Here is a 57,671-nt window from a genome sequence, read left to right as displayed (position 1 = left end):
CCCGCCTCGCCGCTCGCCTCGCTGACCGCTGGGATGTGAGCGATTCCGCGCCGAGGATCGCCAGCCGCCCGACGAGCTCGGACTTGGGCAGCCCGGGCCATTCCGCCTCGGCGAGTTCGAGAGCGTCGCGGAGTTTCGTGGTCTGCGTGACCTGGATCCTCGGGAGTGTCGTGGGCATGAGCCGAGAGTACCACCGAACGTCGTGGTGGTACTGGGATCTCGGAATGCCTCAGCTCGCCTCGCTGAGCACCGCGTCCGTGACCTCGTCGATCTTCGTCGAACGGATCGGGTGACCGGTCGTCGACAGGCAGCGACCGGTCTTCAGGTCCCACTTCCAGTCGTGCATGCTGCACGTCAGGATGCCGTCCTCGTCGACCTTGCCGGTCTTGGTGAGGTCCGCGCGAAGGTGCGGGCAGCGTCGCTGCACGACCCAGTCGCCGATCTCGGCATCCTCGGTCTGGTCGGTCTGCTCCTGGTACCAGTTCTCGACGTACTCGATGCGGTCGACCGACAGGCACTTGAGGAACGTCGTGAGGAACTCGTTGAACTTGCCGCTGCGACCGACGGAGAACTGCATCGACAGGAAGATCGAGTTCGACCAGTCGATCTCGTGGTCGCGGATGTTCGTCGAGACGAGGTCCGCGGGGATCGTGTACCAGTAGATGCAGTCCTCGCCCGCGTACTCGCGGACCTTCGCCCGCGGGAAGTCGACCACCATGTCCAGGTCGCCGATCTTGAAGCGCACGTTGCCGCCCACGCCGAGTCGGATCGTACGGGACTTCTTGAGCAACGGCTCCCACCAGGCTTTGAGCTCCTCGAGGATCTCCTGCGCGGACAGAACCTCCGCACGGGAGGCCTCCTCGTCGCGGATCTCCTGCTGGCGCGTGGATCGCTGCTCCTCCAGGTAGTCCCACTTCTCATCGAAGATGTGGGACAGCTCCGCGTCGGTGTACAGCGTCTGCTCGGTGGTGACCGCGCCGTCGGCGACCGTGACGACCGTGCCGGGCACGAACAGCCGACCGTCGTACTGAGGAGCCTTCTCGTGCATGTGCGCGAGGAACTGCTTCTGGTCCGTGAAGATCGACTCGCCGTTGCGACCGAGCCCGTTGAAGTCGAAGAGCTCATCGCGGAGGAACATGGGCGGCCCCGCCATGGGGAACACGTGCGGCGCGTCGACCTTCTCGATGTAGTACATCGCGCGCTTGTTCTGCGCATCGCGCTTGAGCTGCGCGAAGTTCTGCTTGGCGTCGAGAGGCAGGTCGTAGACCATGGGCCACCAGATCGCTCCCGACACCTGCGTGAAGTACGCGTCCGGGCGTCCGAAGTGCAGCAGCTTCTCGAGGTCGAGAGGATGCGAGTCGTTCTGGTTCAGGACCGACCCCGTGCCGTCGTCGACGCTGAGCGAGGAGTCGCCGATGGGGCCGTCGCTCGGGGCCCGCAGCGGCGTGATCATGATCTTGAGATCGCCGCGCTCGATGATCTCCCCCGCCGGCGCGTAGGTGATGTTGGTGTAGCCGAGCGCACGGATGTCCTGCTCGAGATCGTCGATCGGGTACTCCGGCAGCAGCACCTCGATGTCGTTGCGGATGTAGCGTTCGAGCAGCTTCGGGTCGAAGTGATCGCGGTGGCGGTGCGAGATGTAGAGGAAGTCGGCCTCACGCCCGAAACGCTCCCAGTCGAGAGCGCGGTTGTCGGGGAACGGGAACCAGGATCCGAAGAACGAGGGTCCGAGGACGGGGTCGCAGATGATGTTCCCGCCGACCGTCTCGATGAACATCCCGGCGTGGCCGAGTCCCGTGATCCGCATGCATTCCTCCTGAAGTGAACCGTTCGATTCTACCGAGGCCCTCCTGTACGGCCCCGGAGACCGGCCGGGAGAAATCATCGGGCGTCGAACAGGCCCCGGATGTCGTCGGCGGTGAGCGACTGCGCGAACAGGTCGTCGTCGTCCATCACCGCTGAGAACAGTCGCGCCTTTCGGCGCTGCAGGTCGAGCACCTTCTCCTCGATCGTGCCCGTCGCGACCATCCGATACACGAACACCTGTTCCGTCTGCCCGATGCGATGTGTGCGATCGATCGCCTGGGCCTCCGCGGCAGGGTTCCACCAGGGATCGAGGAGGAAGACGTAGTCCGCCTCGGTGAGCGTGAGTCCGAAACCCCCCGCCTTGAGGCTGATGAGGAACACGGGCTGCTCCCCCGCGGTGAATCCGTCGACGACCTCCTGCCGCCGTCTGGTCGATCCGTCGAGTCTCGCGAACGGGATGCCCGCCGCCGCGAGGCGCTCCTGCGCGAGATCGAGGAAAGACGTGAACTGGCTGAACACCAGTGCACGGTGACCCTCCGCCTGCAGCTCCTCCACGCGTTCGAGCAGCACGTCCAGCTTGCGGGAGCCGATCGTCGCATCGCCCTCGTCGATCAGCGCGGGGGCGAGGCTCAGCATGCGCAGCAGCGTGAGCGAGCGGAACACGATGAAGCGGTTCCGATCGAGGTCGTCGATCAGCCCCAGGACCTTCTGGCGCTCGCGCTGCAGCACCACGTCGTACAGGGAGCGGTGTGCGGAGCTCAGCTCGACCTCGAGCAGCTGCTCCTGCTTCGGTGGGAGATCGGCGGCGACATGGTCCTTCGTGCGCCGCAGGACGAGCGGACGGATCCGCCGCCGCAGCTGGGCGAGACGACGGCGTCGGTAGTCGCCGCCCTCGGCGTTCTCCGCAACCTTGCCCTGCTCGATGGGCTGGAGGTAGTGCTCGCGGAACGCCCGTGCCGAGGCGAACAGCCCCGGGGCCGTGAGCGAGAGAAGCGCCCAGAGCTCGCTGAGGCTGTTCTCCATCGGGGTGCCCGTGACGGCGATGGTCACTTCGGCGTCGAAGGATGCGACGGCACGATGCACCCGCGTCGCGGGGTTCTTCACGAACTGCGCCTCGTCGAGCACCAGGGCCGCCCAGGACACGCGTGCGAACGCGTCCTCGTCGAGCCGCGCGACCGCGTAGGACGTCACGACGACATCGGCGCCCGCTGCGGCCGTCACGAGAGATCCGGCACCGCCCGCGATCGTGGAGCCGGCGACCACCACGCGCAGATCGGGTGCGTGGCGCGCGGCCTCCGCGCGCCACGTGCCCGTGACCGAGGTCGGCGCGACGACGAGGAAGGGCCGGGTCTCGCCGTGCTCCCGCGCGTGCTGCATGAGCGCGAGCAGTTGCAGCGTCTTGCCGAGACCCATGTCGTCGGCCAGGATGCCGCCCAGTCGATGCCGCCACAGGAAGGCGAGCCAGTCGAAGCCGGACTTCTGGTACGGACGAAGGGTGGCCTTGAGGCCGCGCGGCACCGGCGTCGGCGGAACGCCGGAGGAATCGCGCAGGCCCTCGACGGTCGCCCGCCAGATGACGGCGGGCAGTGCTTCGTCGGCCAGGTCCTCGAACTCCTCCCAGAGATCGACCTGATGACGGTTGATCCTGGGGCCTGTCTCCCACTCGTCGAGTCCACCCGCCTCATCGATCAAGTCGCGGAGTCGCGCGAGCGCGGGGTGCGCGAGGGAGAAGTAGCCTCCGTCCGCGAGCAGGAGCTTCTTGCGGCCCCTGCTCAGAGCCGTGAACAGGGGTTCGAAGGGGATCGAACGTCCATCGATCCGCACGAGTACACCGAGGTCGAACCAGTCGGCGTCGGTGGTCTCGACCGTCGAGATCGTGACCTCCGGCTCACCGGACAACTCGTGATAAGCCTTTCGACGTCCGGTGACGACGACCTCCACGCCCTCGGCCTCGAGTGCGGGGACCGCCGCGGACACGAACTCCGCAGCCTCGACGTCGTGCAGGGAACCCTGCGGTGCGAACTCCCGTCCCGTCGCGCGGGTCCAGACGTCGACGAGTCCCCCGCGCGCGTCATCCTCGGCGTGCACGTCGCGCACCGCATCGCCCGTCCAGGAGAAGGGATGCCGTCCGAACCCGGCGTAGTCCCACTCGAACGTCCATCGCACGACGTCGCCGGACTGGAACGCCACCGTGATCACCGGGGTCGGACGGGGAAGCACGGGCAGCCGCACCGCGCCGTGCGCGCGCACCGCGATACGGCGTGCGAGCAGCGGATACGCGTCCCGCAGGAAGGCCCTCTCCTCGCCGGCGTCGACCTCGACCCCGGAGCGTGCCGTGAGCAGCGCCCGCACGGCAGGATCCAGCGGCGACTCGCCCAGGAGCACGTCCATCCCTCGACCGACGGCGGCCGCGGTGTAGACCCCGGTGCCCCCGATCGGGTGGATGTCCTCGGCGGTCACGGTCGTGCCGTCCAGCACCCCCGCGGCGTGCATGCGCAGAGCACCCGAGTCCTCCCGCCGGATCTCCGCGGACAGCTCCACGGAGTCGACGAGCGTCACCCTCACCTGCTTCTGCGTCGACACGAGCGGGATGCCGAGAGCGGCGGCGGCGCGCAGGTGCGGCCAGAGGAGCGCCGACTCCACGTGATCGAGGATCAACCAGTCGCCGGAGGCGCCGGAGAGCAGAGAGTCGCGTGAGATGTTCAGGAGATCGGCGAACCAGCGGGATGCCGCGGCGGCGAACTGCGTGCCCTGACGCCGCACCAGGTCCCACGAGGCACCGCCCTGGATCCAGGCGCCGGTCGCCTCACTGCGCACCAGGGGGCGCACCCCCAGGAGCACCTCCCCCTCGCGCTTCGCGACGTCACGCGGCGTGGCCGCGCGCTGCGGCCTCGCGGACCATGAGCCCCGGGAATCGCGGAGCCGCAGTTCGACACCCAGTGCCAGAGGGGCGCGCCTTCCGCCCTCGGGGGTCGGCAGCAGGGAGCGCCAGTCGTTCATCCCGCCATCGTCCCGTGAGCCGCCGACATCGACGCCGTCGGCATCCGTGCGGTCGCGCTCAGGCGGCGCGCGCCACCCGCGCGAGCACGCCGTGCACGAAGGCGCCGGAGTCGTCCGTCGAGAACTCCTTGGCGAGTTCCACGGCCTCGTCGATCGCGACCGCGGTCGGCACCTGGTCGTTGTACAGGATCTCCCACACGCCGATGCGCAGCAGCGCCCTGTCGACCGCGGGCATGCGCTCGAGACGCCAGTCGCGGCTGTGCGTGGTGATCTGCTCGTCGATCTCGTCGCGATGGTCGAGGATGCCGTCGACGACCTCGCGGGCGTACAGCCAGGAGGCCTCGCGCGCCGGCTCGCTGGCCGCACGCGTCGCCTCCGCTGCGAGCGTCACGGCGAGCTCGTCGCCTCGCACGTCCGCGGAGAAGAGGATGTCGAGTGCGCGCTTGCGCGCCTTCGTCCGGGCGCTCACGCCTTACTTCTCGCGACCGAGGTAGTCACCCGTGCGGGTGTCGACCTTGACCTTGGTGCCGGCCTCGACGAAGAGCGGGACCTGGATCTCATACCCGGTCTCCAGCGTCGCGGGCTTGGTGCCGGCGGACGAGCGATCTCCCTGGAGCCCGGGCTCGGTGTACGTGATCTCGAGGATCACCGACGCGGGCAGGTCGAGGTAGAGCGGGTTGCCGTTGTTGAGCGCGATGGTGACCTGCTGGTTCTCGAGCAGGAAGTTCTTGGCGTCGCCGACGGTGGCTGCGCCGACCGTGATCTGGTCGAAGTCGGTCTGGTCCATGAACACGTAGCCGTCGCCGTCCGTGTACAGGTAGGTGTAGTCGCGGCGGTCGACGTTCTCGATCTCGATCTTCGCGCCCGCGTTGTACGTGCGGTCGACGACCTTGCCTGACACGACGTTCTTGAGCTTGGTGCGCACGAACGCCCCGCCCTTGCCCGGCTTCACGTGCTGGAACTCGATGACGCTCCAGAGCTGTCCATCGATGCTGAGGACGACGCCGTTCTTGATGTCTGCGGTAGATGCCATGTGCGGGAGTTCCGTTTCGTGAGTCCGTGGGGGCCGCTCGCTGCCGGATGGCGGGGCGGGCCGACAGTCGATTCTACGGGATGAGCGCGACGAGCTGTCGCACGGCGGTCGCGTAACCCTCGACGCCCTCGCCGATCACGCGCACCGCAGCGACGTCGTGGAGATACGAGTGGTGACGGAACTCCTCGCGGGCGTACACGTCCGAGATGTGCACCTCCGCGAACGGCAGGGAGACCCCGGTGAGCGCATCGCGCAGCGCCACGGACGTGTGCGTCAGGCCGCCCGGGTTGATCACGATGCCGACGCAGTCCGCGCGCGCGTCGTGGATCGCGTCGATCAGGACGCCCTCGTGGTTGCTCTGGATCGCACGGACGTCGTACCCCTCGTCCCGCGCGGTCGCGACCGTGAGGGCCACGACGTCGGCGAGCGTGGCCGTGCCGTAGACCTCGGGCTCGCGGGTGCCCAGCAGGTTGAGGTTGGGCCCGTTCACGAGGAGGATGCGGCGGGTCACTCCCCCACCTCCTGATACGCGGCGAACAGCAGCGACTCGTCGGGAGCCTGGAGCACTGTCGGCTTGCCGATCTCGTCGAGGAGGATGAACCGCAGCATCCCTCCCCTGGTCTTCTTGTCGCGCTGCATCGTCGCGAGCAGCGTCCGCCAGGCGCCGGCCCGGTACGTGGTCGGCAGCCCGAGGGACTGCAGGATCGTCCGGTGCCGTTCGGCCGAGGCGTCGGACAGCCGGCCGGCGAGGCGCGAGAGCTCTGCGGCGTAGACCATACCGATCGAGATGGCCGCGCCGTGACGCCAGCGGTAGCGCTCGGCGTGCTCGATGGCATGCCCGAGCGTGTGGCCGTAGTTGAGGATCTCGCGCTGACCGGCCTCACGGAAGTCGTCCGAGACGACCCGGGCCTTCATGTCGATCGCGAGCTCGATCGCACGGCGGAACTCCGGGGTGGTCGTGTCGACAGCGCGCGCGGGGTCGGACTCGACGATGTCGAGGATCTCGGGCGCCCAGATGAACCCCGCTTTCACGACCTCGGCGAAGCCCGCGGTGGCCTCGTTCGCGCTGAGGCTGCCCAGCTCGTCGAGGTCGCCGATGACGGCCCTCGGCGCCCAGAACGCACCGACGAGGTTCTTGCCCTCGGCGGTGTTGATGCCGGTCTTCCCGCCGACCGAGGCGTCGACGAGCCCGAGGACGGTGGTCGGCACCTGCACGAGCTGCACGCCACGGAGCCACGTCGCGGCGACGAACCCGGCGAGATCCGTGACGGCGCCGCCGCCATAGCCGATCACGGCGTCCGAGCGGGTGAAGTCGGCCTGCCCCATGACCTGCCAGCAGAAGGCGGCCACCTCGATGCGCTTGCCCTGCTCGGCATCCGGCACCTCGGCGAGCAGCACCTCGCGCGGCCCGTTCGCGGTATCGGCGAGCAGGCGGTCGCGCAGCTCGGCGGCACGCGCGGCGAGCGTCGGCGGATGCACCACCAGTACCTTGCGCACCCCGGCGTCGAGCGCGTCCGACACCCGATCGAGGATGTCCCGCCCGATCGTGATGTCGTAGGGTGTCTCCCCCGTGACGCTGATGGTCGTCGTGCTCATGCCTGCTCTCTCCTCCATGCGGCGATCTCCTCGGCGATGCGATGCATCGGCCGTCGTGAGGTGTCGAACGTCGTCGACGCCACCTCCTCGTACCAGCGGCGACGCTCCTCCAGGATGCGCGTCCAGCGGCCGAGCGGATCCTCTCCGTCCAGCAGCGGACGTCCACCGCCGGCGATCCTCTCGGCGACCGCCTCGGGCGTCACCGTCAGGAAGACGACCGGATGCTCTCGGAGGAGGTCGCGTGTGCCCGCATCCGTCACGGCTCCGCCGCCGAGCGAGACGACTCCGCCTTCGCCCAGCGCCGCAGCGACGGCCTCCCGCTCGAGTTCTCGGAACCGCGCCTCACCGAACTCGGCGAAGATCGTCGGGATCGGTCCGTGCGCCGCGACGACGCGCTTGTCCGTGTCGATGAACGGCACCTTCAGCCTGCGGGCCACCCGACGTCCCACACTGGTCTTGCCGGCGGCCATGGGGCCCACCAGCACCAGCGTGAGCCGTTCAGCCTCGCTCGTCATGCGCGATGAGCGCAGCCTCGGAGGCCGGGGTCGTGCGCAGCTCGGCGGGGATCGCGTCGAGGTATCCCTCGAGGTTGCGACGCGTCTCGCGCACGCTGTCACCGCCGAACTTCTCCAGCACGGCCCGAGCGAGCTCGATCGCGACCATGGCCTCGGCGACCACACCGGCGGCGGGCACGGCGCACACGTCGGAGCGCTGGTGGTGCGCCGTGGCGTCGCCGCCGGTCGCGACGTCGATCGTGCGCAACGCATGCGGCACGGTCGCGATGGGCTTCATACCTGCGCGGACGCGCAGCACGGTGCCCGTGGACATCCCGCCCTCGGTGCCGCCTGCTCGGTCGGAGCCGCGGGTGATGCCATCGGCGGTCGCGAAGAGCTCGTCGTGAGCGGCGGATCCGCGGCGGCGGGTGGTCTCGAAGCCGTCTCCGACCTCCACTCCCTTGATCGCCTGGATGCTCATGAGCGCCTGCGCGAGGCGGGCGTCCAGACGGCGGTCCCAGTGCACGTGCGAACCGAGCCCAGGCGGGAGACCGTAGGCGAGCACCTCCACGATGCCGCCGAGCGTGTCGCCGTCCTTCTTGGCGTCGTCGACCTCGGCGACCATCCGCGCGGAGGTCTCCGCGTCGAAGCAGCGCAGCGGATCGGCGTCCAGCGCGTCGACGTCGTCGGGCGTCGGCAGCGCGGCACCCTCCGGCACCTGCACGGGACCGATCGAGAGCGTGTGGCTCACGAGACGGATGCCGAGCTCTCCCAGGAAGGAGCGTGCGACGGCGCCGAGTGCGACGCGCGCGGCGGTCTCGCGCGCGCTCGCCCGCTCGAGGATGGGCCGCGCCTCGTCGAAGTCGTATTTCTGCATGCCCACGAGGTCGGCATGGCCGGGGCGCGGTCGCGTGAGCGGGGCGCTGCGACCGCGCGACCTGTCCGTCAGCTCGACGGGTTCGGGGTTCATGACCTCGATCCACTTGGGCCACTCGGTGTTGCCGATGCGGAGCGCGATCGGGCTGCCGAGGGTCTTCCCGTGTCGCACCCCGCCGGAGATCGACAGCTCGTCCTGCTCGAACTTCATGCGCGACCCCCGGCCATAGCCGAGCTTGCGACGTGCGAGGTCGGCCTGGATCGCCTCGGACGAGACCGGGACGCCCGAGGGCAGGCCCTCCATGACGGCAATGAGTTCTGGGCCGTGCGATTCGCCGGCCGTGAGCACGCGGAGCATTGCTCTAGTCTCCCACGCGTCGCACCCCGATTCGTGCCGCGTGTCGTCCTACGACTCGAGCGCCTCGCGCATCGCACTCAGCACAGCCGCCTCGTCGTCCAGCGGGATGCCCGGATCGGCGTGATGGAAGATGCGGACCTGGCGCACGGCCTGGTGGAGCAGCATCCCGAGTCCGGACACGGCCTCCGCGGGCCAGACCGTCGCCAGCGACGATGGCCAGGGCGAGTAGGCGACGTCGAACAGCACTCCCCCGGTGGTCGCGAGAGGCTCGACGATGCCCGCATCGAGGGCGCTGCCGCCGGGGAGCGTCGCCACGGTGAGGGCGACCGGGGACGGCGGTTCGTCGAAGGGCGCCGCGTGGGCATCGAGACCCAGATTCTCCGCGAGCGCGAGGAGGTGCGCGGCGCGCTCCGGTCGACGCGCGCGCACGTCGACGCGGGTGGCGCCCATCTCGCTGACGGCGACGAGCGCGGATGCCGCGGTCGCACCAGCGCCGAGGATGCGGACGTGGTCCACCTCCGCGACGCGGTACTCGTGCAGCGCATCGACGATGCCGCCGACGTCGGTGTTGAAGCCGTGCAGGCGCTCCGCGAACAGGAGCGTGTTGACGGCACCGGTGAGCTCGGCGTGGCGGTCACGGACGTCCGCAGCCCGATGAGCGCTCTCCTTGAGCGGCATCGTGAGGGAGAGACCCCGCCAGGTGTCGTCGAGTGCCTGCAGAGAAGAGCCGAAGCCCTCGGCGTCGACCCGTTGGCGCGAGTACTCCCAGTCGAGACCGAGCGCCCGATAGGCCGCGTCGTGCAGCTGCGGCGAACGGGAATGCGCGATGGGGTCGCCCCATACGGCGAGACGCGTACGGGTCATCCGGCCGCGCATCCTCCGTCGGGGTTCTCCTTGCACCACTGGTCCCATTTCTCGACGCCCTGCAGGTGCTCCTCGTAGGTCTCCGAGAACTGGGTCTCGCCCGTCGCGAGGTTGACCGTGACGAAGTAGAGCCAGGGACCGTCGGCGGGACTCATCGCGGCCTTGATCGCGGCGTCGCTCGGACTCGCGATCGGTGTGACGGGCAGCCCCGTGTTGACGTAGGTGTTCCAGGGGTTGGGGTCGGCGAGCGCCTCGGCCGAGCTGGACACGACGCCCTCGTGCAGCGAGCCGTAGCCGTACTGCGCCGTCGAGTCCATCTGCAGCTTCATGTCGATGTCGAGGCGGTTCTGGATGACGCGCGACACCTTGTCGAAGTCGGCCGTCATGCCCTCACGCTGGATGATCGACGCGATCGTCAGCACGCGCTGCTCGTCACCGGCGGGCACGCCCGCCGCGTTCAGCGACTCGCGCGTGCGGTCGACCATCCGCTGGATGACGCCCTGCGCGGTGACACCGGGATCGAACGTGTAGACGGCCGGGAAGAGCCAGCCCTCCAGGCTCTGCGCATCGACGCCGTAGGCGGCCGGCCCCAGATCGATCGCCGCCTGCAGATCCTCCACCGGCATCCCCAGGGACTCCGCCATGGTCGGAAGCGACGATGCGATCGTGGCGCCTTCGGAGACGCTCGCGGAGTTCTCCATCTTGTTCTCGGGGTTCTGCAGCGCCTCGAGCGCGGATTCCGCCGTCATCTTCTCCTGCATGCGGTACACGCCCGGGTAGAAGGTGACCGCGATGTTCTCGTTCACGAGGTAGTCGTAGAAGACGTCCTCCGTGCGGGTCACGCCCGCTTCGAAGAGCGCCGTCGACACGGGTCCCCCGGTGTCGCCGTCCTTGATCGTCACGAGCACCTCGCCCGTCGCGATCCCCGGCTCCCAGTCCTTCGGGTCGCCCCAGCCGAGCGTGTCGCTGATCTTGTCGCCGTAGGTGTTCCACGCCCAGACGCCGGCACCTACGATCCCGCCGATCACGGCGAGCACGATGATGAGGGCGACGAGGCAGCCGGTGCGGCGCTTCTTCGTGCGCGGAGCACCGTGCCTCTCGTCCGCCGCGGGCTCGCTGTGGAAGAGATCCTCCAGGCGGCCCCCGGCGGCAGGGGTGCCGGGGGCCGTGGACTCGGATGCCGGGGCCTGCACGCCCTCTGCCGGCGTGCGCGTGATCGGCAGAGCGCGCGTCGGCGTCCCTTCGTCCGGTGCCGCATCGGCGGCGGGCGAGGAGACGACCGGAGTCGTGCGACCCGGGGCGTCGACCGGCGCTGACGTCGGTCGCGAAGCGGATGCGGGAGTCGGAGCCTCAGGCTGCGGCTCGCCCTCGTCGGGCGAGGTGGAGTCGGCGGCATCGCCGCCGCTCAGTCCGTTGCCTCGGCTCGCGGCCTCGCGCGCGGCCCGGCGCGACCCGGGAGCCGGCGGGGTGTTGTCCACCGTGGGGCTCTGCAGCGTCGGGTCGGGAAGGTTCTCGAACAGGTCGCCCAAGCGGGCGTCCGGATCGTGCCGGGGGGAAGCACTATCGCGTTCGGGCATCGTCAGGGGGACTCCTCGTCGAGCGGAATCGTGGAGCCGGGCGGGTTTCCCGTGCTCTTCTCCGTATCAATCGCCTGTTGCAGCAGGACCACGGCGGCGACCTGATCCACAATGCTACGAGAGTTCTTCTGGGTTCTGCCCGAAGATCTCAACGCGGCGTGTGCGGTCACCGTGCTGAGCCTCTCGTCGACGAGCCTCACCGGCGTGCCCACGCGCGCCTCGATCGCTGCCGCGAACTCGCGCGCGTCCGTGGTCGACGCGGTGTCCGCGCCACGGAGGTTCACCGGCAGACCGATGACGATCTCGAGCGGTTCGTACTCGGCGGCGATCTGCGCGATCCGGTCGATCGCCGCGTCGTCGCGCGGCACGGTCTCCACCGGCACGGCGAGCATGCCGTCGGGGTCGCACCGCGCGACGCCGATCCGTGCCCGGCCGACGTCGATCCCGAGGCGAACCCCGCGGCGGAAGCCCGTCACGCTTCCTGCAGCTCCTGCGAGACGGCCTCGAGTGCCGCGGACAGCGCCGCAGCATCCGTCCCTCCGCCCTGAGCGACATCGTCGCGTCCACCGCCGCCACCGCCGAGCACGGACGCGGCGCGCTTCGCGAGCGCTCCGGCCTTCGCTCCGGCCGCGCGGGCGGCGTCGTTCGTCGCGACCACGACGACCGGTCGGCCGTTCACGACCGCTCCGAGGGCCACGACGGCGGGATCGGAGCCGAGACGCTCGCGCACGCCGAGGACGAGCTCTCGCACGTCGTCGGCCGAAGCCGCGTCCCCGAGCGACTGGGCAGCGACGCGATAGGCGCCCACACGCGAGGCTGCGTCCGCGATCGCGGGCACCTGGCCCGCGCGCTCCTTGGCCTCGAACTGCGCGATGCGCTTCTCCGCGGCCTTCAGGCTCGACGACAGGTCGGCGATGCGCTCGGCGAGCTGATCGCGCGGCGTCTTGAGGGATGCGGTGAGCTGCGACACGAGCGCACGCTCGGCGGCGAGCTCGCGGAAGGCGTCCTGCCCGACCAGCGCCTCGATGCGACGGTTCGATGCGCCGACGGACGACTCGCCGACGAGGCTGACCAGACCGATCTCGGAACTCGACGTCACGTGCGTGCCGGCGCAGAGCTCACGCGACCAGGGGCCGCCGATGTCGACCATGCGCACGACATCGCCGTACTTCTCGCCGAACAGCGCCATGGCGCCGGCTTCCTTCGCCTCGTCGAGCGTGACGATGCGAGTCGTGACCTCGAGCGCGTCGTTGACGGCTCGGTTCGTGATCTCCTCGATCTCGGAGCGCGTGTCGGTCGACAGCGCCTGCGACCATGCGAAGTCGAACCGCATGTACCCGGCACGGTTCAGCGATCCGGACTGGGTGGCGGTCGGGCCGAGCGTGTCGCGGAGGGCCGCGTGCACGAGGTGCGTGGCGGAGTGGGCCTGGCGTGCGGCGCGGCGGTTCGCGGCGTCCACGACCGTGGTCGCCGCATCGTCGACCGAGACTGAGCCGCGGGTCACCTCGACCGTGTGGCTGATGAGGCCCGGCACGGGCTTCTGCACGTCGAGGACCTCGAGTTCGTAGCCCGGGCCGACGATCACGCCCTTGTCGGCGACCTGACCGCCGGACTCCGCGTAGAGCGTGGTCTCGGCGAGCACGATCTCGGCGATCTGTCCCTCGGCAGCCGAGCGCACGACCTGGCCGTCGACGAGGATGCCGAGCACGCGAGAGTCGACCTCGAGCTCGGTGTAGCCGTCGAAGCCCGTCTCGCCGAGCGCCCGGAGGTCGCGGTACACCGAGACGTCCGCGAGCTGGCGCTTGCGGTTGCGCGCGTCGGCCTTGGCACGATCCCGCTGCTCCTTCATCAGGGAGTCGAACGCCGCACGGTCGACCTCGAGACCCGCTTCCTCGGCGACCTCCAGCGTCAGGTCGATCGGGAATCCGTAGGTGTCGTGGAGCAGGAAGGCCTCGCGACCGCTGAGAGCCGTCGATCCGCTCTTCTTCGTGTCGTCCAGCGCGAGGTCGAGGATGGTCGACCCCTGGGCGAGCGTGCGTCGGAACGTCTCCTCCTCGGCGAAGGCGGCGGAGGACAGCGTCGCCCAGTCGCTCTCGAGCACCGGGTACGCGGACTTCATCGCGTCGCGAGAGGCCGCGAAGAGTTCGGGGAACGCGGGCTCGTCGACGCCCAGGAGGCGCATGGCGCGTACCGTTCGACGCATGAGACGGCGGAGGATGTAGCCGCGGCCCTCGTTCGACGGGCGGACGCCGTCCGACAGCAGCATGAGGGACGAGCGGACGTGGTCGGCGATCACGCGGAAGCGCACGTCGTCCTCGTGCACGGCGCCGTAGCGACGGCCCGAGAGCTCGACGGCGCGGTCGAGCACCGGCCGCACCTGATCGATCTCGTACATGTTCTCGACGCCCTGCTTGAGGAAGGCGACGCGCTCGAGGCCCATGCCGGTGTCGATGTTCTTCATCGGCAGCTCGCCGACGATGTCGAACTCCGTCTTGCCGCGGATGTTCTCGATGAAGTCCTGCATGAACACGAGGTTCCAGATCTCGAGGAACCTGGTGTCGTCCGCGGCGGGCCCGCCGTCCTTGCCGTAGGACGGACCGCGGTCGAAGAAGATCTCGGAGTCGGGTCCGCCGGGGCCGGGCTGCCCCGTGTTCCAGTAGTTGTCGGCACGTCCCAGGCGCTGGATGCGCTCGGGCTTCAGGCCGATGATGTCGCGCCAGATCGCCTCGGCCTCGTCGTCCGTCTCGTAGACCGTGACCCAGAGGTCTTTCTCGTCGAAGCCGAGTCCGCCGTCGGTCTCGGCGCTCGTCAGCAGCTCCCAGGCGTAGCGGATCGCGCCTTCCTTGAAGTAGTCGCCGAACGACCAGTTGCCGAGCATCTGGAAGAACGTGCCATGGCGAGCCGTGCGGCCGACCTCTTCGATGTCGTTGGTGCGGATGCACTTCTGCACGTCGGCGATGCGCGGATGGGGAGCCGGGACCACACCGGTGAGGTACGGGATCATCGGGACCATGCCCGCCACCGTGAAGAGCAGCGAGGGGTCGTCGCTGACCAGTGAGGACGACGGGACGATGAGGTGGTCGTTCTTCTCGAAGAAGTCGAGGTAGCGCTGCGCGATCTCCGCAGTGTTCATGGGTGTGCCGGGTGTCCTTGCGTACGGGGTGGGGAATGTCGGTCGGTCGTCTCGGCGCTCGCGCGCCCGACGGTCAGTCGTCCGCGGGGTCGGTGAGCCGTGCCTGCTGCTCGCGGTACGCGTCGCCGATGATGCCGGTGAACTCGTTGATCCGAGCGTCGACCTCCGCGAGGATGTCGTGTCCGCGCGGGTCCTTGTTCATGAAATGCGCCGCGACGAAGCCGCCGATCACGCCGATCAGGAACCACAGCACGTTCTTCATGTCGTCATCCTCGTGTCAGACCCGCGGAGGCGCGGTCTCTCCATCGTAGGCGGAAACGACAGAGGGCGTCGGGTGACCCCGACGCCCTCTGCTCGAATGCTGATGCTCAGCGAGCCGCGTAGTACTCGACGACGAGCTGCACTTCACAGGTCACGGGGACCTCGGCGCGCTTCGGACGACGGACCAGGCGGGCCTGGAGCTTGTCGAGCTCGACCTCGAGGTAACCCGGAACGGCGGGGAGCACCTCGGCGTGACCGCCGGCTGCCGCCACCTGGAAGGGCTCGGTGCCCTCGCTCTTGGGCTTGACGTGGATGAGCTGACCCGGCTTCACGCGGAACGACGGGCGGTCGACGAGCTGGCCGTCGACGAGGATGTGACGGTGCACGACGAGCTGGCGCGCCTGTGCGGTGGTGCGGGCGAAGCCCGAACGCAGCACGAGGGCGTCGAGACGCATCTCGAGGAGCTCGACGAGGTTCTCACCGGTCAAACCGTCCTGACGACGAGCCTCGTTGAACGTGTTGCGCATCTGCTTCTCGCGGATGCCGTACTGCTCGCGCAGACGCTGCTTCTCACGCAGACGGACGGCGTAGTCGCTGTCGGCCTTGCGCTTGGTGCGGCCGTGCTCGCCGGGAGCGTAGGGACGCTTCTCGAGGTAGCGGGCGGCCTTCGGGGTGAGCGCCACGCCGAGGGCGCGGCTGAGACGGACCTTGCGGCGGTCCTGGGACTTCGTGGTCACGAAGCTGTCCTTCCGATGACGCGGTCGCGTCTTTCGCGACTCGCGGACGTATCACCGCGTCCTGCCTTGGAGCGCACGCCGGGGCGCCAGCAAGGTGTGGTGTGGACGAGGAGATGCCCGAAAACTCGGTTTCGAGCCGATCAAGTCTAACAGATCGGCTCCGGCGTCCGTGGAGCGCCCGTCCGCACCGATGGACGGTCGATAGGATGCCTCTCGTGCACGAGGTCGTCCGGGTCCGCATCGAGGCGGCCGACGCCCTCGATCCCTCACGATTCGATCACCCCGACGCGCGGACGGCCGCCGCGTACATCCGGCTCCTCGCAGCGGACGGCGTGGCGTCGATGGTGGCGAACGCGCGGGGCACGATGCTCGCGATCGTCGTCGACGACGCGACGGTGCTCCCCCTGTTCGTCCCCGAGACGCGCTCGGCGGCCAACACGTCCTACACCTCGTCGATGTACGCGCACTACGTCTCCTATGCGCGTGCGGAGCTCGCGGAGTTGCGCACGCCGATCGTCCAGCGCCTCGCCGCGATCGCGCTTCTCCCGATCGCGACGATGCTGCGGGTCGCCCGCATCGACGACGCCGTGTACATCAACAACTGGCTGCTGTCGACCAACCTGTACCCGGCGCTCGATCCCGCCGCCGTCGACGCCGTCACGGCTGCGGTGCGAGCCCGGTTCCGCGGGCGCTACGTCGTCTGGAACTCGGTGAACGAGCACACGACGGGCGCGCTGCATGCCCGGATGCGGGACCTGGGCTACCTGCCGCTGTTCAGCCGCAGCATCTGGGTCCAGGACGTGTACGAGGGCCTCGGCAGCCGTATCGAGCACGTCCTCCGTCGCGAGCGTCGTCTCGCCTCGCGGTCGGACTACCGGATGCGCGCGACCCGCTGCGATGACGGCGGCGCCGACCCGCAGCGCGCCGCCGATCTGTACCGCCGGCTCTACGTCGAGAAGTACTCCGCGCACAACCCGCAGCTCACAGCGGCGTTCATGGCGCGCACGCGCGACGCCGGGATCATCGACTACGAGGTGCTCGTCGGCGAGGACGACGAAGCGGTCGGCGTCATCGGGCACGTCGCCCTGAACGGCGTCCTCACCACCCCCGTGCTCGGCTACGACCTCGACCGCCCTCGGGAGGACGGGCTCTACCGCATCCTGTCCATCCGTCTGCAGGACAAGGCACGCGACCTCGGTCTCGTGTTCCACAGCAGCGCGGGCGCCGGGGAGTTCAAGAAGAGTCGTGGCGCGAGGAACCGGATCGAGTACCGCATGGTCGTGCTCGACGGCGTGCCGCGATGGCGCGCGGCGCTCGTGCGCCTCTTCGCCGCGCTCGCCGAGCGGCTGGTCATCCCGATGATGACGCGTCGGGGGTTGTGATGCGCGTGCTCGTGCTGGGCGGGAGGTCGCTCGTCGCCCTGGAGATCGTGCGCAACCTCGGTCGCCACGGGCACGAGGTCTACGTGGCGGAGTCGGTCGCGGTGAACCCCGCGGCCTGGTCGCGGCATTCCCGCGGGAGCACTCGCATCCGATCGCCCCGTTTCCACTTCCGCTCCTTCCTGCACGACATCGCGACAGCGATCGAGACCCACCGCATCGACCTCGTCGTGCCCACCTGCGAGGAGACCTTCTTCGTGGCGCGCGGGGCGGAATGGCTGCGCCGGCGATGCCCCGACGTGCGCATCGCCGCCGGGTCGTTCGACGACATCGCCGCGCTGCACGACAAGCACGAGGCGATGCGGGTGCTCGATCGCCTGGATGTCCCCGTCCCCGAGACCGAGCTCGTCCGCGATGCCGAGGAGCTGACGGCGCTGCTGCGACGCGACCGGCGCCGACCGCTCGTCATGAAGAGGCGCTTCTCCCGATTCGGCGTGCAGGTGCGGCTCCTGCCCCCGGAGGTGCAGCGGCTGCGGCCCGGCACAGCGTTCGATCGCCGCGCCGGGCACTGGGTCGCGCAGGAGTTCGTCGAAGGGAGTCTGCACTGCGCGTACGCCTTCGCTCACGAGGGACGCGTGGTGGCCTCCGTGCAGTATGCGGATGCCGATGCCTCGTCGTTCCAGGTCCTGACATCGTTCCAGCCGGTCCACGATCCGCGGTTCCAGGAGGCGATCGAGCGCGCGGTGGCGGGCTTGCGCTTCTCCGGGCACATCTCGTTCGACGCGATCGTCTCGCCGCATCGCATCGCCGTCATCGAATGCAATCCCCGGGTCACCAGCGGCATCCACTGTCTCGCGGATGCCGACCTCGGCGCGCTCTTCGCCGCACCGCGCCCGCCCGAGGATCAGCCGCCATCGGCGAGGGCCGTGGCGCCCGCGCAGATCCGGGTGATGAACCTCTTCCGCGGGAGGCGATCCGACCGCGGCATCCGCGATGTCGTGCACGTCCGCGACGATCCGATGCCGTCGTTCGCGTACGCCCTGCTGCTCGGCGGGTTCGCTCTCACCGCGCTCCGGCATCGCATCCCGCTCGCGGCCGCGACGACCCGCGATATCGAATGGAACGGGCAGGAGCTTCCTGATCCGTGAACCGCCCGCGCGTTCCCCGCAGGGTCAGCGTCCGTCGAGGATGCGACGGATGCGTTCGAGACGTGCCGAGATGTCGCGTTCGGCACCGAGGTTCTTCGGCTCGTAGTAACGCCGTCCCTGCAGCTCGTCCGGCAGGTACTGCTGCGGGAGGATGCCGAATTCGCTGTCGTGCGGGTAGACGTAGCCCCGGCCGTGTCCCAGCCGCTTCGCTCCCGGGTAGTGCGCGTCGCGCAGATGCAACGGCACGCGACCGAAGCCGCCGGCGCGGATATCGGCGATCGCGGCGTCGATGCCCGTGTAGGCCGCGTTCGACTTCGCGGTGGTCGCGAGGTACACCGTGGCCTCGGCGAGCGGGATGCGCCCCTCCGGCATGCCGATGAACGCCACGGCATCCGCGGCGGCCACCGCGATCGACAGCGCCTGCGGATCGGCGAGGCCCACGTCCTCCGACGCGGAGATCACCAGGCGACGAGCGATGAAGCGCGGGTCCTCCCCCGCTTCGATCATGCGCGCAAGGTAGTGCAGCGCGGCGTCGGGGTCGGAGCCGCGGATGGACTTGATGAACGCACTGATCACGTCGTAGTGCTCGTCGCCCTGACGGTCGTAGCGCAGCAGCGCCTTGTCGACCGCCTGCGCGACGTCGTCGGCGCTGACCGCCGGGGTCTCACCCTCCTGCCCCTGCGACATCGCGACCGCCGCCGCGGCTTCGAGACCCGTGAGCGCGCGGCGCGCATCTCCGGATGCCAGGCGGATCAGGGCGGCGCGCGCGTCGTCCGCGAGAGACACCGCGCCGTTGAGCCCGCGAGCGTCGGCGACGGCCCGGTCGACCAGCACGCCGATGTCGTCGTCGGTGAGCGGTTGCAGCGTCAGCAGGAGCGAGCGGGACAGCAGAGGCGAGATGACGGAGAACGAGGGGTTCTCGGTCGTCGCGGCGATCAGGATGACCCAGCCGTTCTCGACGCCCGGGAGCAGCGCGTCCTGCTGCGCCTTGGTGAATCGGTGGATCTCGTCGAGGAACAGGATGGTCGTCTGGCCGTAGAGGTCGCGCTGGGTGATCGCCTCCTGCATGACCTCCCTGACGTCCTTCACTCCCGCGGTGATGGCCGAGAGCTCGACGAAGCGACGTCCCGAGGAGCGTGCGATCGCCTGCGCGAGAGTCGTCTTGCCCGTCCCGGGCGGGCCCCACAGGATGATCGACACGGCTCCCGGCGACGATGCCGCGGGATCCGCCAGAGCGACGATCGGCGATCCCGCGCGGAGCAGGTGCTTCTGCCCTGCGACCTCCTCGAGCGACACCGGACGCATGCGCACGGCGAGGGGCGTCTGCCCGGAGAGCAGTGCGGCAGCGGAGGTCATCTCCCCAGGCTAACGCGGGCCGGCGACACTGCGGTGTCCCGCGTGAGCGCGCGGTCGGCGGTAGGCTCTCTCGCGACGCGCCCGATCGCGTCGGAACAGGGAGCAGGGCATGGCGGCACGCGGATCCAAGGGTGCGCAGCGTTCGCGCACCGAGGCGGAGCGCACACGGCTCCACGTCGCGCGCAAGGCGTGGCACGATCGTCAGATCCGCCGGCGGGTGCGTGACAACACGATCGCCGTGATCGTCGGGATCGTCGTCGTCGGTGGCGCCGTCGCCAGTCAGGTCGTGCATGCGCAGGTCACCGCACCGGAGCCCGAGCCGACGCCGAGCGTCGAGCCCACCGACGCGCCTCTTCCCACGGACTCGCCGATTCCCTCCGACTCCCCCGCGCCCGCCGAGGAGCCCGCTCCGAGCGAGACGCCCGCGGGGTGACGCGACCTCGCCCCATCACGGGGCGTCCGGCGTACTAGGCTGGCTCTCGTCCTTTCCGCCTCCCGCGGTCCGTCCGCGCAAGGAGAATCACGTGTCTGCCACCGACCCCTCGAAGCCGACTCCGCCCGTCCCGGCCCCGCCGGCCGTGCCCATGCCGCGCAAGCTGCCGACTCCCGCCTCCGTGGCGCCCGTCACCGCCGCGATCCCGACCCCCTCGTCCGACGCCGCCGAGTGGGGCCGCGTCGCTGAGGACGGCACGGTCGAGGTCCGCGAGGGCGAGACCTGGCGCGTCGTCGGCCAGTATCCCGACGGCACGCCGGAGGAGGCGCTCGCCTACTTCGTGCGCAAGTACGACGACATCGCCTTCAAGGTGGTCGCTCTCGAGCAGCGGCACGCCGCGGGCGGCGCCTCGGCCAGCGACCTCGTCAAGCAGGCCGGGCACCTCCTCGAGGAGGCCACGGATGCCGCAGCGGTCGGTGACCTCGCCGGGCTCCGGGACCGTCTGAACGCCCTGACGTCGTCGCTGTCGGAGGCCACCGCGCAGGAGGCGCAGCAGGCCAAGGAACTCGTGGACCAGGCCATCGCCGACCGCACCGCGCTCGTCGAGCGCGCCGAGGCGATCGCCGCGCGCGATCTCTCCAAGGTGCAGTGGAAGCAGGTCACCGCGGAGCTCGGCGAGCTCTTCGATGCGTGGCAGGCTCAGCAGCAGAACGGACCCCGCCTGTCGAAGGGGATCTCGCAGCAGCTCTGGAAGCGATTCCGCGACGCACGCTCCGTCGTCGACAAGGCGCGCCGTGCGTTCTACTCCGAGCTCGACGACGCCCACAAGACCGCGCGCGATGCGAAGTCGCGCCTGGTGGAGCGCGCCGAGGCTCTCGCGCCTCGTGGCGTGGACGGCATCCCCGCATACCGCACTCTCCTCGACGAGTGGAAGGCTGCGGGCCGCGCCGGCCGCAAGGCGGACGACGCACTGTGGGCCCGGTTCAAGGCCGCCGGCGACGCGCTGTACTCGGCCCGCGCCGAACAGGCCGCCGCGGAGGAGGCCGACTCGGCTCCGAAGATCGAGGCACGCCAGGCCCTCCTCGAGGAGGCCAAGGCCGTCGCCGACGAGTCCAACATCAAGCGCGCCCGCGCGCTGCTCACCGGCATCCAGCGCCAGTGGGACGAGATCGGGCGCATCTTCCCCCGCGACAAGGAGCGCGCGCTCGACGATCGTCTGCGCGTGATCGAGCAGGCGCTCAAGGCCCGCGAGGACGTGGACTGGAAGAAGAACAACCCGGAGACGAAGGCACGCGCCAACGACATGAGCTCGCAGCTCGTGGAAGCGATCGAGAAGCTCGAGTCCGAACTCGCCGCCGCTGAGAAGTCCGGCGACAAGAAGGCAGCGAAGGAAGCGGCCGACGCCCTCGAGGCTCGTCGTGCCTGGCTCAACGCGCTCGGCGGCTGAGTCTCCACCTGCGACTCTCCACAGGATCGCCATACGGCACCGAAGAGCGGGATGCACTGCGTCACACTGGCGTGATGCATCCCGCTCTCCTGTATCTGCCGGGTGGTCGTCTGGCGCTCGCCGAGCTCTGCGCCGCCCGGCTCGACGGACATCTCGTGGACCTCGGCGACGGATTCATCCCGGCCGACCTCGTCGAGGTGCCTGCCACACGTGCCGCGTCCCTGGCCTCCCTCATCCCCCGCGGCACGGCCGCCTCGGGTCGGACCGCCGCGTGGATCCACGGCGCCGGGGATGCTCCCCCGGCCAGACATCATGTGAGTAGGGCGATCGGCAGCCGATTCCGTCCTGCGCCGTCCACCCGACTCGTCATGCACGACGTGTTCGTCGATGCGAGCGATCAGATGCTGCTCGGCGGCGTCCTGACCACGACACCGGTACGCACGATGGTCGACCTCGCCGTGGCACTCCATCGAGACCCGGGCGTCCGGGCATGGATGACGGCGCTCGCCGCCGTCGATCCCGAGCTGGTGCCCGCCGCCGTCGCTGCGATCGACGCGCTGCATCGGGTGCCCGGGAAGGTGTCAGGGCGCGCGGCTCTTCTGCGGATCAGGACGACGTGACGCGGTAGACGTCGTACACCGCGTCGATGCGGCGCACGGCGTTGAGGACACGGTCGAGGTGCACCGCGTCGCCCATCTCGAACACGAAGCGACTGAGGGCCAGCCGCTCGTCCGTCGTGCTCACCGTCGCCGAGAGGATGTTGACGTGGTGCTCGCTGAGCACCCGGGTGACGTCCGAGAGCAGACCGGAGCGGTCGAGTGCCTCCACCTGGATCTGCACCCGGAACACGCTCTTGGTCGTCGGCGCCCACGACACCTCGACGAAGCGGTCCTCCTCGCTCGCGAGCGCCTTGACGTTGACGCAGTCCGAACGATGCACCGAGACGCCGCTCCCCCGCGTGACGAAGCCGACGATGTCGTCTCCCGGCACCGGGGTGCAGCATTTCGCGACCTTCACGAGGATGTCCGCAGCCCCGCGCACCAGCACGCCCGAGTCTCCGGCGCGCGCTTCACGGGTGGGGACGCGCTCCGGCAGGTCGATCGCGCCCGTGGGCGGATCGCTCTCGGCGACCAGCGCCGTGACCTTCTCGAGCACCGACTGCGTGGAGACGTGTCCCTCACCCACCGCCGCGTAGAGCGCCGAGACGTCTTCGTACTTGAGCTGATGCGCGACCTCGGCGAACGAGTCCTGGCTCATCAGGCGCTGGAGCGGGAGGTTCTGGCGTCGCATCGCCCGGGCGATGGACTCCTTGCCCTGCTCGATCGCCTCCTCGCGGCGCTCCTTCGTGAACCAGCCGCGGATCTTGTTGCGCGCGCGGGTGCTCTTGACGAAGCCGAGCCAGTCCTGGCTGGGGCCGGCGTCGGGGTTCTTGGAGGTGAAGACCTCGACCACATCGCCGCTCTTGAGCTCGGACTCCAGGGGCACGAGACGTCCGTTGACCTTCGACCCCATGGTCCGGTGGCCGATCTCGGTGTGCACGGCGTACGCGAAGTCCACGGGGGTCGCACCGGCCGGAAGGCCGATCACCCGGCCCTTCGGGGTGAAGACGTAGACCTCCTTCGCGCCGATCTCGAAGCGCAGGGAGTCGAGGAACTCGCCGGGATCGGCGGTCTCGGCCTGCCAATCGGATATGTGCGCGAGCCACGCCATGTCGCGATCGGCCGCGCGGACCTCGGCCTTGCCGCCGTTCATCCGCTCCTTGTACATCCAGTGCGCCGCGACACCGTACTCGGCCTGCTGGTGCATCTCGTGCGTGCGGATCTGGATCTCGACCGTGCGACCGGACGGACCGATCACCGTGGTGTGCAGCGACTGGTACAGGTTGAACTTCGGCGTCGCGATGTAGTCCTTGAAGCGACCGGGAAGCGGCGTCCATCGTGCGTGGATCGCTCCGAGCACCGCGTAGCAGTCGCGCACGGAGGCGACCAGCACGCGGATGCCGATCAGATCGTAGATGTCGTCGAACTCGCGTCCTCGAACGACCATCTTCTGGTAGACCGAGTACAGCTGCTTGGGGCGGCCGACGACCTTGCCGCGGATGCGGAGATCGCGCAGATCTTCGTCGATCTCCTCCACGACCTGACCCAGGTACTTCTCGCGCTGCGGAGTGCGCTGTGCGATGAGGTTGTGGATCTCGTTGTAGATCTTCGGGTGCAGCACGGCGAACGAGAGATCCTCGAGCTCCGACTTGATGGCCTGGATGCCGAGTCGGTTGGCGAGGGGCGCGTAGATCTCGAGCGTCTCCTTGGCCTTCTTGGCTGCCTTCTCGGGAGGCACGAAGCCCCAGGTCCGCGCGTTGTGCAGCCGGTCGGCGAGCTTGATGAGGAGCACGCGGATGTCCTTCGACATCGCGACGATCATCTTTCGGACCGTCTCGGCCTGCGCGCTCTCGCCGTACTTCACCTTGTCGAGCTTCGTGACGCCGTCGACGAGCATCGCGACCTCGTCGCCGAACTCGGCGGTCAGGTCGGTGAGCGCATACCCGGTGTCCTCGACCGTGTCGTGCAGCAGTGCGGCCGCGATGGCCCGAGGACCGAGTCCCATCTCGGCGAGGATCTGCGCGACGGCGAGCGGGTGCGTGATGTACGGCTCGCCGCTCTGACGCTTCTGGCCCTCGTGCTTCTCCTTGGCGACCGCGTATGCGCGCTCGATGACCGCGATGTCGCCCTTGGGGTGATTGGCCCGGACGGTGCGGAGGAGGTTGTCCAGGTCGTTGACCCTGGGCGCACGGGAGAAGATGCGGGGAACCAGTCGTCTCAGGCTCGATCCCTGCGACGACGTCTGCGGTTCCGCCATCCGCTCACCTCCGAATCACAACATCTTACGCGTGCTCGGCGGGGTGCGGCCCCGCCGAGCGGGAACGATCAGGCCTCGACGGCGGCGCGCTCGCGCGATTCGCGCACTCGCGCGTCACGAGCCTTGATCTGCGGCTCGTTCTCGCGGAAGAGCGAGTAGAGCGGTGCGGCCACGAACAGCGTGGAGTACGTCGCCACCAGGATGCCGACGAAGATCGACAGCGAGATGTCGGTGAGCGTCTCGGCCCCGAGCCAGAACGATCCGATGAAGAGGATCGCACCGACGGGCAGAGCCGCGACGACCGAGGTGTTGATCGACCGGACGAGCGTCTGGTTGACGGCCAGGTTGACCGACTCGCCGAACAGGCGCGCGGACTTCTCACCGTCCTCCGTCGTGTTCTCGCGGATCTTGTCGAACACGACCGTGGTGTCGTACAGCGAGTAGGCGAGGATCGTCAGGAAGCCGATCACGGCGGCGGGCGAGATCTCGAACCCGGCCAGCGCGTAGACGCCGACCGTGATCACGAGCACGTCGAGCAGACCGAGGATGGCCGCGGCGGACATCTTCCAGGTGCGGAAGTAGATCGCGAGGATCAGGAAGGTCAGCGCGAGGAAGATCGCGAGACCCCACAGCGACTGCTTCGTGACGTTCTCGCCCCAGGCCGGTCCGATGAACGACGAGGTGACCGCGTCCGCCTCCACCTTGTAGGCCTCCGCCAGGGCGGCGGAGACCTGCTGCGTCTCGGCGGAGCTCATCTGGTCGGTCTGGACGCGGATGTCGGAGCCGTTCACCACGACGACCTTGGTCGCGGCCTCGGGAACGACCGACTGCACGGCTCTGGTTGCTTCGCTCTGGTCGGTTGAGTCCGGCGCCTGCACGGTGAACTGCGATCCACCCGTGAACTCGATCGAGAACTGGATCGGACGGATGAGCGGCACGAGGGCCGAGCCCACGACGAGCGCGATCGCGATGATGAACCATAGGCGGCGCTTCCCGACGAAGGGGAAGGACGTCTTGCCCGTGTAGAGGTTGTTTCCGAACTCGTTCATGGAAGCCATCACGCGTCCCCCTCACTTCCGGTGCTGGTGCGTTTCTCACCGGCGAGTGCCTCGGCGCGCTTGCGCTCCGCGATGGTCTGGCGACGCTCTGCCTCTCCGCGCGAGCGGGCGTTCTTCGCCCCGCGTCCGGTGGAGGCGGCGGAGACCTCACGGAACTGGGTGCGGCTGCGGTACACGGCTCCGAGGGACTCGGGGTCGAGACCGGACAGCTTGTGGCCACCCCCGAAGAACTTCGTGCGCGCGAGGATCTGCATGACCGGGTGCGTGAAGATCACGAAGATCAGGACGTCGATGATGGTCGTCAGACCGAGCGTGAACGCGAAGCCCTTCACAGTGGCGTCCGCGAGGATGTAGAGCACCACGGCCGCGAGCACGTTGATCGACTTCGAGATGTAGATCGTGCGCTTGGCGCGGCCCCATCCGTCTTCCACGGCCGCGGTGATCGACTTGCCGTCTCGCAGCTCGTCGCGGATGCGTTCGAAGTAGACGATGAACGAGTCGGCAGTGAATCCGATCGACACGATGAGACCCGCCACACCGGCGAGCGAGAGGCGGAAGCCCAGTCGCCAGGCCAGGATGCAGATCACGATGTACGTCAAGACCGCCATCACCGCGATCGACGCGATGATCACCGTCCCGAGAGCGCGGTAGGAGAACAGCGAGTACAGGGCGACGAGCGCGAGGCCGATGAGCCCCGCGATCAATCCGATCTGGAGCTGCTGGGTGCCGAGCGTCGCCGAGACGGTGTCGGAGCTCTGCACCTCGAAGCTGAGCGGCAGGGCGCCGAACTTCAGCTGATCGGCGAGCGTCGTCGCGGTCTCCTGCGTGAAGTCACCGGAGATGCTGGGGCGTCCGTCGAGGATCTGGCCGTTCATGCGCGGGGCGCTGATGACGGATCCGTCGAGCACGAACGCGAACTGGTCGCGCGGCGAGAGGTTCGCGAGGCGGTTCTGGTTCAGGCGCGTGCTCACCTCGCCGAAGGCCTGCGTGCCGTCGGCGTTCATGGTCAGCTGCACGATCCAGGCTCCCGAACGCGGGTCGCGCCCGGCCTGTGCGTCCGTGATCGCGGTTCCGGTGAGCTCGGTCGGGCCGAGGATGAACTTGGCCTGGCCGGTCGGGTCGCAGGCGATGAGCGGCTTGTCGGCCGGCTCACGGGACGGATCGTTCTCGGGGTTCGAGCAGTCGTACGCCTGGAACTCCGCCATGAGCTTGTCGGTGACCCAGGAGGGGTCGCTCGCGTCGGTGGGCTCGGCGGTCGGGGTGTCGCTCACCGAGTCGTCGGGCGTCGGGTACGGCGTCTCGTTGCCGTCGTCGCCCACGAAGGTGTTCGTGGCGGCCGTGGTGTAGATGACGGAGCGGAACTGCAGCTGCGCGCTCGACTGGATGCGCTCACGCGTCTGATCGTCCGCCGCGCCCGGGATCTGGACGACGATGTTGCGGCCGCCCTCGGTCGTGATGTCCGCCTCGGCCACCCCGGATGCGTCGACGCGCTGGCGGATGATCGCGGCCGCCTGGTCGAGCTGCTCGGCGGACGGCGCCGCGCCGTCCTCGGTCTCCGCGCTGAGGATGATCTGCGTGCCGCCCTGCAGGTCGAGCGCGAGCTCGGGCGCCCAGGAGCTCTTCTGGAAGACGTAGACGCCGAGCGCGTTGATGCCGAACAGGATGCCCGTCACCAGGAGGAGTCCGAGGAGGACCCGCCAGGCGTGACGGACCGGGGAGGAAGTGGCCACGTGAGATCAGCTTTCTGAGATGCCGGAGTGCCGAGTGCCGCGAAGGCGGGTCTTACTTGTCGTCAGCGTCCTTGTCGAGGCGACGACGCGTCTCCTCGGGGGTCTCGACCGCGGGGGTCTCATCGACGACCGGAGTCTCCTCGACGATGACGGGGGCCTCTTCGCCGACGACCTCGACGCCGTCGGTCAGGTCCTTGGGCTCGACGATCCGGAGGATGGCCTGGCTGTGGACCTCGATGACGGTGCCCGGCGCGATCTCGACGAGCGCCGGCGAGTCGAGGTCGTCGTGGTCGTACGCCACGATCGTGCCGTAGATGCCGCCCTGCAGCAGGACCTTCACGCCGGGGACCGTCTTGGTCGCCTTCTCCTCCTGCTCGGCCTTCATCTGCTTCTGACGACGACGGCCGTTGACGAACATGAAGACGACGAGGACGGCGAGGAGGCCGAAGAGGAGGATTTCCATGGGCATGAGGGCTAGCGCCTTTCTCAGGTGCACGCACCAGCCAAGGGCGCACAGTTCTATCGGGGGGAAGTCTTCAGTGATTATAGGTCATCGAGGCGAAGCGTCCCGTCCGGGTGCGGGATGCCGAGATGCTGGTACGCCTCGGGCATCGCCACCCGTCCGCGTGGCGTGCGGCCCAGAAAACCGATGCGCACGAGATAGGGCTCGACCACGCTCTCGACCGTCTCGCCCTCCTCGCCGACCGCGACCGCGAGGGTGCTGAGCCCCACCGGTCCCCCGCGGAAACGCCGGACCAGAGCATCCAGTACGGCCCTGTCGAGCCTGTCCAACCCGATCGGATCGACGTCGTACAGCTCGAGCGCGGCGCGCACGTCGTCGAGCGAGGCCGCGCCGCCACCGTGCACGAGCGCGTAGTCGCGCACGCGCCGCAGCAGCCGGTTCGCGATGCGGGGCGTACCTCGTGATCGTCGGGCGATCTCCGCGAGCGAGTCACCCGGCAGATCGACACCGAGCACGAGCGCCGAACGGGCGATGACCTGTTCGAGCTCGGACTCGTCGTAGAACTCGAGATGCCCGGTGAACCCGAAGCGATCTCGCAGCGGGTTCGGCAGCAGACCCGAACGCGTCGTCGCGCCGACAAGCGTGAACGGCGCGAGCTCGAGCGGGATGCTCGTCGCACCCGCGCCCTTGCCCACCATGATGTCGATGCGGAAGTCCTCCATCGCGAGGTACAGCATCTCCTCGGCGGAACGCGCCATCCGGTGGATCTCGTCGATGAACAGCACCTCCCCCGGCACGAGGCTCGACAGCAGCGCGGCCAGATCGCCGGCGTGCTGGATGGCGGGCCCGCTGGACAACCGCAGCGGACGCTCGCTCTCGTGCGCCACGATCATCGCGAGAGTCGTCTTGCCGAGACCGGGCGGACCCGCGAGGAGGATGTGGTCGGGCGGTCGACTCTGGATGCGTGCCGCGTCGAGCAGCAGCTGCAACTGCCCGCGGACCTTCTGCTGGCCGACGAAGTCGCCCAGGCTCGTGGGGCGCAGCGCGCCTTCGATCGCGAGCTCGGTCTCGTCGACCGGCTCGGTCGCGTCGCGCGCGTCAGACACGTGCCGGCCCCAGCGCCGCGAGCGTACGACGCAGCAGCGGAGCGACGGCCGCGCGCTCGGCATCCGTCGCCTCCGCGGCCGTCTGCGCCGCGGCCTCGACCGCGACCTTCTCCGACCAGCCGAGTCCGACCAGGGCCGCGGCGACCTGATCGACCACATCCGACCCCCCGGCGGCTGTCGGCTTCGACACGGGGCTGCTCGGATGCACCTTGCCGGCGAGTTGCACGACGATGAGCTTCGCGGTCTTGGGCCCGATCCCCGACACGCGCCGGAACGGCGCGTCGTCCTCCGCGGTCACCGCCTCGGCGATCTGATCGACCGTGAGGTGCGAGAGCACCCCCAGCGCGGACTTGGGGCCGACTCCCGTGACGCTGATGAGGAGACCGAAGATCTCGAGCTCGTCGCGCTGCGCGAACCCGTACAGCGACAGCGCGTCCTCGCGGACGATCAGGCTCGTGTGCAGCTGCAGGCGCTCCCCGACCGCGGCCGTGTGCGCGACGTCACCCGGCACGGCCACGGAGAAGCCGACACCGCCGACATCGATCACGACGTGGTCGGAGGACGTGTGCAGGACCGTGCCGTGCAGCGAGGAGATCATCCTCCCAGCCTAGACGCGGGATCGTACGTATGTTCGAGCGACACGCTCGGCGTCGGCCCATGCGCGCTGAGCGGGTGTCAGAGCGTCGCCCGGCGAGGACGTCGCGGTCCCGCGGCGCCACGCGTGGCACAGGGCGATCGCAAGCGCATCCGCGGCATCGGCCGGCTGCGGGGGCGCATCCAGACGCAGGATCCGGGCGATCATCGCCTGCACCTGCTTCTTGTCGGCGGACCCGTATCCGGTGACCGCGGCCTTCACCTCGCTCGGCGTGTGCGTGGCCGCGGGCAACCCGGCCTCGGCGGCGAGCAGCAGCGCCACGCCGCTCGCCTGCGCCGTCCCCATGACGGTGTGGGAGTTCTGCTGCGCGAACACGCGCTCGACCGCCACGGCATCCGGACGGTGGACCTCCAGAGCCTCGCGGATGCCGGCGGCGACGAGCGCCAGGCGCTCGCCGATCGGCGCGTCCGGCGACGACCGGATGACGCCGACGTGCACGAGTGTCCCCCGACGGGCGCGGTCGACGTCGACGATGCCGATGCCGCACCTGGTCAGCCCCGGGTCGATGCCGAGGACGCGAAGCGAGGGAGAGGTCACTCCCCCAGGCTAGGCGGGGGGCCGCCTCCGCCGGGTTCGGCGCGCCTAGTCGTCCTCGTTCTCGAGCTCGGCCTGCACCTCGGCCGTGAGGTCGAAGTTGCTGAAGACGTTCTGCACGTCCTCGCTGTCCTCCAGGGCGTCGATCAGGCGGAAGATCTTGCGCGCCGTATCGGCGTCGATCTCCACCTTGAGGTTCGGGACGAACTCGACATCGGCCGATTCGTAGTCGATGCCGGCGTCCTGCAGCGCCGAACGCACGGTCACGAGGTCGGTCGCCTCGGTGACGATCTCGAATCCCTCAGCGTGCGGCTCGATCTCCTCGGCCCCGGCCTCGAGTGCCGCCATCATGACGTCGTCCTCGGTCGTGCCCTCGGAGCTCACCACGATGACGCCCTTGCGGCTGAAGTTGTACGCGACGCTGCCCGGGTCGGCGAGCGTGCCGCCGTTGCGGCTGAGCGCCGTGCGCACCTCTGCGGCCGCGCGGTTCTTGTTGTCGGTCAGACACTCGATCATGAGGGCGACGCCGTTGGGTCCGTAGCCTTCGTACATGATCGAGGTGTACTCGACGGCTTCGCCGCCGATGCCCGCGCCGCGCTTCACCGCGCGGTCGATGTTGTCCTTCGGGACCGAGGTCTTCTTCGCCTTCTGCACGGCGTCGAACAGCGTCGGGTTGCCCGCCAGGTCGGCTCCGCCGAGCTTGGCCGCGACCTCGATGTTCTTGATGAGCTTCGCCCACGACTTGGCACGGCGCGCGTCGATGACGGCCTTCTTGTGCTTGGTCGTGGCCCATTTGGAATGCCCGGACATAAGTCTCCGCTCGTCGTATCCGCCCGGGGCTGGCCCAGGGCGTCGTCCAGTCTATCGAACCGCACTGCGGCCCGTTCGAGACCGACGTCGGCGTAGGCGTGCGCCGGTCCGCAGGCGCGACCGAGCAGGGGCGTCAGCCCTCGAGACTCGTGGACCCCGAGCGCGCGCGTGCTGCGACCATCGCCGCGGTGTCCGGCAGCATGATCGGGACGTCCATGGCGGCATCCGGCATCCACTGCGCCCACCCCGCGTCCAGCGGCCACGTGCCGTGCGCGATGAAGTCCGCTCCTGCGTGGTCCGCGATCGCCCGCACCGCTTCGGCCTGCTGCGGCGTGAACCGCCCCTGCTCGACCGCGGCCTCCAGCTCGTCGGCGTCCTTGAGCCAGACGTCCTCATCGCCCGGGTGCTCGGCGTCGATCCAGAGGTCGAGTACGAGGTCGCGGGTGAAGACGGCCGCCTCGGCGCCGGCGATGCGGCGGTGGGGCAGCTCGATGTTGACGTAGACGCCATCGGGCGTGCCGTCCTTCCGGCGGAAGAACCACACCGACCACGGCTTGCCTGTCGGAGCGATGCGCAGGATGCCGGGACCTCGCCATGCGCCCTCGACGGCGTGCCATGGCACGAGCGAGCGCTGCGCGAGCGGCACGTCCCGCACCCGCCGACCATCCGCGGGCACGGCGTCGAGGCGGGCGGAGCCGGAGGGCGTCCACGCGACCAGGCCGCGGTCGTCGTCCCGCACGACGACCGCGGTCTCGATCACGCGCCCGTAGCGCCACAGGATCTCCTGTCCGCGAGCGAGACGCGGTGCCGCAGCATCCGCCGAAGGGACGGCGTCCTCATACGCCGGATCCGCGTGCGCCGCGCCCTGCTCGTCCGTGTCGAGCAGCGCGAGAGCGTCTGACAGCGAGACAGGTCGGTCGGCCACGCGCGCCCATTCCGCGCCGCGCCGGCCGACGAGTTCGACCGTGCCTCCGCTCGCACTGACTCCGGTCGTCCCCACGGGTGTTCGCATTCCGACACCGTACCCGTGCGGACCGGATGCGGTTCAGACCCGCGCCGCCACCCGGTCGAGGAAACGGCGATGGAACCGGGTCTCCCCCGTGATCTCCGGGTGGAAGCTCAGACCGAGAAGCGCATCCTGCTCGACCGCGACGACACGACCGTCGTCCAGCGACGCCAGCACGGATGCCGCGGGGCCGACGCTCTCCACCACCGGGCCGCGGATGAACGCGGCGTGCACGGGGTCTCCCCCGAGGTCCGGCACGTCGAGGTCGGCTTCGAAGGACTCCACCTGTCGTCCGAACGCGTTGCGGCGCACGGTGACGTCGAGTCCGCCGAAGGACTCCTGCCCGTCGATCGCATCGACGAGCCGATCGGCGAGCATGATCAGACCCGCACAGGTGCCGAGCACCGGCATCCCGGCGCCGATCGCCGCACGGATCGGCTCCTGCATCCCGAACAGTCGCGACAGCTTGTCGATCACGCTCGACTCCCCGCCGGGGATCACCAGGCCGTCGACCGCTTCGAGCTCGGCCGGGCGACGCACGAGCTCGACCTCGGCACCGAGCCCGGCGAGCAGGGCGGCATGCTCGCGCACGTCACCCTGCAGCGCGAGCACACCGACCCGAGGACTACCAGCCACGCTCGGCGAGGCGGTGCGGTGCGGGCAGGTCCGACACGTTGATCCCCACCATGGCCTCTCCGAGTCCGCGGGACACCTCGGCGATGACCTTCGCGTCGTCGAAGAAGGTGGTGGCCTTGACGATGGCCTTCGCCCGCTCGGCGGGGTTGCCCGACTTGAAGATGCCGGAGCCCACGAACACGCCGTCCGCGCCGAGCTGCATCATCATCGCAGCGTCCGCCGGCGTCGCGACTCCGCCGGCGACGAACAGCACGACGGGGAGCTTCCCGGTCTCGGCGATCTCGGCCACGAGCTCGTACGGCGCCTGCAGCTCCTTCGCCGCGACGAACAGCTCGTCCTTGGGGAGCGCGGTGAGGGCGGCGATCTCCCCCCGGATCCTGCGGATGTGCTTCATCGCCTCCGACACGTCGCCCGTGCCGGCCTCGCCCTTCGAGCGGATCATCGCGGCGCCCTCGTTGATGCGACGCAGCGCCTCGCCGAGGTTCGTGGCCCCGCAGACGAACGGCACCGTGAAGCCGAACTTGTCGATGTGGTTTACGTAGTCGGCGGGCGAGAGCACCTCGGATTCGTCGATGTAGTCGACGCCGAGCTCCTGCAGCACCTGCGCCTCGACGAAGTGGCCGATGCGCGCCTTCGCCATGACGGGGATCGACACGGCGTCGATGATGCTGTCGATCATGTCGGGGTCGCTCATGCGCGACACGCCGCCCTGCGCGCGGATGTCGGCGGGGACCCGCTCGAGCGCCATGACGGCGACGGCACCGGCATCCTCGGCGATCTTCGCTTGCTCGGCGGTCACGACGTCCATGATGACGCCGCCCTTGAGCATCTCGGCGAGACCGCGCTTGACGCGGGAGGATCCGGTGGTGGGGTTCTCGGTCATGGCTGACTCCTGTCGGGGTTTGATCTAGGCCAAACGATAGCACTGTCCTGAACGACCTAGAATCGACACGAGGACACATGAGCGACCAGATCACCGGAACCACCGCGGCGGACATCGCCGACAGCGTGCGCGACCTGCGCGATCGCGGAGTCCTCGGCGTCGGCAGCGCACTCCCCCCGGTTCGCGAGCTCGCCTCGATCCTGGGTGTGAACCGCAACACCGCCGTCGCCGCCTACCGGCAGCTCGCCCAAGCGGGACTCGTCGTCTCGCGAGGACGCGCCGGCACCGTGATCGCCGGGCACGAGAGCGTGGCCCAGGAAGGGTACGCCGCCGACACCGTGCTGCGCGACGTCGGCACCGGCAACCCCGACCCCCGACTGATCCCCGACCCCTCCGCCGCCCTCGCGACGGTCGCCGGGCGCCCGGTGCTCTACGGGGAGCCCGTGATCGACCGCGGGCTCGAGACCTGGGCGCAGGAGTGGGTCGAGAGCGACCTGGGAGCGATCGACTTCCGCATCACCATCACGAGCGGCGCCGTCGACGCGGTCGAGCGCCTCCTTGCGCAAGCCCTCATGCGCGACGATGCGGTCGCGCTCGAGGATCCGTGCTTCCTCGCCAGCATCCACACCGTCCGCCTCGGCGGATACCGGGCGGTGCCCGTCCCCGTCGACGAGCAGGGCATGACCGTCGCCGGACTCCGCGCCGCTCTCGACGCGGGCGTCCGCGCCGTCATCTGCACACCGCGCGCGCAGAACCCCACCGGCGCGAGCCTCACCGCCGAGCGCGCAGGAGAGCTGCGCGCGGTCCTGGCCGATCACCCCTATGTGCTCCTCATCGAGGACGACCACTTCTCGATGCTGTCAGGACGCCCCTACGAGAGCCTGATCGGCCCCGCACATCGCCGATATGCCCTCGTGCGCTCCGTCTCGAAGTTCCTCGGCCCGGACATGTGCCTCGCGGTCGCCGCCACCGACCCGACGACCGCCGAGCGCCTCGCGATGCGCCTGAGCCCAGGGACCACCTGGGTCAGTCATCTGCTGCAGCGACTCACACTCACGCAGCTCACCGACCCCGAGGTCACCGCCTCCATCGCCGCGGCCCGGGAGCACTACGTCGAGCGCAACGCCCGGTTCTCGTCGCTGCTGCGGGATGCCGGTCTGGACGCCCCTCAGACCGACGGCCTGAGCCTGTGGGTCGCCCTTCCGCGTCCGGCGAAGCTCGTCGCCGAACGACTCATGCGCCGCGGATGGCTCGCTCGCACCGGCGACGAGTTCGCCCTCGACGAGCGCGCAGCCCCCTCGCATCACCTGCGCCTCACGGTGCACGACCTCTCCGACGACGATGCGGAGACGCTCGTCACCGACCTCGTCGCGGCCACGCGATGACGACCCACCGCGAGCACCCGCCCGCACTCACACTCAGAGAAAGGATCGGGGAATGAAGGTCCTCTCCATCCAGTCCGCCGTCGCCTACGGACACGTCGGCAACTCCGCCGCCGTGTTCCCGATGCAGCGCATCGGCGTCGAGGTGCTGCCCGTCTACACCGTGAACTTCTCGAACCACACGGGCTACGGCGGCTGGCGCGGACCGATGATCTCACCGGAGGATCTGCGCGAGGTCATCACCGGGATCGAGGAGCGCGAGGCGTTCCCCGGGATCGACGCCGTACTCAGCGGCTACCAGGGCGGGGAAGGGATCGGCGACGTCATCATCGACGCGGTCGCGCGGGTCAAGGCCGCGAACCCGGATGCGGTCTACGCGTGCGACCCGGTCATGGGCAACGCCAAGTCCGGATGCTTCGTCGCACCGGCGATCCCCGTGCTGCTGCGCGAGAAGGTCGTCCCCGTGGCTGACATCATCACGCCGAACCAGTTCGAGCTCGGATTCCTGACCGGCACCGAGCCGGACACGCTCGAGTCCACGCTCGCCTCGGTCGATCTGGCCATGGCGATGGGCCCCACCACGGTGCTCGTCACGAGCGTCGAACGACCTGACCGCCAAGAGGGGACGATCGAGATGCTCGTCGCCGACGCGACGGGCGCCTGGATCGTGCAGACCCCGCGTCTGCCGATGAAGGCCAATGGATCCGGCGACGTCACCGCGGCGCTCTTCACCTCGCACTATGTCGCGACCGGCGACGCGAAGCTCGCCCTCGAGCGCACGTCGTCCAGCGTGTTCGACCTGCTGAGCCTGACGCTCGAGTCCGGCGCACGCGAGCTGCAGCTCGTCGAGGCGCAGGAGTTTTACGCCCACCCGCGGATGCAGTTCACCGCCCGCCAGGTGCGCTGAGGCTCCCCCACCCCGCTGTTTCTGCCGTTCGGCACAAACCGGAGTCCGATTTGTGCCGAACGGCAGAAACAGCGGGTCAGGCGCGGGGCAGGTTGCGGATCACGCCGTCGGCCAGGCCGCTGACACGGCCTCGCGCACCTCGCCGAGCAGCTGCGGCAGCGCCTTGGTCTTCGCGACGATCGGGAAGAAGTTCGCGTCGGACGTCCACCGCGGCACGACGTGCTGGTGCAGGTGCCCGTCGACGCCCGCACCGGCCACCGCGCCCTGGTTCATCCCGAGGTTGAAGCCGTCGCAGCGGGACACCTCGCGCAGCACGCGCATCCCGATCTGCGTGAGCGCGCCGATCTCGGCGACTTCCTCGGGGGTCGCCTGGTCGTAAGTGGCGATGTGCCGGTAGGGGCACACGAGCAGGTGCCCCGAGTTGTACGGGAACAGGTTCAGCAGCACGTACGCGGTCTCTCCGCGGGCGACGATCAGACGCTCGGCGTCCGGGAACCTCGGCGCCTCGCAGAAGGGGCACTCCTCGCGCAGCGGTTCCGGCCCGGCCTGGATGTACGCCATCCGGTGCGGGGTCCACAGGCGCTGGAACTCGTCGGGGACGCCGGCCAGGAGACCGCCGTCCTCGACGGAGGAGTGCTCGTCGGTCACGCCAAGTCCCCGGCAGTCTGCACCAGAGTGTGCTCGGCGATCGCGGCGCGGATGCGCGACACGGCGTCGGCGATCGGCACGCCGTTCTCCTGCGTCCCGTCCCGGTAGCGGAAGGAGACCGTGCCGGCATCCCGGTCCTTCTCCCCCGCTATCAGCAGCAGCGGGACCTTGCCAGTCGTGTGCGTGCGGATCTTCTTCTGCATCCGGTCGTCGGAGGTGTCGAGCTCGGCGCGGACTCCGGAGTCGCGCAGCGTGCGGATGACGTCGCCGAGGTAGTCGGCGAAGTCCTCCGCGACGGGGATGCCGACCACCTGCACGGGCGACAGCCACACCGGGAAGTCACCGGCATAGTGCTCGAGCAGGATCGCGAAGAAGCGCTCGATCGAGCCGAACAGCGCGCGGTGGATCATGATCGGCCGCTTCTTCTGACCGTCCTTGTCCATGAACTCCAGGTCGAAGCGCTCGGGCAGGTTCGGATCGACCTGCACGGTCGAGAGCTGCCACGTACGGCCGATCGCGTCTCGCGTCTTGAGGTCGATCTTCGGGCCGTAGAACGCGGCCTCGCCCGGCACCTCGGTGAGCTTCAGACCGGAGGCGACGGCGACACGGCGCAACGCGTCGGTCGACGACTCCCAGAAGTCGTCCGATCCGATCCACTTGGACTTCTCGTCGTCCTTCATCGACAGCTCGAGCTCGAAGTCGGTGAGACCGAAGTCGCGCAGCATCGACAGGATGAAGTCGAGGACCTTCGCGACCTCCCCCTCCAGCTGGTCGGGCGTGACGAACAGGTGCGAGTCGTCCTGGGTGAAGCCGCGCACGCGGGTGAGACCGTGAAGCGCACCGGAGAGCTCGTTGCGGTAGACCGTGCCGTTCTCCGCCAAGCGCAGCGGCAGGTCGCGGTAGCTGCGGGCGCGCTCCTTGTAGATGAGGATGTGCATCGGGCAGTTCATCGGCTTCAGGTAGTAGTCCTGGCCCTGCTTGGTGATGTTGCCCTCGTCGTCGCGCTCCTCGTCCATGACGATCGGCGGGTACATGCCCTCCTTGTACGTCACGAGGTGATTCGAGGTGAGGAACAGGTCCTCCTTCGAAATGTGCGGCGTGTACACGTAGGTGTAGCCGCCCTCGATGTGTCGCGTGCGCGCGTGCTGCTCCATCTCGCCGCGCACGATGCCACCGCGCGGATGCCACACCGAGAGCCCCGAACCGATCTCCTCCGGGAAGGAGAACAGGTCGAGCTCCTTCCCCAGGCGGCGGTGATCGCGCTTGGCGGCCTCCTCGAGCCGGTGCTGGTACGCACGCAGCTCGTCCTTGGAGGGCCACGCCGTGCCGTAGATGCGCTGCAGCTGAGGGTTCTTCTCACTGCCGCGCCAGTACGCGGCCGCAATGCGGGTCAGATCCCAGCCGTTGCCGATCATGCGGGTGTTGGGCAGGTGCGGGCCGCGGCAGAGGTCCTTCCAGACCACCTCGCCGTCGCGGGTCGTGTTGTCGTAGATCGTGAGCTCGCCCTCGCCGACCTCGACCGACGCGCCCTCCGCCGCCTCCTTGCCGCCCTTGAGCCCGATGAGCTCCAGCTTGAACGGCTCGTCGGCGAGCTCGGCGCGCGCCTCGTCGTCGGTGACGACACGACGCACGAAGCGCTGGCCCTCGCGGACGATGCGCTGCATCTCCTTCGTGATGGCCTTGAGGTCCTCGGGCGTGAACGGGGAGTCGACGCCGAAGTCGTAGTAGAAGCCGTCGGTGATGGGCGGGCCGATGCCGAGGTTCGCCTGCGGGTTGATGCGCTGCACCGCCTGAGCGAGCACATGGGCCGTGGAGTGGCGCAGGATGCTCAGACCGTCGGGGCTGTCGATCGTGACCGGCTCGACCTCGTCGGCGTCGGTCACCGTGGTCGCGAGGTCCTTGAGGGTCCCGTTGACGCGCATGGCGACGACTGAGCGGTCGGAGAACAGGGCGAAGCCGTCTTTCGGCTGGGCATTTTCAGGCACGGAACACTCCATCTGGGTCTCGGACAAGGCTACTCGCATGAGCGACCGCTCCCGACCTCTACGCGCCGCCCTCCGAGGCTGCCGTCGCCGCCGTGGGCGCGAGGATGATGATCGCCGCGCCGGCCAGCGCGACGGCTGAGCCGATCCAGTCCCACATCGTGGGCCTGAACCCATCGACGATGATCCCCCAGGCCAAGGATCCGGCGATGAAGATCCCGCCGTAGGAGGCCAGCACCCGTCCGAAGTTCGCGTCGGGCTGCAGCGCGGCGAGGAACCCGTACGCGCCGAGCGCCATGACGCCAAGCACCGCGAACATCCACCCCCGATCCTCCTTGACCGACTGCCACACGAGCCAGGCTCCGCCGATCTCGGCGGCAGCGGCGAGTACGAAGAGGATGCTGATGCGGAGCACGGTCATGCTGCCACGGTAGCGTGGGGCGCATGCTCAAAGACGTGCTCCGCTGGCTGCTCGCCGCACTCCTCGCCGCTGCCGGCATCATGCACTTCGTCAGCCCGCGCGGTTTCCGGCTCGTCGTCCCCGACTGGGCCACGCGGCTCACGCGCCTCGACAAGGAGGCCATCGTGATCGCCTCGGGCGCGGTCGAGGTGGGTCTCGCCGCCGCGCTGGTCGGTCTGCCGAAGGAACGCCGACGTGTGGGGCTCGCGACCGCCGCTTTCTTCGTCGCCGTGTTCCCCGGCAATGTGCACCAGTGGCGGACCGGCCGATCCGCGCCGGGTCTCGACACCGACCGACGTCGGTTCGGACGGCTGTTCCTGCAGCCCGTGCTCGTCGCGTGGGCTGTCTGGGCGACCCGTCCGGACCGGAAGCCTACCGTCGGCCGACGTCGGCGTCGAGGCCGCAACTGAGACTCTGCACGGGCGACCGGGGACGGGGACAATAGGCGCATGGCCTCCCCCTCACTCGTGTGGCTCCGCGACGACCTGCGCGTCGCCGACAACCCCGCCCTGCGCGCCGCGATGGACCGCGACGAGCCGATCGTCGTGCTGTTCGTGCTCGACGAGGAGTCGCCCGGGATCCGACCGCTCGGCGGGGCGGCGCGCTGGTGGCTGCACCACTCGCTCGCGTCGCTCGCGGACACGCTGGACGATCTCGGTACGACGCTCGTGCTCCGCCGCGGTCCGGCCGAGAAGGTGGTGCGCGAGGTCGTGGACGAGAGCGGCGCCTCCGCCGTGTTCTGGAACCGACGGTACGGGGGCGCGGAGCGCCAGGTCGACAGCTCCCTCAAGACCGCGCTGCGCGACGACGGCCTGGAGGTCGCCTCCTTCCACGCGTCGCTGCTGCACGAGCCGTGGACCGTGAAGACGGGTGCCGGGACCCACTTCTCGGTGTTCACGCCCTTCTGGCGCGCGGCGCGCGCCCTGCCCGCACCGCGTGCGCCTCTTCCCGCTCCCCGCAGCCTTCACGGGCTGCGCGGCGGCCCGGCATCCGACGATCTCGACGGCTGGGATCTGCTCCCCACCCGGCCCGACTGGGCCGGGGGTCTGCGGGACACCTGGGAACCCGGCGAAGCCACCGCGCGCACGAGGCTGCACGAATTCCTCCACGAGGACCTTCCGCAGTACGACCGCGCACGCGACGAACCCTCAGCCGGTGCGACCTCTCTGCTGTCGCCGCGTCTCCGCTGGGGAGAGCTCAGCCCTTTCACGGTGTGGCACGAGGCGGTCGCGGTCGACGGCGCGGCGGGCTTCCTCTCTGAGCTCGGCTGGCGCGAGTTCGCCTGGCACACCGCATTCCACTTCCCGGCGCTCGCGACGAAGAACCTGCGCCGCGAGTTCGACGCCTTCCCGTGGCCGCGCCTGCACCCCTCGCACCTCGAGGCCTGGCAGAAGGGCGAGACCGGAGTGCCCCTGGTGGACGCGGGGATGAGGGAGCTCTGGCACACGGGCTACATGCACAACCGTGTCCGGATGGTGACCGCCTCGTTCCTCGTGAAGAACCTGCTGATCGACTGGCGGCGCGGCGAGGAGTGGTTCTGGGACACGCTGGTCGACGCCGATGGAGCGAACAACCCGTTCAACTGGCAGTGGGTCGCCGGTTCCGGCGCCGACGCCGCCCCGTACTTCCGGGTCTTCAACCCGGAGCTGCAGGCGAAGAAGTTCGACCCGCACGGGCTGTACATCTCGGAATGGGCGGCCGACGCTCCCACAGAGCCGATCGTCGACCTCGGTGAGACGCGGAAGGCGGCCTTGGCCGCCTACGACGTGGTCAAGCGCTCGTCACGCGCCGAGTCGTGACGAGCGTCCGACAGGCTCGCGCCATCGCTCAGGACGCGTAGCGCTCCACCCGCAGCACGCAGTCGAGCGTCTCGTCCTGCACCGCCACCGAGGTCTCCCACTCGGCGCTCGCACCGGAGTCGACCGCGTCGACATCCACCTGCGTGAGCGACCGGGTGTCCCCACCCTCCGTGAGCAGCGAGACGTAGATGCGGTACGACGCGGCGGCGGCGCTCGAGTTCGTCACCGTTCCGGCCACCTCCCAGTGGTCGCCGGCGAGCTCGCACGTCGTGACCTCGGCATCCGCGAGAGCGCCCTCCAGACCCTCGCCAGAACCGGGCGTGTCCGTGATGTCCGTGATGCCGGCCGGGGCCTCTTCCGTAGCGGTCGGGGTCGGAGTCGGCTCGGGGGCCGTGTCCGTGCACCCGGTGAGCACGAGCCCCAGCGCCACGGCGATGCCCGCGACGACCACCCCCGTGGCGGCCGGCCGGCGTGCGGAGGAGGTCGGTGAGGAGGTGCGGTGGATCTGCATCGGGTCGCCTTTCAGTGCGGTATCGCTAGGAGGAGAGGTTCTGAGACCGGGTCGTCCGGCGGCGGCGCCCGATGAGCAGGAGCACGAGCCCGCCCAGCAGGATCACGCCGGCGCCGCCCACGAGCGGGAGGGGGTCTCCGCCGCCGGTGAAGGGCAGCAGGCCGGTCGGCGAGGGATCGGGGAGGCGCACCGTGTCGGTCGCTGCATCGGTGACGGGCTCCCCCGACTCCGCTTCGACGCTCGACACCACGGCACGGGACGTTACCACGGCACCCTCCATGGCCGGGGTGATCACGACCGTGGCGGTCGCCGTGACGCTCTGGCCCGGCAGGAGCACGCCCACCGCGCCCGGCCACACGTACGTGAGCGGCGAGAGCCCGGGATACGGGTCGCGGATCGTGACGCCCGACAGGATCGTCGTCCCGGTGTTGGTCGCGGTGTAGCGGAAGAGCAGGGTGTCACCCGCATAGCCCTTCTTGCCGTCCATCACCGAGATGCTCATGCCCAGCGCGATGCGCGGCTCGTTCGGGACGTCGACGCGCACGGTGTCGGATGCCGTCGCTGCGGCACCGTCCGGAGCGGAGCCGACCACGGAGGCGATGTTGTCGATGCGTCCGCGGGTGACGTCCTCGAGGGTAATCACATAGTCCGCGGAGACCGTCGCCGACTCCCCCGCGGCGAGCACACCGGGGACGCCGGGCCAGGTCGCCGTCGGCGTTCCGAGACCCGGGAGGTCGTCGGTCACCGTGACCCCGCTGAGCGTGACGTTGCCCGTGTTGGTCACGGTCACGAGGTAGCGCACCGTCGCGCCCTGCTGCGGTGCGCCCAGGAAGGTGGCCGTCTTCTCGAGCGCGAGCGCAGGAGCGGCTGCCACGAGGGTCTCACCCGCAGCATCATCGCTGACGATGACGCCGCCGCCGTTGCCCGTCACGGTGGCGTCGGACGCGATGCGTCCCGCATCCACGTCCGCCTGGGTGAGCGCGTAGCTCGCCGTGGCCGTGGCGACCTCCCCGGGAGCCAGCACGCCCTCGGCACCCGGCCAGGTGATCGTGAGTCCCGCGAGCCCGGACTGGCCGTCGGCGAGGGTGACGCCGCGCAGGGTCGTGTTGCCGGTGTTCCGGACCGTGAAGGCGTAGTCCACCACGTCACCGGGGCGCCCCGTCGCGCCGGCCGCGAGCGTCTGGGACTTCGTGAGGTCGATGGAGGGGGCCGCGCCGATCGTCGGTACGACCGATTCCGGGGACTGCCCCGTGACCGCGTCGCCGCCCGGGGTGAGCGCACCGGCCGAGGCCGTGTTCCTCACCGATCCCGCGTCGACGTCGCTCTGCTGGATCGTGTACGTCGCGGTCGCGGTGACGGCTTCGCCGGGTGCGAGGCGGCCCTCGGCGGACGGCCACGCGCCGTAGACGATGTCCGACAGCCCCTCGAGCGGGTCGGAGAGCTCGACCGAGGTGAGGGTGAGGGTGCCCGTGTTGCGCACCTCGAACTCATAGCCCACCGTGGAGCCGACCGAGCCGTCGCCCGCGCGCGTGCCCGTCTTGTCCACGGTGAGCGATCCGCTGCCGCCGACGAGCGGCACGATCGTGACGGGCGAGCGGTGCGTCACCGTTGTGCCGGCCGGAGTGGTGCCGGTGCCGGTCGTGACGTTGCGCACGGTCCCCGCGTCCACGTCGGTCTGCGTCACCAGGTGGCTCGCCGTGATCGTCACCGTCTGGCCGGGGAGCAGGCGTCCGGGGTTCGCTGGCGAGGGCCAGACATAGGCGAACCCGGTGAGAGCGTCCACGGTGTTGGTCGGAGTGACACCCGTCAGAGTGGTGTTGCCCGTGTTCTCGATCGTGAACGTGTACTCGATGGTGTCGCCCCGCACCCCGGTGTCCCCGGTGGCGAGCTGCGCGATCTGCGTCGTGCGGATCGCCTGCTCGGGAGCGGTCGGATCGTCCGTGTCGATCACGAACGGCGCGGAGCTGCCGGAGACGACGACGCCGCGCGGCGAGGTCCCGAACGAGGTCGCGACGTTGCTGATCGATCCGGCGTCGACGTCCTCCTGCGTGACCGTGTAGCGGGCGACACCCGTCGCAGTACCGCCTGGGGGGAGGATGCCTGTCGTCGAGGGGAACTCGATCCGCGGCGTGGACAAGCCCTCCAACTCGTCCTGCAGACGGATGAGGCGCAGGGTGACGTTGCCGGTGTTGGTGATGTCGAACGTGTACTCGACGATGCTGCCGACGCCACCGGTGCCGCTGACGAACGAGCCGCCCTTGACGGTGCGGATGGACGGCGCCTGGTCGACGGTGGGGATCGGCTCGATGGTGGAGCGCGAGGTCAGCACGGCGCCGGACGGAGTCGTCGCCCGCACCGAGGCGGTGTTCTGCACGTCTCCGCGGTCGACGTCGTCCTGGGTGATGGCGTACGGTGCGGCGCCGGTCGCGATCTGTCCGGGCGCGAGCACGCCGGGTGCGCCGGGCCAGTCGATCGTGACGGCGCCGACCCCCGCGAGCTCATCCGACACCGCGATGCCCGAGAGCGTGACCGTGCCGGTGTTCTCGATGCGGAACCCGAACGTGACCCCGTCGCCGGCGCCGTTCGCACCCGGCGTGCTCAGAGCGCCGGTCTTCGTGAACACGAGTCCGGGAGCGGGCGCGAGCGAGACGGTCGCGGGAGCGGATGCCGTCGCCGCCGCTCCGCCGTTAGGGGGTGTGCCGGTGCCGGTGACCAGACTCGACACGGCCCCGGCATCCACATCCGCCTGCGTCAGCACATACGTCGCTGTCGCCCGCACCGACTCACCCGGCACCAGCACACCCGGCGTCCCCGACCACACATACGACGGCGCACCCACACCCGGAAGAACATCCGCCAACGCCGCACCACTCACCGTGACATTGCCCTCATTGGTCAGCACATACGTCCACGTCACCACATCCCCGGCCCGACCCGTCGCCCCCGCAGCCAACGCCCCCGCGTTCGTCACCGACACCCGCGGCGCCGCCCCCACCGTCTCCACCACACTCTCCGGCGACGTCGCACTCACCGGACCCGCACCCCGCACCGGAGTCCCCGACGCGACCGCCGTGTTCACCACACGACCCGCATCCACATCCGCCTGCGTGATCACATACTCACCAGTCGCCGTCGCCGTCTGCCCCGGAGCCACCACACCCGGCGCCCCCACCACCGGCCACACCACATCCGACAGCACCACACCCGGCAGCACATCAGAGAGCACCACACCCGACACCGACACATTGCCCGTATTCGTCACACCGAACTCATACGACACCACATCACCGACAGCACCCACACCCGACACCGAACCCGACTTCGACACCGCCAACCCCGCAGCAGGCAACACCGTATTCACCCGCACCGTGTTCGTATCCGCCGCCACACGACCCCCACCCGGAGTCGACGCCGCCACATGAGCCGTGTTCTCCACGAACCCACGATCCACATCCGCCTGCGTCAGATCATAGAAACCCCGACCCGTCGCCTGCTCCCCCACACCCACACGACCCGGACGAGACGCATCCGGCCACACGATCGACACATCACGCAGACCCACCATCGGATCCACCAACACCCCACCCGTGACCGTCACATTCCCCGTATTCGTCACCACCACCACATACTCGACCGTGTCACCCACCACACCGATATCACCCACCGACAACACACCCGACTTCACCGCAGACAACGCGGCTCCGGGGACGATGGGCACGGTGGCGGTGGCCTGCACGGGCGCGAGCTCGCCGCGCACGGGAGTGCCGGACACCGTGACAGCGTTCGCGACGGCACCGGCGTCGACGTCCGTCTGCAGCAGCGTGTACGTGGCGACGGCCGTGGCCTCGGCCCCGGGGACGAGGATTCCGGGAGCCGCGGGGTCCGGCCACGTGATCGCGAGGGGGCTGATGCCCGCGAGAGCGTCGTCGAACGCGACCTCGCTGACGGTGACGTCTCCGCTGTTGATCACGGAGAAGCGGAACTCGACGGTGTCGCCCGCACGTCCGGTGGCTCCGGCTGCGAGGGTTCCGCGCTTCGTCGCGGTGAGAGCGGGGGCCGCGGCCGCGAGCGTGGTCGTCGCCTGCGCCTCGGGCGAGGTCACCGCGTCGCCCTGCGGTCCCGTGCCGGAGGCAGTCGCCGCGTTCACGACCTGACCGGCGTCGACGTCGGCCTGCACGATCGTGTACCGCGCGGTGGCGGTGACTTCGTCACCGGGAGCGAGGACACCCGTCTCCCCGCTCGGCCACGCGCCGAAGACGATGCCCGAGAGCGCGTCGAGCTCATCGGCGATCGTCACGCCGGTGATCGTCGTGTTGCCCGCGTTGCGGACCGTGAAGGTGTAGCCGATCGAGTCGCCGAGCGCGCCCGAGCCGGTGAGCTCGTCCTCCTTGACGAGCTCGAGCGCGGGCGCGCGGGTCTGCGTCGCGACGCTGATCGTGTCGGTCGTCGAGACGACGGCGTTGCTCGGAGTGCGGCCCGTGACGGTGGCGGTGTTCGAAATTCCTCCGGCGTCCACGTCGGCCTGCGTGACCGTGTACGTCGCCGTCGCCGTGACGGTGCCGCGCGGAGCGAGCGTGCCCGCAGCTCCCGGCCAGGCACCGAAGCCGATCGACGACAGCCCGGCGAGCGGGTCGCTCAGTGCGATGCCGTCGATCGTCGCGGTGCCGGAGTTCGTCACGGCGAACGTGTAGGTGATCACGTCGCCGACCACGAGGCCGGTGGTCTTCGAGGCGCTCTTGTCGAGCGTCAGCCCGGCCGTGGAATCGATCGGGACGGATGCGGGTGCGGATGCCGTGACCACGGCGCCGGACGGTGCGGTGGCGCGGCCGGTGACGACGCTGACGATCGATCCCGCATCGACGTCAGCCTGCGTGAGCACGGTCGTCGCCGTGGCCGTGACCGAGCCGCCGGGCGCGAGCACTCCCGCGGGTCCGGTCCACTGGTAGGTCGGTGCTGTGGTTCCCGGGAGGGCATCGCTCAGCGCGGCACCCGTGAGCGTCACGTTCCCGGTGTTGCGGAGCGTGTACGTCCAGGTCACGGTGGACCCTGCGGCCGAGCCCGGCGGCAGCGCACCCGAGTCGGTCACCGCCACCGACGGCGCGGCCTGCTCGACCGGCACGATGCTCTGCGGCGAAGCCGCAGACACCGGTCCTCGCGGCCCCGTGCCCGCTGCCGACGCCGTGTTCAGCACGCGGCCGGCGTCGACGTGGGCCTGAGTGATCTCGAGGGTCGCGGTTCCCGTGGCGCTCTGGCCCGGGTCCAGCACGCCGGTGGTGCCGGGCCACACGACGGTGATCGCGGAGAGCCCGTCGAGGGGATCGGCGACCGTGATCCCGCTGACGGTCACATTGCCGGTGTTCGACACCACGAACGTGTACGTGATGTCGTCCCCCACGCCCGCCTCGCCGGGGAGGGTCGTTCCGGACTTCGCGAGCGAGAGCTGCGCGCGCTGCGCTCCGGTGGCGACGTCGACGGATGCGGACGCCTGCACCGCGTTCCCCGCCGGAGGCGCACCCGTCGCGGTCACGGAGTTCGGCACCGAGCCGTTGTTCACGTCGCTCTGGGTGATGACATGGGTGGCCGTCGCCGTCGCCTGCGCGCCGGGAGCCAGCACGCCGGGGGCGGCGGGGTCCGGCCACGTCACCGTCGGCACCAGGCCGGGGATGGAATCCGCGAGCTCGACGCCCGTCAGCGTCACGTTTCCCGTGTTCACGACCACGAAGTCGAAGCGGATGCTGTCGCCAGCCTCGCCGCTCCCGAGCACGGTGCCCGACTTCGTGACGTCGATCGACGCCGCGGCCGTGATCGGCACGGTGACGTCGTCGTTCTCTGTGACGACGGCGCCGCCGGGTGCCGTGCCCGAACCGCTCACTACATTGTCGACCGCTCCGGCGTCGACGTCCGCCTGGGTGAGCGTGTAGGTGGCCGTCGCCGTGACCACCTGGTTCGGCGCGAGGACGCCCGCGGTTCCCGGCCAGGTGTAGACGAGCCCGGTGACCGCGGGGTCGAGGTCGGTCATCGCGACGCTCGTGAGCGTGACGTTGCCGGTGTTGCGGAGCGAGAAGCCGTAGGTGACCGTGTCTCCGACACGCGAGACCGCCCCGCCACCGAGAACGCCGGTCTTGGTGACCTCGATGTCGGCGTTCTGCGCCGCGACCGGCGTGGTGACGGCGCTCGACGGCGCGGTCACCGCGGGTCCCGTCGGAGGCGTGCCGGTGGAGCTCGCCGTGTTCGTGACCGATCCGGCATCCAGATCCGCCTGCGTGATGCGATGGGTGGCGGTCGCGGTGACGGACTCCCCCGGCTGCAGTGTGCCGCTCGCGCCGGGCCACGCACCGTAGCTCAGCGGGCTGAGGCCGGGCGCCGGGTCGGAGAGCGCAACGCCCGTCAGCGTCACGTTGCCGGTGTTCGTCGCCCGGAGCGTGTAGGTGATGAGGTCGCCGAGCTGGCCGGCGCCGCCGACCGACGCGGACTTCGAGGTCTGGATCTCGGGTGCAGCCGCGACTGTGTCGAGCACCACCGTCTGCGAGGTGGCCGACACCACAGCCCCCGTGGGCGGACGACCGGAGACGGTGGCGACGTCGGTGATGCTGCCCGTGTTCACGTCGGCCTGACGGACCTGGTAGGTGGCCGTCGCCGTGACCGTCTGGTTCGGTGCCAGCGTGCCGCGCGTCCCGGAGGGCCACGTGCCGTACGTGAGCGCGGACAGACCGCTGTGCGGATCGGCGACCGCTACACCCGTGAGCGTCACGTTGCCGGCGTTGCGCACGGTGTACGTGTACGTGATCGTGTCGCCGACAGCCCCGGAACCGGAGGTGTAGGCACCCGCCTTCTGGATCGTCAGCGCCGGAGCCGAGCTCAGCGGCACCGTGCCGGAGCCGACCGCGGAGGTCGCCTGGCCGCGCGCCGGTGCACCCGTCGCCGTCGCCGAGTTCGCGACGGATCCGGCGTCGACGTCGCTCTGCCGGACCGTCGACGTCGCCGTCGCCGTGACCGCCCCTCCGGGAGGCAGAACACCCGCGGTGCCGCCGGGCCAGGTCCCGTACACGAGGTCGGTGATGCCCGGGAGCGAGTCGGTGGCGGACACGCTCGAGAGCGTGACGTTGCCGGTGTTGCGGATCGTCACGGTCCAGGTGATGGTCTCTCCCGCGACTCCCGTCGCGCCCGACGGGAGTGCACCGGATTTCACCACCTGCAGCCGCGGTTCACCCGCCGCCGTCGGCGTCGCGACTGTGCCGGATGCGGCGCTCACCGGCGTGCCGTTCGGTGAGAGGGCGCTGCCGGTCGCGACGTTCGTGACGACGCCGGCGTCGACGTCGGCCTGCGTGATGACATGGCTCGCACGGGCGACGACCTGCCCACCCGGAGCGAGGACGCCGGCCGCTCCCGGCCACGTGTAAGTGAACGGTGTGAGTCCCGGCAGCGGGTCGCTCACGGCTACGCTGCGCAGCGTCACGTTGCCGGTGTTCGTCACACGGACCGTGTAGTCGATCACGTCGCCGACCGCACCGGTGCCGCTCACGGTCGCGGACTTCACGGTGGTGAGCGCGGGACCGGCCGCGACCGTCGCCAGGGTCACGGTGGGCGAGTCTGCGCCGATCGCCGGTCCGGAAGGTGGGGCGCCCACGACACGTGCGGTGTTGCGCACGGAGCCGGCGTCGACGTCGGCCTGCGTGACCGTGTAGGTCGCGGTGCCGGTGACCTGGGCTCCCGGGGCCAGGGTCCCGGGAGAGCCCGGCCAGGTGAGGGAGATGGCGCTCAGGCCAGAGTGCGGATCGGTGAGAGTGACGCCGGTCAGCGTGACGTTTCCCGCGTTCCGGGCCGTGAAGCCGTAGGTGATGATGCTGCCGACGCCGCCGCTGCCCTGCGTGTACGTGGCGGTCTTGCCGAGCGTGAGCAGCGGTCCGGCTGTGACCGGCAGGGTCGCGGCGGCTGTGGTCTGCACGGCGGCCCCCGTCGGCGGCGTGCCGGTCGCCGTCGCGGTGTTCGCGACCGATCCGGCATCCACGTCGGCCTGAGTCAGCGCACGCGTCGCGGTGGCCGAGACGCTCTGGCCGGGTTGGAGCGTTCCCGCCGCTCCCGGCCAGGAGGTGAAAGCGATGGCGGAGAGGCCGGGCAGCGGATCCGAGACGCCGACGCCCGTGAGCGTGACGTTGCCCGCGTTGCGCACCGTGAAGCTGTACGTCACGACGTCACCCGCCCGCCCGGTCGCACCCGGGGCCAGGCTCGCGGTCTTGTCGAGCGTCAGTCTGGGCGCAGCGGTGGCTGTCACAGTGACGACGTCGGCCGAGAAGCCGGTGATCGCGGTACCACCCGGTGCCGTCCCCGACGCCGAGGCGCGGTTGCGGATCGATCCGGCGTTGACGTCGGTCTGCGTGATGACGTAGGTCGCCCGCGCCGTCGCCGCCTGACCCGGCGTGAGCACTCCGGTGGTGCCGGGCCAGGTGACGGCGAGTGCCGACAGGCCGGGCAGCGGGTCGCTGAGGGTCACGCCGGTGAGGGTCTGGTTGCCGGTGTTCTCGGCTCGGAAGTCGTAGGTGACCACGTCGCCGACGCGATTGCCTGCTGCCGTGCTCGCGGTCTTCGTGACGGTGAGCGACGGTGCCGCGGTCGCCGTCGGCACCACCGCCTCGGCGGAGACCGCGCTCACGACCGCTCCCGTCGGCGGACGACCGCTGACGGTCGCGGTGTTGCGCACCGAACCCGCGTCGACGTCGGCCTGGCGCACGGTGTACGTGGCCGTTCCGGTCGCGGTCTGCCCCGGGGCGAGCGTGTTGGCGGCGCCCGGCCACGTGATCACGGGCGTGCTGAGCCCTGCGAGGTTGTCGGTGAGCGTGATCCCGCTGAGCGTGACGTTGCCGCCGTTGCGGATCGTGAACGCGAACGTCACGGTGCTGCCGACCCCGCCGGTGCCGCTCGTGACGGATCCGGTCTTGACGACGCTGATCGCGGGAACGGGTGCCAGCCGCACCGTCGCCGGCGCCGACCCGGTCACCGCGGCGCCGCGGGGCGGCGTCCCCGTGGCGGTCGCGGTGTTCGCGACCGAACCGGCGTCCACGTCGCTCTGCTTCACCGTGTAGGTGGCGGTGCCGGTCACGCTCTGTCCGGGCTGCAGGGTTCCCGCAGCTCCGGCCCACCCGGTGAGCGGGATCGCCGTCGAGCCGATGAGCGGGTCGACGAGCGCGACGCCGGTGAGCGTCACGTTGCCCGCATTCCGCACCGTGAAGGCGTAGCTGATCGTGTCGCCGGCAGCTCCGGATCCCGACAGGGTCCCGACCTTCGTGACCGCGATGGCCGGCGCGGCGGCGACGGTCGGCGTCGTGACGGTTCCCGACGCCGCCGTGACGGTGGTGCCACCGCCGGTGCCGCTGGCGGTCGCCGTGTTCGTCACGGCGCCCGCGTTCACGTCGGCCTGGGTCACCGTGTACGCCGCGGTCGCCACGACCGTCTGCCCCGGTGCCAGCGATCCGGACGCGCCCGGCCACTGGTACTGGAGCGTGCCGAGCCCCGGGAGCGGGTCGGTGATCCCGACACCCGTGAGGGTGACGTTGCCGGTGTTGCTGGCGCGGAAGGTGTAGGTGACCGTGCTGCCGACGCCGCCCCCGCCGCCCGCGGCCGTCTTCGTCACGGCGATGCCGGGAGCTGCGGCGATGGTGGCGACGGAGATCTCGCCCGAGGATGCCGAGATCGCCGCGCCCGTCGGAGGGGTGCCGCTGACCGAGGCGGTGTTCTTCGCCGAGCCGGCGTCGACATCCGACTGACGAACCGTGTAGGTGGCCGTCGCGGTGACCGTCTGGTTCGGCTGCAGGGTGCCCGCGGCGCCCGGCCACGTGTACGTCAGCGTGGAGAGTCCGGCGTGCGGGTCGGAGATCGCCACACCGGTGAGGGTGACGTTGCCGGTGTTGCGAGCGGAGAACGAATAGGTGATCGTGCTGCCGACGGAGCCGTTGCCCGAGGTGACCGCTCCGCTCTTCGTCAGCACGATGCCGGGCGCCGAGGCGAGCGACACGGTCGCCGGCGCCGTGCTGGTGACGGCGGCGCCGGTGGGCGGTGTGCCAGAGCCGGTCGCTGTGTTGCTCACGGCACCGCTGTTGACATCGGTCTGGGAGATCGTCGACGTCGCCGTGGCGGTGACGGTCTGCCCCGGCTGGAGCACTCCGCTCGTCCCGCTCGGCCAGGTCCCGTACACGGGAGCGGTGATGCCCGGCAGCGAGTCGGCGACGGAGACACCCGTGAGTGTCACATTGCCGGAGTTGCGGAGCGTGAGCGACCAGACGATCGTGTCGCCCGCTCGACCGGAGGATCCGCTCTGCAGCGCACCGCTCTTGGTCGTGACGATTCCGGCCGATGCGGGGATCGTGTTGGTCGTCACCGTGCCCGAGGTGCTCGTCACGGGTGTCGTGCCGTAGTTCGCCGTGGACGAGGCCACGTTGCGGACCGACCCGGAGTTCACGTCGGTCTGCTTGATCGTGTACGTCGCGACGGCGGTGACGGACTGCCCGGGTGCGAGGCGCCCCGCGGTGCCCGGCCACGTGTAGGTGAACGCCGACAGTCCCGCGAGCGTGTCCGTCACGGCGACGTCGGTGAGACTCACGTTGCCCGTGTTCGTGGTGCGCACGGTGTAGGTGATGACGTCTCCGACCGAGGCCGAGCCCGAGACCGTGGCCGTCTTGGTCGTGGTCGTCGCTGGTGACGCCGTGGCGGTGTTCACGCGGGTGGTCGGGGACGTCCCGCTGACCGACACTCCTGCCGGAGTGCGCGCCGAGGCGGTCGCGGTGTTGGTCACGGCTCCGGCATCCACATCCGACTGGCGGATCGTGTAGGTCGCACGCCCCTGGACGGTCTGTCCCGGTGCCAGGGTGCCGGCGGTCCCCGGCCACGTGTAGGTGATGGCGGAGAGCCCGGCCAGGGGGTCGGCGATCGCGACCTGGCTCAGGGTGACGTTGCCGTTGTTGGTCGCGGAGAACGAATAGGTGACCGTGCTCCCGACGCCGCCGCTGCCTGTGGTGACCGCTCCCGACTTGAGCACGGTGAGTGCACCGGATGCAGTGACCGGCAGGGTGGACGACCGGGTCTGTGTGAGACGCGCGCCCGTCGGCGGCAGCGCGGATGCGGTCGCGGTGTTGGCGACGGAACCGGCGTCGACGTCGCTCTGCTTGAGCGTGTAGGTGGCCGTCGCGGTGACCGCCTGCCCGGGGGCGAGCGTGCCGGCGGTACCCGGCCAGGTGTAGGCGAGCGCCGAGAGACCGGAGAGCGGGTCGGCGATCGCGACCTCGGTCAGCGTGACGTTACCGCTGTTCGCGAGGCGGAAGCTGTAGGTCACGACGTCGCCGGCCCTGCCCGTGCTGCCGGGGGCGAGCGCCCCGGTCTTGGTCAGCGTCACCGCCGGTGCGGAGGCCGCGGTCGAGACGACCGACTGGCTGCTGGGCGCGGTCAGCGTGGCGCCGGCCGGCGTCCGTGCCGTCGTCGTGGCGGTGTTGCGCACCGATCCGGCGTCGACGTCTGCCTGGGTGACCGTGTACGTCGCGGTCGCGGTGACCGTCTGTGCGGGGGCGAGCGTTCCCGCCGTCCCGGGCCAGCTGTACGTCAGTGCCGAGAGACCCGCGAGGGGGTCTGCGATCGCCACCGAGGTGAGCGTGGTGTTGCCGGTGTTCCGGGCGGTGAAGGTGTAGGTGATCGTGCTCCCCACGCCACCCGAGCCCTGGGTGATCGTTCCCGACTTCGTCGTCGAGAGCCCTGGCGCGGAAGCGATGGTCGGGACGGTGACCTGCGGTGAGGAACCGGACACCGTGGTGCCGGCGGGGGTTCGGGCTGTCGCGGAGGCCGTGTTGCGGACGCTGCCCGCATCGACGTCGGCCTGCGTGATCGTGTAGAACGCGGTGGCCGTGGCTGCCTGGCCCACGGGGATCACGCCCGAGGTGGACGTGGGCCAGGTGACGACCGGAGGCGACAGCCCGGGCAGCGGGTCGACGAGCGACGCGTTCGCGAGCGTGACGTTGCCCGTGTTGCGGATCGTGAACGTGTAATTGATGCGGTCGCCGACGCGGCCGGTGGCGCCGCTCGCGAGGGCGCCGGTCTTCGTGACGGTGACGGCGCCGGCCGCCGCGATCGGCGTGACGCGGTTGGCTTGCCCGGTCGGGCGCACTCCCCCGTCGCTGTCCGCCGCGCTCACCGTGGCGGTGTTCGCGACGGATCCGGCATCCACATCCGATTGCTTGAGCGTGTACGTCGCACTGGCGGTGACCGACTGCCCCGGCGTCAGCGTTCCCGCGGTGCCCGGCCACGCGCCGAAGGTGATCGCGGAGAGACCGACCAGCGGATCGGTGATGACGATGTCCGTGAGGACGGACTGTCCGGTGTTCGTGACCGTGAACGTGTAGTTCACGACGTCGCCGGCCCTGCCGGTGCCGCCCGGGGCGAGGGCACTGGTCTTCGTCAGGCTGATGGCGCTGAGCAGCACCGTGGTGCTGTCGCTGTCCTGAGCGAGGAAGTCGCCCACCACGGTTCTCGCGGTCGCGTCCGCGGTCGACACGTATCCCGTGGACGAGGGTGCGGATGCGGTGCAGGTGTAGGTGGTCGACTCGAGGGGCGCGAGCGTGAGAGTGCCGAGGCTGCGGGCGCAGTTCGCCTGATCGTCGGTCACGACGATGTTGCGCAGGGTGCCTGCGCCCGTGTTCGTGATGCGGATCGTGAACGTCGCGAGCTCGGTCGCCGTGCGAGCCTGCGTGTCCGCGGTGCCGTCGAAGGTCTTCACGAGCTGCAGACCGGCCGTCGGGACCGAGAGCATCGCGTTGCGCAGTAGATAGGAATCGCCGGACGTGCCCAGTCGGAGGTTGACGGTGGAGTCGCCGGCGACGACGTTCGACAGCGGGACCGAAGCGACGTCGACGCTCTGGTTCGTGAACGCTGTGCCCGCTGTTCCGGTGTATCTGACCGACCCCACCGCGCGCGAGATGCCGATGTTGCCGGTGGCGCCCGCGGCATTCGGGATCTCCGTGTACGCGGTGGATCCCCCGCGCGAGTACGACGCCGAGTCTCCGGTGATGTTGCGGTCGCCCTCGAAGAGCGTGAAGCCCGCGCGGGTGCCGGCCGCGACGGCGGTGAAGCCGTTGAACGCCACGGTGAGGTCGGCGTCGTTGGCTCCCTGACGCACGTGGCCTTCGTAGTAGATGATGTTGTGCGGCACGGAGGCCGGGTTGTTCGGCAGGTACGTCCCGTAGTCGTAGACGACGGAGATCGACCATCCGGCGTAGCATCCCGCTCCCGTCGGGGTCCAGATGTTGCCGGCGGAGATCGTGACCTCGGTGCCGGTGGGCACCGATGCGAACGCCGAGGTGACGTCGGCGCTCGCCGAGTAGTACAGGGCGGTCGCCTGTGACGCGGGGTCGACCAGCACGTTGCCGGGCGCGATGTCGGTGATGGCCGCGTTCGCCACCTTCAGCTGGACCGAGCGGTTCGTGTAGCCGGTGGCGCTGCCCGCGGGCATGGTCGCGACGCCGCGACCCGCGGAGTACTGCGCGCACAGGCGTCGGGTGTCGCCCGTGTACACGCCGGTGTTGGCGCTCCAGGTGAGGAACGCCTTGACCACGGTCGCTCCGGACGGGATCGTCATGGTCGCGCTGCTGGAGTTCGAGGTGAACCCCGTCACGGAGTTGTTCTGTGTCATGACGAAGTTGTCGTTGACGTTCTGCGCGTTCGTGCTCGATGCGGCGTGCAGGTCGACGCAGGTGCCGTTCGTGGTGGCCGTCGTTGCCGAGCAGGCGAGGACGCCGTTTCCTGCCATGAGGAAGTCGCCGTTGACGTTGGCCTGGTAGTTCGGCGCGGTTCCGGAGTTCGTGCCCCACTGCACGACGGCGGCTTCCGCCGAGGTGGGAGTGCCGAGCGTGAGGCCGGCGGCGATCACGGCGACGGCGGTGGCCATCGCGACGAACGACCGACGAAGTCGTCGCCGCGCACCTCCCCCGACCATCGTGAACCCCCCTCAAGGTCCCGTCGAATCCGGTGTCCGGATGCGACGTTGTCAGAAGACGATAGGCGAACTCTCAGGTGGTGACAATGGTGCAGGTGTGACGGATGGGGCGCGTGAGCGCTCCCATGCCCAGAGCTGAACACCTCTGATCTGGGGTTTTGACCGTCCGGCACAAACTGTGCGGACCTTTGTCCAGCGATCCCTGCGACCTTTGTCCGGTTCGCGCACGCCGTCGAAGTGTGGCACGCCGTCGTTGGGTCAGTCCTCTGCCGCGACTCCCGGACGCGCCGCGGGTTCCGGAACGAGGTACAGACCCGACGGAGCGTTCGCGGTCTGCGTCAGCGCGTCTATCCAGGCCCTGTTGATGGAGGGCTGTCGTCCGCCGTGATACTTGAAGACGAGTGCGCTCTGCGGGTTGACCCACACCGTGCTGCGTCCGCCGCCCGTGCTGATGTCGTCCTTCCAGGAGAGAGCGAACGGCTCTCCCCTGCGGAGCTTGGACGTGATGACGATCTGCAGGTGCGTGAGGGCCCGGTCCTCGATCTCGACCTTCTGACTGCCTTCATACGTGAGTCGGCCCACGGCACTTCTCTCTGATGACCACGACACCGCGGGGGTGCAATGCGAGGGATTGCTGCGTGGGCTCAGCAAGCGTCTCACCAGCATCCCGCATTCGAGAAACTTCGCCGGGGGGATTGACTACCGCAGGATCGTTGCGATATCAACCCCTGATATTCATGCTTCGCATCTCCTGTCGATGGTGGTATGGCCAGGCCCCGTCGCGCTCCGTGGGTGAGGTCCTCGAGCTCCCGGACGACGCCACCCCGTAGTTCAGCGCGCTCAGAGCCCCCAGTCGGGCATGCTGTCCCACATCTCGGGAGCCACCTCGCTCGTGCACGCCCCGCCGGTCGTGACGACGACGCGAGAGCGGGAATGGATCAGCACGGCCACCATCTGATCACCCGTGGACAGGTAGATGAATGCGGGAGGGGATGCTGCCGCCGCCTCGATCTGAGTCATCACCTCGGTCAGATCCCGGCCGTCTCCGAGAATGAAGTCTCGACCGTCGATCTCGATATGCGCCCGCGAGCCTGTGTCCACCATGTCAGCACGATAGGTCGAGGACCGCTCGACTCGAAGGGGGTTGCGTGATGGAGATCTTCAGCACAGGGACGCACGAGACCTCCCACGGGAATACGAGAAAACCCCCGGCAGAACCGGGGGTTTCAGTGTGCGCGATACTGGGATCGAACCAGTGACCTCTTCCGTGTCAGGGAAGCGCGCTACCGCTGCGCCAATCGCGCCCGTATGGGCTATTCAGTTTGTAGAGAGGTGGCGACGGGATTCGAACCCGTGTAAACGGCTTTGCAGGCCGGTGCCTAGCCGCTCGGCCACGCCACCGTGTGGATTGACCCCACGTGCTGAAGGCCCTCCGAAGAAGGCCCTTGCACTTGAGCGGATGACGAGACTCGAACTCGCGACCCCAACCTTGGCAAGGTTGTGCGCTACCAACTGCGCTACATCCGCGTTGTTCCCGGTTGTTGTCCCGGGCACTTATGAAACATTAGCCGATGATCCGCCGCTGTCCAAACCGGAACCGATTCTCGCGCGTGTCTCTCAGGATGGTCGTCGGGGCCTCCGGGCGTCCGGTAGTATCGGTTGACGTACCCCACGGGTATGGGCGATTGGCGCAGTTGGTAGCGCGCTTCCTTCACACGGAAGAGGTCATCGGTTCGAGTCCGGTATCGCCCACCGCAGAAGCCCCGCACACCTATCCGGTGGCGGGGTTTCGTCGTCCTCCCCCGCTCGCGTCATGGTAACTTAGGGTCGCCTTACCACGACCCGAGAGGACCGGCGAGAAGCGATGCCCCGGACGGAGACCGAGACCGACGACTCCGTCGTGTGGCGCATCGGCACGAACTCCTTCGCACTCTCGGACCGCGTCGAATGGGAGCAGCACGTGCACGAGGACCGCCACGAGCTCCTGTGGGGCACTCGCGGGGCGTTGACCGCCGAAACGGACGACGGGTACTTCGCCATCCCTGGCACGCTGGGTCTCTGGATCCCGGCGGGTGTCGCCCATCGCGTGGCCGCGGCGGCCGGCACGACCTTCCGCTGCACCTTCATCGACCTGGACGTCGCGGACGCGCCTTCGCGGACGACCGCGGTCGCGATGCCCGACGTCATCCGCGTGCTTCTGGATCGCCTCGAGAACCCGCCGTACCTGCCGACGATCCCGAGAGCGCACGCCGAGGAGCTCGTCGTGAGCCTGCTCGAGCCCGTCGAGGTGTCAACGATCGATCTCCCGCTCCCCCTCGACACGCGCACACGACTGATCGCCGAAGCGCTGCTCTCCGACCCCGCCGACGACCGCTCGATCGAGGACTGGGGACGGCACGTGGGCGCGAGCGCGCGCAACCTCTCCCGCCTGTTCGTCGCGGAGACCGGGATGAGCTTCTCGACCTGGCGCACCCGTGCACGCATGCGACGGGCGATCGAGTGGCTCGCCGCCGACCACACCGTGTCGTTCGTCAGCCGTCGATCCGGATACGCGACCCCGAGCGCCTTCGTGCAGGCGTTCCGTCGTGAACTGGGGCGCACTCCGGGCGAGTTCGCCTCCGCCAGGAGCGCCGCAGAACGCAAGTCGGCCTGAGCGCGATACGGCACGGCCTCTCCGGAACACAGCGCGGATCGATACTGGGTTAGCCAAGCCTTACCTTGCTGCTCGGCATCCCCGATCCCGAATCCCGGAAGACAGTCATGCGCTCCACACCCCTC

At 69.6% G+C, this 57,671-nt stretch carries 45 protein-coding genes and 4 tRNA genes (2 of these 49 cut by a window edge); 12 read left to right on the top strand and 37 right to left on the bottom strand.

All coding sequences use genetic code 11. The features are described 5' to 3' along the window. From MRBLMX7_RS00810 to rpsD, 15 genes are all read right to left on the bottom strand, one after another. Positions 1–178, bottom strand: partial view of a hypothetical protein gene (locus tag MRBLMX7_RS00810; protein WP_363365806.1) — the 5' portion only. It extends 80 nt beyond the left edge of the window; the window shows 178 of its 258 coding nt (coding positions 1–178); its start codon is at positions 176–178; its stop codon lies beyond the left edge, outside the window. A gap of 51 nt (positions 179–229) precedes the next feature. Further along, positions 230–1,807 (bottom strand): Rieske 2Fe-2S domain-containing protein, encoded by a 1,578-nt coding sequence (locus tag MRBLMX7_RS00805; protein ID WP_363365805.1) that lies wholly within the window; start codon positions 1,805–1,807, stop codon positions 230–232. Between the two features lie 74 nt (positions 1,808–1,881). After that, positions 1,882–4,806 carry a DEAD/DEAH box helicase gene (locus MRBLMX7_RS00800; RefSeq protein ID WP_363365804.1) on the bottom strand — a complete coding sequence of 975 codons (2,925 nt, stop codon included), beginning with the start codon at positions 4,804–4,806 and terminating at the stop codon, positions 1,882–1,884. Positions 4,807–4,864: 58 nt separating this feature from the next. Continuing rightward, positions 4,865–5,275 carry a transcription antitermination factor NusB gene (gene nusB / locus MRBLMX7_RS00795; RefSeq protein WP_050720938.1) on the bottom strand — a complete coding sequence of 137 codons (411 nt, stop codon included), beginning with the start codon at positions 5,273–5,275 and terminating at the stop codon, positions 4,865–4,867. Positions 5,276–5,278: 3 nt separating this feature from the next. After that, entirely contained in the window at positions 5,279–5,839 is a 561-nt protein-coding gene (gene efp, locus MRBLMX7_RS00790) for an elongation factor P (protein WP_050720937.1), read from the bottom strand. Between the two features lie 73 nt (positions 5,840–5,912). After that, entirely contained in the window at positions 5,913–6,350 is a 438-nt protein-coding gene (gene aroQ, locus MRBLMX7_RS00785) for a type II 3-dehydroquinate dehydratase (protein ID WP_363365803.1), read from the bottom strand. After that, on the bottom strand, positions 6,347–7,435 hold the full coding sequence (gene aroB, locus MRBLMX7_RS00780; protein ID WP_050720935.1) for a 3-dehydroquinate synthase: 1,089 nt from the start codon (positions 7,433–7,435) through the stop codon (positions 6,347–6,349). The genes aroQ and aroB overlap by 4 nt, the downstream gene beginning before the upstream one ends. After that, complete coding sequence (locus tag MRBLMX7_RS00775; protein WP_363365802.1) at positions 7,432–7,950, bottom strand: shikimate kinase; 519 nt, start codon at positions 7,948–7,950, stop codon at positions 7,432–7,434. The genes aroB and MRBLMX7_RS00775 overlap by 4 nt, the downstream gene beginning before the upstream one ends. Further along, positions 7,934–9,163 carry a chorismate synthase gene (aroC, locus tag MRBLMX7_RS00770; protein WP_363365801.1) on the bottom strand — a complete coding sequence of 410 codons (1,230 nt, stop codon included), beginning with the start codon at positions 9,161–9,163 and terminating at the stop codon, positions 7,934–7,936. The genes MRBLMX7_RS00775 and aroC overlap by 17 nt, the downstream gene beginning before the upstream one ends. A gap of 48 nt (positions 9,164–9,211) precedes the next feature. After that, positions 9,212–10,027 carry a shikimate dehydrogenase gene (locus MRBLMX7_RS00765; RefSeq protein ID WP_363365800.1) on the bottom strand — a complete coding sequence of 272 codons (816 nt, stop codon included), beginning with the start codon at positions 10,025–10,027 and terminating at the stop codon, positions 9,212–9,214. Beyond that, entirely contained in the window at positions 10,024–11,604 is a 1,581-nt protein-coding gene (gene mltG / locus MRBLMX7_RS00760) for an endolytic transglycosylase MltG (RefSeq protein WP_363365799.1), read from the bottom strand. The genes MRBLMX7_RS00765 and mltG overlap by 4 nt, the downstream gene beginning before the upstream one ends. Positions 11,605–11,606: 2 nt before the next feature. Further along, positions 11,607–12,080, bottom strand: coding sequence for a Holliday junction resolvase RuvX (gene ruvX, locus MRBLMX7_RS00755; RefSeq protein WP_363365798.1), 474 nt, complete (start codon positions 12,078–12,080; stop codon positions 11,607–11,609). After that, positions 12,077–14,737, bottom strand: a complete 2,661-nt coding sequence (gene alaS / locus MRBLMX7_RS00750; protein ID WP_363365797.1) for an alanine--tRNA ligase — start codon at positions 14,735–14,737, stop codon at positions 12,077–12,079. The genes ruvX and alaS overlap by 4 nt, the downstream gene beginning before the upstream one ends. A 73-nt stretch (positions 14,738–14,810) precedes the next feature. Next, on the bottom strand, positions 14,811–14,999 hold the full coding sequence (locus tag MRBLMX7_RS00745; RefSeq protein ID WP_050720929.1) for a hypothetical protein: 189 nt from the start codon (positions 14,997–14,999) through the stop codon (positions 14,811–14,813). Between the two features lie 106 nt (positions 15,000–15,105). After that, positions 15,106–15,735, bottom strand: a complete 630-nt coding sequence (gene rpsD / locus MRBLMX7_RS00740) for a 30S ribosomal protein S4 (protein ID WP_060922265.1) — start codon at positions 15,733–15,735, stop codon at positions 15,106–15,108. A gap of 215 nt (positions 15,736–15,950) precedes the next feature. Here rpsD and MRBLMX7_RS00735 point away from each other — a divergent pair, with 215 nt between their 5' ends. Then, a complete protein-coding gene (locus MRBLMX7_RS00735; protein WP_363365796.1) occupies positions 15,951–17,117 on the top strand; it encodes a hypothetical protein in 1,167 nt (388 codons plus the stop codon). Next, positions 17,117–18,262, top strand: a complete 1,146-nt coding sequence (locus MRBLMX7_RS00730) for an ATP-grasp domain-containing protein (protein WP_363365795.1) — start codon at positions 17,117–17,119, stop codon at positions 18,260–18,262. The genes MRBLMX7_RS00735 and MRBLMX7_RS00730 overlap by 1 nt, the downstream gene beginning before the upstream one ends. Positions 18,263–18,286: 24 nt before the next feature. On the opposite strand, the gene MRBLMX7_RS00725 is transcribed toward MRBLMX7_RS00730, so the two are convergent. Beyond that, positions 18,287–19,618: a replication-associated recombination protein A gene (locus tag MRBLMX7_RS00725; protein ID WP_082297339.1), complete on the bottom strand. Its 1,332-nt coding sequence runs from the start codon at positions 19,616–19,618 to the stop codon at positions 18,287–18,289. Between the two features lie 109 nt (positions 19,619–19,727). Between MRBLMX7_RS00725 and MRBLMX7_RS00720 the strand changes: the two genes are divergently transcribed. The 3 genes from MRBLMX7_RS00720 to MRBLMX7_RS00710 all read left to right on the top strand — a co-directional run bounded on the left by MRBLMX7_RS00720 (position 19,728) and on the right by MRBLMX7_RS00710 (position 22,118). After that, a complete protein-coding gene (locus MRBLMX7_RS00720; protein WP_363365794.1) occupies positions 19,728–20,051 on the top strand; it encodes a hypothetical protein in 324 nt (107 codons plus the stop codon). 91 nt (positions 20,052–20,142) lie between these two features. Next, on the top strand, positions 20,143–21,498 hold the full coding sequence (locus MRBLMX7_RS00715) for a DUF349 domain-containing protein (RefSeq protein ID WP_235556652.1): 1,356 nt from the start codon (positions 20,143–20,145) through the stop codon (positions 21,496–21,498). A gap of 74 nt (positions 21,499–21,572) precedes the next feature. Next, complete coding sequence (locus MRBLMX7_RS00710; RefSeq protein WP_363365793.1) at positions 21,573–22,118, top strand: hypothetical protein; 546 nt, start codon at positions 21,573–21,575, stop codon at positions 22,116–22,118. Here MRBLMX7_RS00710 and MRBLMX7_RS00705 read toward each other — a convergent pair. The 11 genes from MRBLMX7_RS00705 to pdxS all read right to left on the bottom strand — a co-directional run bounded on the left by MRBLMX7_RS00705 (position 22,105) and on the right by pdxS (position 33,235). Then, positions 22,105–24,354 carry a RelA/SpoT family protein gene (locus MRBLMX7_RS00705; protein ID WP_363365792.1) on the bottom strand — a complete coding sequence of 750 codons (2,250 nt, stop codon included), beginning with the start codon at positions 24,352–24,354 and terminating at the stop codon, positions 22,105–22,107. The two genes, MRBLMX7_RS00710 and MRBLMX7_RS00705, sit on opposite strands and share 14 nt — an antisense overlap. Positions 24,355–24,422: 68 nt before the next feature. Then, positions 24,423–25,412, bottom strand: a complete 990-nt coding sequence (gene secF / locus MRBLMX7_RS00700) for a protein translocase subunit SecF (RefSeq protein ID WP_363365791.1) — start codon at positions 25,410–25,412, stop codon at positions 24,423–24,425. Next, the gene (secD, locus tag MRBLMX7_RS00695; RefSeq protein ID WP_050720921.1) at positions 25,412–27,142 is read right to left on the bottom strand and encodes a protein translocase subunit SecD; all 1,731 of its coding nucleotides are present in this window, start codon (positions 27,140–27,142) and stop codon (positions 25,412–25,414) included. The genes secF and secD overlap by 1 nt, the downstream gene beginning before the upstream one ends. 52 nt (positions 27,143–27,194) lie before the next feature. Continuing rightward, a complete protein-coding gene (locus MRBLMX7_RS00690) occupies positions 27,195–27,611 on the bottom strand; it encodes a preprotein translocase subunit YajC (RefSeq protein WP_363365790.1) in 417 nt (138 codons plus the stop codon). 74 nt (positions 27,612–27,685) lie between these two features. After that, a complete protein-coding gene (gene ruvB, locus MRBLMX7_RS00685) occupies positions 27,686–28,711 on the bottom strand; it encodes a Holliday junction branch migration DNA helicase RuvB (protein ID WP_050721979.1) in 1,026 nt (341 codons plus the stop codon). Next, positions 28,704–29,309, bottom strand: a complete 606-nt coding sequence (ruvA, locus tag MRBLMX7_RS00680) for a Holliday junction branch migration protein RuvA (RefSeq protein ID WP_363365789.1) — start codon at positions 29,307–29,309, stop codon at positions 28,704–28,706. Before ruvA ends, ruvB begins: the two co-directional genes overlap by 8 nt. 9 nt (positions 29,310–29,318) lie before the next feature. Further along, entirely contained in the window at positions 29,319–29,903 is a 585-nt protein-coding gene (gene ruvC, locus MRBLMX7_RS00675; RefSeq protein WP_363365788.1) for a crossover junction endodeoxyribonuclease RuvC, read from the bottom strand. A gap of 45 nt (positions 29,904–29,948) precedes the next feature. Continuing rightward, positions 29,949–30,710: a YebC/PmpR family DNA-binding transcriptional regulator gene (locus tag MRBLMX7_RS00670; protein WP_050720917.1), complete on the bottom strand. Its 762-nt coding sequence runs from the start codon at positions 30,708–30,710 to the stop codon at positions 29,949–29,951. 133 nt (positions 30,711–30,843) lie between these two features. Beyond that, a complete protein-coding gene (locus MRBLMX7_RS00665; protein WP_363365787.1) occupies positions 30,844–31,722 on the bottom strand; it encodes a DUF402 domain-containing protein in 879 nt (292 codons plus the stop codon). Positions 31,723–31,755: 33 nt separating this feature from the next. Beyond that, positions 31,756–32,352, bottom strand: a complete 597-nt coding sequence (gene pdxT, locus MRBLMX7_RS00660) for a pyridoxal 5'-phosphate synthase glutaminase subunit PdxT (RefSeq protein ID WP_363365786.1) — start codon at positions 32,350–32,352, stop codon at positions 31,756–31,758. Next, a complete protein-coding gene (pdxS, locus tag MRBLMX7_RS00655; RefSeq protein WP_363365785.1) occupies positions 32,342–33,235 on the bottom strand; it encodes a pyridoxal 5'-phosphate synthase lyase subunit PdxS in 894 nt (297 codons plus the stop codon). The genes pdxT and pdxS overlap by 11 nt, the downstream gene beginning before the upstream one ends. Before the next feature lie 77 nt (positions 33,236–33,312). Here pdxS and MRBLMX7_RS00650 point away from each other — a divergent pair, with 77 nt between their 5' ends. Both MRBLMX7_RS00650 and pdxY read left to right on the top strand, forming a co-directional pair. After that, complete coding sequence (locus MRBLMX7_RS00650; RefSeq protein ID WP_363365784.1) at positions 33,313–34,620, top strand: aminotransferase class I/II-fold pyridoxal phosphate-dependent enzyme; 1,308 nt, start codon at positions 33,313–33,315, stop codon at positions 34,618–34,620. 52 nt (positions 34,621–34,672) lie between these two features. Then, positions 34,673–35,524, top strand: a complete 852-nt coding sequence (pdxY, locus tag MRBLMX7_RS00645) for a pyridoxal kinase PdxY (protein ID WP_363365783.1) — start codon at positions 34,673–34,675, stop codon at positions 35,522–35,524. Between the two features lie 99 nt (positions 35,525–35,623). On the opposite strand, the gene MRBLMX7_RS00640 is transcribed toward pdxY, so the two are convergent. From MRBLMX7_RS00640 to MRBLMX7_RS00630, 3 genes are read right to left on the bottom strand one after another with little or no spacing between them, the layout of a single operon-like run. Further along, complete coding sequence (locus MRBLMX7_RS00640) at positions 35,624–36,172, bottom strand: HIT family protein (RefSeq protein ID WP_363365782.1); 549 nt, start codon at positions 36,170–36,172, stop codon at positions 35,624–35,626. Beyond that, positions 36,169–38,169 (bottom strand): threonine--tRNA ligase, encoded by a 2,001-nt coding sequence (thrS, locus tag MRBLMX7_RS00635; protein ID WP_363365781.1) that lies wholly within the window; start codon positions 38,167–38,169, stop codon positions 36,169–36,171. Before thrS ends, MRBLMX7_RS00640 begins: the two co-directional genes overlap by 4 nt. A gap of 46 nt (positions 38,170–38,215) precedes the next feature. Next, positions 38,216–38,575: a YnfA family protein gene (locus MRBLMX7_RS00630; RefSeq protein ID WP_050720909.1), complete on the bottom strand. Its 360-nt coding sequence runs from the start codon at positions 38,573–38,575 to the stop codon at positions 38,216–38,218. A gap of 23 nt (positions 38,576–38,598) precedes the next feature. Here MRBLMX7_RS00630 and MRBLMX7_RS00625 point away from each other — a divergent pair, with 23 nt between their 5' ends. Both MRBLMX7_RS00625 and MRBLMX7_RS00620 read left to right on the top strand, forming a co-directional pair. Continuing rightward, entirely contained in the window at positions 38,599–39,024 is a 426-nt protein-coding gene (locus MRBLMX7_RS00625; RefSeq protein ID WP_363365779.1) for a DoxX family protein, read from the top strand. Positions 39,025–39,063: 39 nt separating this feature from the next. Continuing rightward, positions 39,064–40,413, top strand: coding sequence for a cryptochrome/photolyase family protein (locus MRBLMX7_RS00620; protein WP_363365778.1), 1,350 nt, complete (start codon positions 39,064–39,066; stop codon positions 40,411–40,413). 28 nt (positions 40,414–40,441) lie between these two features. Here the strand turns inward: MRBLMX7_RS00620 and MRBLMX7_RS00615 are convergent, their stop codons facing one another. From MRBLMX7_RS00615 to MRBLMX7_RS00585, 7 genes are all read right to left on the bottom strand, one after another. Next, positions 40,442–40,924 carry a hypothetical protein gene (locus MRBLMX7_RS00615; RefSeq protein WP_363365777.1) on the bottom strand — a complete coding sequence of 161 codons (483 nt, stop codon included), beginning with the start codon at positions 40,922–40,924 and terminating at the stop codon, positions 40,442–40,444. 25 nt (positions 40,925–40,949) lie between these two features. Next, entirely contained in the window at positions 40,950–54,845 is a 13,896-nt protein-coding gene (locus MRBLMX7_RS00610; RefSeq protein ID WP_363365776.1) for a beta strand repeat-containing protein, read from the bottom strand. A 306-nt stretch (positions 54,846–55,151) separates the two neighbouring features. Further along, positions 55,152–55,475 (bottom strand): hypothetical protein, encoded by a 324-nt coding sequence (locus MRBLMX7_RS00605; protein WP_050720905.1) that lies wholly within the window; start codon positions 55,473–55,475, stop codon positions 55,152–55,154. A gap of 258 nt (positions 55,476–55,733) precedes the next feature. After that, a complete protein-coding gene (locus MRBLMX7_RS00600; RefSeq protein ID WP_363365774.1) occupies positions 55,734–55,997 on the bottom strand; it encodes a hypothetical protein in 264 nt (87 codons plus the stop codon). A gap of 128 nt (positions 55,998–56,125) precedes the next feature. Beyond that, positions 56,126–56,197: transfer RNA gene (locus MRBLMX7_RS00595), tRNA-Val, on the bottom strand. A 26-nt stretch (positions 56,198–56,223) separates the two neighbouring features. Then, positions 56,224–56,294 (bottom strand) — tRNA-Cys (locus MRBLMX7_RS00590). Positions 56,295–56,347: 53 nt separating this feature from the next. Next, positions 56,348–56,420: transfer RNA gene (locus MRBLMX7_RS00585), tRNA-Gly, on the bottom strand. A 152-nt stretch (positions 56,421–56,572) separates the two neighbouring features. On the opposite strand from MRBLMX7_RS00585, the gene MRBLMX7_RS00580 reads away from it, so the two are divergent. From MRBLMX7_RS00580 to MRBLMX7_RS00570, 3 genes are all read left to right on the top strand, one after another. Further along, a tRNA-Val gene (locus MRBLMX7_RS00580) sits at positions 56,573–56,645 on the top strand. Between the two features lie 112 nt (positions 56,646–56,757). Then, entirely contained in the window at positions 56,758–57,546 is a 789-nt protein-coding gene (locus MRBLMX7_RS00575; RefSeq protein ID WP_082297337.1) for a helix-turn-helix domain-containing protein, read from the top strand. A gap of 107 nt (positions 57,547–57,653) precedes the next feature. Next, positions 57,654–57,671, top strand: partial view of an ABC transporter substrate-binding protein gene (locus MRBLMX7_RS00570; RefSeq protein WP_363365773.1) — the beginning only. The gene runs 945 nt beyond the window's last position; only the first 18 of its 963 coding nucleotides appear in the window; its start codon is at positions 57,654–57,656; the stop codon falls past the right edge of the window.

It is taken from the genome of Microbacterium sp. LMX7-1.2 (assembly GCF_040675935.1).
Classification (GTDB): domain Bacteria; phylum Actinomycetota; class Actinomycetes; order Actinomycetales; family Microbacteriaceae; genus Microbacterium.
This window is presented reverse-complemented; position numbering and strand designations above follow the sequence as displayed.

Excerpts from the sequence above, each read along its gene's own strand:
- MRBLMX7_RS00805 (WP_363365805.1), bottom strand. The coding sequence starts at position 1,807 with ATGCGGATCACGGGACTCGGCCACGCCGGGATGTTCATCGAGACGGTC.
- MRBLMX7_RS00800 (WP_363365804.1), bottom strand. The coding sequence starts at position 4,806 with ATGAACGACTGGCGCTCCCTGCTGCCGACCCCCGAGGGCGGAAGGCGC.
- efp (WP_050720937.1), bottom strand. The coding sequence starts at position 5,839 with ATGGCATCTACCGCAGACATCAAGAACGGCGTCGTCCTCAGCATCGAT.
- aroB (WP_050720935.1), bottom strand. The coding sequence starts at position 7,435 with ATGAGCACGACGACCATCAGCGTCACGGGGGAGACACCCTACGACATC.
- MRBLMX7_RS00775 (WP_363365802.1), bottom strand. The coding sequence starts at position 7,950 with ATGACGAGCGAGGCTGAACGGCTCACGCTGGTGCTGGTGGGCCCCATG.
- aroC (WP_363365801.1), bottom strand. The coding sequence starts at position 9,163 with ATGCTCCGCGTGCTCACGGCCGGCGAATCGCACGGCCCAGAACTCATT.
- MRBLMX7_RS00765 (WP_363365800.1), bottom strand. The coding sequence starts at position 10,027 with ATGACCCGTACGCGTCTCGCCGTATGGGGCGACCCCATCGCGCATTCC.
- mltG (WP_363365799.1), bottom strand. The coding sequence starts at position 11,604 with ATGCCCGAACGCGATAGTGCTTCCCCCCGGCACGATCCGGACGCCCGC.
- alaS (WP_363365797.1), bottom strand. The coding sequence starts at position 14,737 with ATGAACACTGCGGAGATCGCGCAGCGCTACCTCGACTTCTTCGAGAAG.
- MRBLMX7_RS00745 (WP_050720929.1), bottom strand. The coding sequence starts at position 14,999 with ATGAAGAACGTGCTGTGGTTCCTGATCGGCGTGATCGGCGGCTTCGTC.
- MRBLMX7_RS00730 (WP_363365795.1), top strand. The coding sequence starts at position 17,117 with ATGCGCGTGCTCGTGCTGGGCGGGAGGTCGCTCGTCGCCCTGGAGATC.
- MRBLMX7_RS00725 (WP_082297339.1), bottom strand. The coding sequence starts at position 19,618 with ATGACCTCCGCTGCCGCACTGCTCTCCGGGCAGACGCCCCTCGCCGTG.
- MRBLMX7_RS00720 (WP_363365794.1), top strand. The coding sequence starts at position 19,728 with ATGGCGGCACGCGGATCCAAGGGTGCGCAGCGTTCGCGCACCGAGGCG.
- MRBLMX7_RS00710 (WP_363365793.1), top strand. The coding sequence starts at position 21,573 with ATGCATCCCGCTCTCCTGTATCTGCCGGGTGGTCGTCTGGCGCTCGCC.
- MRBLMX7_RS00705 (WP_363365792.1), bottom strand. The coding sequence starts at position 24,354 with ATGGCGGAACCGCAGACGTCGTCGCAGGGATCGAGCCTGAGACGACTG.
- secF (WP_363365791.1), bottom strand. The coding sequence starts at position 25,412 with ATGGCTTCCATGAACGAGTTCGGAAACAACCTCTACACGGGCAAGACG.
- MRBLMX7_RS00690 (WP_363365790.1), bottom strand. The coding sequence starts at position 27,611 with ATGCCCATGGAAATCCTCCTCTTCGGCCTCCTCGCCGTCCTCGTCGTC.
- ruvA (WP_363365789.1), bottom strand. The coding sequence starts at position 29,309 with ATGATCTCCTCGCTGCACGGCACGGTCCTGCACACGTCCTCCGACCAC.
- MRBLMX7_RS00670 (WP_050720917.1), bottom strand. The coding sequence starts at position 30,710 with ATGTCCGGGCATTCCAAATGGGCCACGACCAAGCACAAGAAGGCCGTC.
- MRBLMX7_RS00665 (WP_363365787.1), bottom strand. The coding sequence starts at position 31,722 with ATGCGAACACCCGTGGGGACGACCGGAGTCAGTGCGAGCGGAGGCACG.
- pdxS (WP_363365785.1), bottom strand. The coding sequence starts at position 33,235 with ATGACCGAGAACCCCACCACCGGATCCTCCCGCGTCAAGCGCGGTCTC.
- MRBLMX7_RS00650 (WP_363365784.1), top strand. The coding sequence starts at position 33,313 with ATGAGCGACCAGATCACCGGAACCACCGCGGCGGACATCGCCGACAGC.
- pdxY (WP_363365783.1), top strand. The coding sequence starts at position 34,673 with ATGAAGGTCCTCTCCATCCAGTCCGCCGTCGCCTACGGACACGTCGGC.
- thrS (WP_363365781.1), bottom strand. The coding sequence starts at position 38,169 with ATGGAGTGTTCCGTGCCTGAAAATGCCCAGCCGAAAGACGGCTTCGCC.
- MRBLMX7_RS00630 (WP_050720909.1), bottom strand. The coding sequence starts at position 38,575 with ATGACCGTGCTCCGCATCAGCATCCTCTTCGTACTCGCCGCTGCCGCC.
- MRBLMX7_RS00625 (WP_363365779.1), top strand. The coding sequence starts at position 38,599 with ATGCTCAAAGACGTGCTCCGCTGGCTGCTCGCCGCACTCCTCGCCGCT.
- MRBLMX7_RS00620 (WP_363365778.1), top strand. The coding sequence starts at position 39,064 with ATGGCCTCCCCCTCACTCGTGTGGCTCCGCGACGACCTGCGCGTCGCC.
- MRBLMX7_RS00615 (WP_363365777.1), bottom strand. The coding sequence starts at position 40,924 with ATGCAGATCCACCGCACCTCCTCACCGACCTCCTCCGCACGCCGGCCG.
- MRBLMX7_RS00610 (WP_363365776.1), bottom strand. The coding sequence starts at position 54,845 with ATGGCCACCGCCGTCGCCGTGATCGCCGCCGGCCTCACGCTCGGCACT.
- MRBLMX7_RS00600 (WP_363365774.1), bottom strand. The coding sequence starts at position 55,997 with ATGGTGGACACAGGCTCGCGGGCGCATATCGAGATCGACGGTCGAGAC.
- MRBLMX7_RS00575 (WP_082297337.1), top strand. The coding sequence starts at position 56,758 with ATGCCCCGGACGGAGACCGAGACCGACGACTCCGTCGTGTGGCGCATC.